Genomic DNA, 57,671 nt, shown 5'->3' on the forward strand with positions numbered 1-57,671 from the left:
CAAGGAAGAATATAAAGATGGCACTACCGTTTTGTAGATAAAACCAAAATTAATATTTATCATGTTATAGGAGTATTCCAATTATTTATAGGAGGTATTTAAAAATGAAAGATAAAATAAATCAAAATGACGAGGTTAATATTGTTAACCAAAAATATAAAGAAGAAATCAGTAAAGAAACATTAGCAAAAGGAATGATAGCTGGTGCTCTTGCTGTTGGTGCTGTGGGTTCTATGGAAGTATTGAAACCTTCTCAAGCAAGTGCAATGGCTATTAATATTCTTTCTCCACATGTGAAAGGTACTATTAAAAATACTATGATTAATCCTACAGGAGTGTCTACTACGTATGAAGAATCTTTTCAATGGATTAATACAAAAATGTCAAATCTTCTTGTTAAAGCAGGTTTATTAAATAAAAATTTAACAGATATTCAAAAAAAGAATGCAATTCGAGATAGTATAGAAAAAATGCTTTTTGAGATGTCTTATTCACAGCATAATCAATATAATGTACTTGTTCATAAATATAACGGGCTACATGAATTACAGGATTACGCGAAAATATTTCCACCTAATGATACAAACACTTCTTATGAAATAGTAAAAATAAAAGGTGAGGAATATGTAATTTGGGTTTTCAAAACTGCAGCTACAATCAGTAAAAGTTATCTTCAAGGTGAAAAAGAATTTTATCATCTGAATGGTCAAAATACATTCACCTATGACGGTAATGGCAATGAAAGACATATTTCTTCACAAACGGTAACATTTAATTCTAAATAATAAAAAAATATCAAAAAGTGCCCATGATTTTTTAACTTGGGTACTTTTTGAGCTATTTACCTCAGCTATTGTATTTACACCCAAAAACAAAGTTTTTTGGATCATGCCATTTTTTTTGTCTGTTTATCGTGAAAAAGACATACAAACACCTTTTGAAGTTATTGAAGTTAGCGCATAAATAACATTTAAGAAGCTATATAGGGTGCTGTTGCACATTTCAAGCATGTTTAAATCTATAAAAAAAGATCTCGTTCTATTATATGAACGATTTTAATAATCAATATCTGTAAAAGAACTCTTTTCTTAAGAAGAGGATTCTTTGTGTTCGTAAAGGTACACGTTTAGGTATAAATGACAAAATAACTATCTATATTTTTCCTTGTAAGTCAAAAAACGAGATCAAATTTAAGCATGATGAGTTTCTAAAGAGGAATTATATATATCGAACTTTGTAACAGAACCTAAAGTGTTAACTTAACATGAGTGTAATATGCAAAAAAGACCTTTCCTACTTTGAAAGGTCTTTTTCGTTCGATTATTTGTCGGTTTCAGCAAATTTCTTAATTTGTGCGCCGATTTCATCACAAACACGTTGAAATTTAGACCACTCTTTACCTGCTGGATCATCGAATCCCCAATGAACACGATTCACATGTGGGGGGGAGACGGACAAACAGAATCCGCATAACTACAAAGAGTAACCACTAAAAGCACTATTTAACTAACCATTATAAATATATTACGGGGGAATTATGAGACATATTCCAGCACCCTCAATTCAGATAGCATATTTCTATTCTCTAAATTTCAGATAGCAAACAATACGTGTATCAGAAGTGACTATCGCTTCACTCTAACCACCACTTAACACCTAGAAAGGTATTTTTTGTAAAAGGATGTATTAAAACATTTACTTTGTAATCGATAACAATCTTTATCTGAATAGGTATTTATATCTCATTCGTATATATAAAATCTAAAAACCTGTCTTATGGAAAGCGATATTTAAAGGATTTTTTATTTTTTATTGGTGCATTATGATGAAAATCTCAGAGCAGTTATAAAAAGAAATTATGATTCATCTTTTGGTACAAAACCATAGAAAATAAGGAGGAATATTTATGTTAAGTATAAAGAAAAAATTTACGTCTCTACTCGTAACAAGTATTGCACTTACTGGTATGGTGGCACTTCCTGATGCAAATTCAGTTCATGCGCAAACAACTGTAATGAATCAGTATAATTCTCAAACAATCTTAGACTATTTTTTACCGCAGCAGAAATACTCAGCTACAATGTGGGGGACAAGCGCATATAAAAATTGGATAGGATCTATTCCATCCTACACGCAAGAGAAATATCGAAAGAAAATTCAAATAATAGATGCGTTCAAGAGTTATACAACTGATGAGGGATATTCAGAAATAAATGGATGTCTTCGTCAAAATAAACCGTGTACGACTAACTCCAACGGAAAAATTAAAAATATGGATGACGGTTTTAAACATGCTCGAGTACCAGATGATATATATGTTTATCGTAGAGCAACGGAGAGAGATTTTTCATTTCAATATTCTTTAAGAAATGGATATGGTCAAATCGACTCAGCAAGCTTTAACGCATTTAAGAATACATTCCTTATAGGTCAAGCAAAACAGGACCGTGGATATATGAGTACAACCATTTTTAAAGATGCTTCGCCTGCATTTAAAGATCGTCCAATTTTAATGAAGCTTAAAATTCCAAGAGGTTTCCGAGGTGTATATCTAGACACACTAACTGCATTTCCAGGGGAAATGGAATTACTTCTTCAACGATCTAGTGGCTATAAAATTACGAATATTTATGCTCTACAGTTACAGGATGAAAAGGGATATGTAGTGGTAGAAGCGGAGATTAAAGACAATGCCTATTTCAAGTCACGCCCTAAACGATCTGTAGATAATTATAACGATAAATTACCTAATTTATCCAATGATTTCAAGTGATTTATAAATTTAGGATGTTAATTCAATGGAATTCCGGAGAAAATGAAAAAAATGTATTTGTTTCTACATTTTATTATATAAACGAGTTTAATAACCAGTATTTGTTAAAGAAACCTTTTCTTAAGGAAAGGTTTCTTTTCATTTGTAAAATCATTTCTAATAGTCTAATAAAGAATAAATTTATTAGTTCGTAAAGGTAGAGGTTTTAAGTTGGAGTTCAAAAATCAGAATATATGTATCCATCGGATGTTTTTCCTTAAAAACTATATTATTTGGATAAAGTACTTATATTGCCGCGATTATTGGTATTTAAAACCTAAAAATAGTGCAGGATAGTAATACATATAGCAATATTAGATACAAGCATACTTTTCTATAGGAGGTGTTTCCTATAAAGCAGATTAGATCTAAGATATTTTCTGGAATGATAGTAGGATTAGGTTCTATATTTTTTTAAATTGTATTACCTGTACTACATTTATTGGGGCTTAAATCTTCTAATAAAGATAAAAAAAGTAATATAGAACAAAGGAAAAGATACTAACCATAAAAGAGAGTGATCCGATGAAGGAACTTCAACAAAATAAGTCTGTTCTAAAAACAACGAGAACACTCTTATTAAAAAATACCAATTTTCTTTTTCTTTGGAGTGCAACACTATGTTCTGGTGTCGCTTTAAACCTGTTCACCTTTTCTCAGACATGGTTCATAATACATACATTAAATTTAAAAGCTCAACTCAGTATCTTCCTTATCGCACTCAGCTTACCACGTCTCATCTTTATGATTATTGGCGGCGCCGTAGCAGACAAATTTTCAAAAAAGAATATTATGTTTTACTCCAATATAGCACGGATTCTTATAATAACCGTTATCCTTACGTGGTCCATTGTCGTTCATGTTACGCTCTTTACATTGGTTATAATTGCTTTGTTCTTTGGATTAGCGGATGCTTTTTTTTGGTCAGCAGACGGAGCCATTTTACCAGAAATTGTTGATAAGCATCTTTTGACACAAGCAAATTCTCTCACACACATGACAAACACTACTTCACTCATTCTAGGTCCCGTGCTTGGTGGGATACTTACAAAATTCGGTAATGACACAATGATTTTTGCAATAATCATTCTTTTATTACTGATAGCTTCCATACTTATAAAAAAAAATCCATGATGATAGTAGGCAGGCCAGAGCAACGAATGAAAATAAGGGGATGTTTACTTCTATTAAAGAAGGTATCGATTATGTAAAGAACTCTCCGTTGTTACCAACATTTTTTCTCTGTAGTGCATTTTTAAATCTATTTTTAATGGGGCCTATTCAAGTGGGATTTCCCTTGTTTGTGAAAGATGTTTTGCACGGCGATTCTCTACAGTTCAGTTACTTAGAAGCTGCTGCTGGAGTAGGAATGGTGATTGGGGCCATTCTGGTAGGGATTCTAGATATTAATCGCCGACGCGGTTTGTTTTGTATTATCATGATGTTGTTATCAGGTATCTTTTTCCTAGCCATAAGCCTCAGCAAAATACTTTGGCAATCACTTCTTGCAGGTAGTTTTTTTGGTATTACAATTGCTATGGCAATTGTTCCACTAATGGCACTCATTCAATCTACTGTAAAAGGAGAAATGATGGGACGGGTTATGAGTTTACTTATGGGATCAACAATGGCATTTATTCCTTTATCTCAATCTATAGTATCACTTACATTAATCACAGGAGTTTCCATTGTTACAATAATGAAAAGCGGAGCTATAGCTGTCATTATATTTGTATTGTTGATTGCAATTCGTGTCCCTGTAATAAGGAAATTGGATTAAAGACACTATATGGGCATAAAGGAAAGGGTTTTTTATATTGAAATTGAATGATTATGCTATACTATTTGGTACATTTGGAAATTTCATTGGATTGATGTGGGCTATTTGGAGATGGTTCTATTCAGAGTCTATTGAATCAAATTGGAGTACTCTATTTCCAGAGGAGTTATATAATGAGTTACCTATTTTGTTTGCATGTGTTGGGTTACTTGTCTATATGTCATGTAAAAGTTTTTCTAAAAGGTCAATTATTGCGGGGAGTATTTCTATAATAAATGCATTTTTTTTGATTTTTGATGGATTTTATTTTTCAAGTAATGGCATCATGCCTGCAACGGAAAATGTTAATACGCTTTTCATTTATGCTCCATTTATGTATTTAATCTATGTTATATTATCAATGATCTTTTTATACCATCCAACCATAACTAAGGACGAAACATAATAAAAGTGGCTCTGTTGCAAAGATTCTTAACGTCAAATGAGATAAGAGATTTATCACTAACTATTATGCAACTATAAATATTTTTTTGTAAATCACGGGGTTCCGTTGCAAAGTTAGAAAAAATATAAAGAGGGCTATAAATTTGGGATAGGATTTAAGCAATCGCTACTAATTTTTGTAGTTCGTTGTACGCAGAAAAGACGGAATCTGATTCAAGACTTCGTCTCTGTTTATATAGGGATTGAATCGTTTCAATTCCTTTTATGGTACGAGAATCGTGTCGGATACTTTGAAATCCAGACGATTTCGCAAATCGACGTTTGACATGTCGATGATCTTGTTCAATCAGATTATTGCGATGTTTGATGGTACATTGTTTTGTATGTGTATAAAAATCGTCTTTCTGTAATTTTTTGAACGCACAAAGCAAGGCAGGCGCTTTATCTGTTGTGAGAACCGATGGTTCTCCAAAATGCTTGACCAATCTTTTCATAAAAGCATACGCAGCCTGATGATCACGAGTTTTTCGAAGTTGAAAGTCCAATGTATGACCATCACTATCAATGGCACGATATAAATAACACCATTTTCCTTTCACTTTGATATAAGTCTCATCTAAATGCCAAGCATGGTGTGCAACTTCGTTTTTCTTTTTCCAAATTTGATAGATCAAATTTCCATATTCATGGACCCAGCGCATAATGGTTGTAGGGTGAACAGAAACTCCTCGTTCTTTCAGGATCTCAGATACATCGCGATAACTTAAAGAAAAACGGCAATAGTAGCCCACGGATACCAAAATAATATCTTTTTTGAATTGTTTTCCTTTAAAATATCCCATGTATCATTCTCCTCATCTCATTTTCCCCCTCAGTTTAGCTCAGCTCAAAAAACTTTGCAACAGAACCCTTCAAGATATACAAGATCAAAATATCCTGTTTTCCGTGGCAGATGCGGCTTATGATAGTCAGCACATTTATGAATTTGCACGAACACGTGACATCTTTGCCACAAATCCAATCAACCCTCGGAATGGTGAAAAAATTAAGAATACACATCGTCGTGTATTGTCTCATTTTATACAAACCATCTTCGGAAAACAGTTGATGAGGGAACGTGGGAAAATTGAACAACAGTTTAGTATATTAAAAGATAAAGGGCTGGAGCAGCCTCGTTGGTATGGTCAAAATCGCTATCTACTACATGTTCAGCTAGTTTTTCTGATTCATAATATTGCATCTTTATTTTAGTTTTGCAACACCCTCTAGGTCATTTGATAGGACAAAATTGTTCTGTTTTTGCTCCTATACTCTGCTACAGTATTCTATATAATCTTGTGCTTGCTGAGGAAAAGAACATAGATTTGTATAGTAAAAATCAAGGAGAGTTGATTCTATGCGTTTAGTGGCGTCAGATAGTAAAGTTAAACAAGCAACTGCACGACAGATCGTAGTAATGAAAAGGGGTAAAACACTAATAAAAAAAAGTATTATTGCATCTTTTAGTCTTATGATGACGTTAACTTGTATGGGTTCCTATAGTTATGCCGAAGAAAAAAACACACCAGAGTATACTGGAAAGGGAGTAAAAGTAGCAATTATAGATACTGGAATAGATAGTAAGCATCCAGACTTACAGAAGAATTATATAGGAGGATATGATTTCGTTGATAACGTTAAGAATCCAGAAGATGATGGCGGCCATGGGACTGCCGTAGCTGGAATTATAGCTGCGAATGGAAAAATGAAAGGAGTCGCTCCAGATGCTTCTCTTTTAGTTTATCGCGCATACGGTACTGAAAAAATCACAAAAGCAATTGATCGAGCGGTCATTGATGGAGCCAATATTATTAACATATCAATGGGAGTAACTTATAACGGATCGGATACACCTCTCAATCAAGCAATTCAAAGAGCCATTGCTAAAAATGTTACGGTCGTAACAGCTGCTGGAAATGAGGGCCCTAATCCATGGACAATCGCCAGTTTAGCGAGTACCCCGGAAGCGATTACGGTAGGAAATTTAAAGAAAAGAGGGATTTCTCAAACTTTGCTGCAAGTATCTGGTGAACAACAAGAAATTCAGTTCAATTTTCCGGGTTTACAAGAACCAAACCCACCAAAGCCAGGTAAATATCAGGTTGTACATATACCAACGCTGACCTTAGATAGTATTCAAAAACAAAGAGATTTAAAAAATAAAATTTTGCTTATTGAGGACGGAGATAATATCGAAGAATACTTCCAAGAACTAAAAAAAAGAGGTGTAGTAGCCCTATTAGTAGATATTAGGAATGATAACCAAGTGCAAAAAGACAGTACATTTCACAATAAAGAGACCGATCAAATGAATAAACTATCTATACCAATAGGAATTATCTGGGACAAAAAGGAAAAACAGATCCTAGAGAAAGCGGCTAAAGAACAGAAACTGATTACCATTTTTCAAGATAGTAAGGAACGAATAGTGAATCATAGTTCTAATGGTCCTGCGTTAGGATCATGGCAGATTAAGCCAGATATTGTTGCTCCTGGTGAAGGAACGGAAACTACAAGCCCGCTCGATCTTTCAGGTCCACCGCTTACGCCTAAAAAGGGGTATGAGATTTTCGGTGGAACCAGTGCCGCAGCCCCGCATGTAGCAGGTGCCGCAGCATTGCTGAAACAAGCACATCCAGAATGGTCCCCTGTTGAAATACGCGCTGCTCTAACTAGTACAGCTCAACTTATCCATGATCATACAGATCAGATGGTAACGCCATTAGCACAGGGATCGGGACAAATAGATATCAACAAAGCATTGCAGGCAAATATACTTCCATTAACAAACAACCTTAGCTTTGGTTTTTTAAAGTCCCATGATGGGGTTCAAACCATTACGAGGTACTTAAAAATCAAGAATGTATCTAATCGGAGCCAGACTTTCACTATGAAAAATCAGTTGTTGGAGGGAAATGCAGAAATTCAAATGCCCTCTTCTATTACCATCCCTGCTCATGACACAGTAGAAATTCCTGTTACATTAAAGGTGGACACTTCTCTTTCTATAAGTAAACACATTGGAATGATTTCATTAACGAAAAATAAGGATCAAATCAATATCCCTTATATTGCATTGGTAGAACCAAAAGACTATCCTTTTGTATCCATAGATGTGAGCAATCACGGTTCTTCTCATATATTCGAATACTATACGCCGTTCCCTGCGGAACAGCTAACTATTTCTATTACTGGTCATACTGCTGATAACAAACCGATTTCTTCCATTTTAATGAAAAAAAATAATCCATCTCAAGGCTATCAGCAGTTTCAATGGAACGGGATGGATAAGGAAGGAAAAAAGGTTCCAAAAGGAACTTATACAGTAACGATTGTTGCTAAATATAATAATCAGTCCTATGAACAATCAATTCCACCATTTAAATTCAAAATCAATTGAACATTCTAGTCAAAAGAGGTTTTGTTGCAAATTTCAAGTATGTTTAAATCTATAAAAAAGATATCGTTCTATTATATGAACGAGTTTAATAATCAATATTTGTAAAAGAACCCTTTTCTTAAGAAGAGGGTTCTTTGCGTTCGTAAAGGTAGACGTTTAGGGCTAGTAAGAAATGAATAGAAAATGCGTTTCTAAATGTTTATTTTAACAATTAAGAACGTTCCTTAAAAAACGATACCTTTAGGGTTGGAATAAGGCTCTTTTAGCATCCATTCGGGTGCTTTTCTTTTTTATGTAGAAATTTGAATGGGAGGGAGAGAACAACTGTATGATTTACATAAATATCACTGGGGGTGACGTCTGTATGGACTAAACAATATGTTCTCTACCCATGATTAGTATACAGTTTGATTTGGTTTTTTAGACCAAGAATAGATGTGAATTGGTAAAAGTACATATGGATGCTTTTTATTTTGGAGGGATGAAGATTGAAAATATTAACGGATAAGCAATTAGAATCTCTTTTGTGGAACGCTGAGCAAAAAGGCTACGATAATGGTTGTGCTAAAGGTTTTAAGTTCGGTTATGAAGAAGGTCGTAATTCAGGTGTGATGCACAAACAATCTAACAACAATGAAGAACCTTTATTACAAGTTTTACAGTCAGACATTGATGCTGTTCCTGTTGTGCTTTATAAAGGTGAAGAGATTAAAGGGAAAGTAAGGATTAGCTTTGATTGGAAGACAGATGGATATTACCATAAGTCAGGTCCTTATATTCATATTGAACATGTAGAGGATAGCAATAAGTGTGTAAACACAAAGACAATACAACACAACCATCCTATTGTGGAGGAAAGAGTAGAGTACATGTATCTAAAGTAAGGAGTGATAACCATTGACTAACTTCTACAAAACAAAACGATGGAAGAACAAACGAACAACAGTATTAAAGCGTGACTCATATCAATGCCAAGAGTGTAAACGATACGGTAAGAACAAAGAAGCAACAACAGTACATCATATCCATCCATTAAGGAATAGACCGGAGCTAAGACTCACAACAAGTAATCTGGTTAGCCTGTGTGGAAGATGTCACGATAAGATGCATGATCGTATCAGTGATGAGTTAACGGAGTTAGGTAAGCAATGGATAGAACGTGTGGAGAGGATGAGCTAATGAATACATTCTTACACAATACAATCGGTGTGAATGAAGCTGCATCTATTCTTAATGTATCACCTGGTTATGTTAAGAACCTGTGTGCTTCAGGAAAGATTGTAGCAAAGAAGATTGGTAAGACATGGGTGATTGATAGATCAAGATTAAGGGGAGTGAGATGAGGATGGACGAGAAAGAAATATATATAAATGATATGAACGCATGGATTAAAGAACAAGAAGCAAGAAGGGAACAAATTGTAGCTACAATTAAAACCAGTTCTGAAATTGTAGAACAAAACAAGATACAATTACAGTGGCTGGATAAAAGACTTGAACCTGCTATAGCAGAGTTTGAAGAGTGGAAGAAAGAAAACAATCCCCCCCACTTATAAAATGATTTTAAAAGCCTTATGGGGACCGAGAGGGGGAGCTTTTTCCCCCCACGGCTGCTTTTCTGTAAAAACTTTTTTGAAAGGAGTGAAGATATGGCCAAACCCATTTCAACTAAAGAAGGATTCAAGAAAAAGACGGTAGAAGACATGAAAATTTTAAATGTTTATAAGCCTGAATACGAGCCGTTAATCGACATTTATTCGGGTTTATTATACGAATATTACTTAGCAGATAAAAAGCATCAGAACAATAATTATCAATTAGAAAGTGATACGGCTGCTGGAGGAACAAAAAAGTCTGCCATTACTGCCGCCAAAGAAAATTTGCGTAAGGATATTCTTTCTTATTCTGACCGTTTGTGTTTGAATCCTAAAAGTAATTCTGTTGAGCCACCTAAACAGGGAGAGAAGCCAGCTAATGTCTTCGCTCAATTTATGGAAGTTAATAAACGGTAATGAATTTATCTCACATTGATTCTCCGCATTTTAAGGTGGCAGTAGATTATGCAGAATCAATTGTTAGCGGTAAAAAAGTAGCTTGTGAAGAAAATAGATTGGCAGCTCAAAGGTTTTTAGATGATTTGAAACGAGAGGATTACGAATTCAAACAAGGACAATTTGATTTTGTTATTAATTTGATTGAGGGAACAGTTGCACATCAACAAGGTGAGGATTTAAAGGGGAACCCATTAAAAGGAACGCCATTAATACTTCAACCATGGCAAATATTTGTCATCGTGAATCTTTTGGGCTTTTTTCATCCGGGAACTATATTAAGAAGGTTTCATGAATCTTTATTGATGATATCTCGTAAAAATGGGAAAACGGCTTTTGCGAGCGCGTTAGGTTGGGCTTTATCTGTTCTCGAAGCGAGAAGTGGTAGCAAGCTCTATATATTGGCTAACTCGTTAAAACAAACTATGGAATCATTTGGATTTTTACTATACAACATTCAAAGATACAATGATTCAACATTTCGGATAAGGGATAATAACCAAGAGCATTCAATTTCTGCTAACTTCGGTGGAAATGAAGGCTCTATTTTTATTCAAGCGTTAGCAAATGATCCTAAACGATTGGACTCGTTAAATAGTAACCTACTTATCTTGGATGAAGTTCATACTTGGCAGTCTTCAAAACAATATATCTTGATGAAAAATTCGCAGAAGGCGTATAGAAATAAGTTATTAATTGCTATTTCTACAGCTGGAGATATTCCAAATGGTTTTCTTGCGAATCGTCTTGAATACTGTAAAAAGGTATTGAATGGAACAGTATCTGATGAAGAGTATTTCATTTTTATTTGTAAAGCAGATCAAGATGAAAAAGGAAATGTAGTTGATTATACAAATCCAGATACCTTGGAGATGGCGAACCCTTCATGTGGGGTTTCTGTTTCTTTGGAAGATTTAAAAAGAGATGCAGAATTAGCGATGAATGATCCACAAACAAGGGGAGAATTTTTAAATAAAACATTAAATATTTTCACTTCGTCGCTCAAAGCGTACTTTGATATCAATGAGTTTAAATACTCGGATAAACAATACAGTTGGACATTAGAAGAATTAGCAAAATTACCTATCGATTGGTATGGAGGAGCTGATTTATCTAAATTGCATGATTTGACCGCATCAGCTTTGTATGGCCGATATAACTACAAAGGTAAGGAAATTGATATTGTCATCTCTCATGCATTTTTCCCAATTGTCGCAGCACATGCCAAAGCTGAAGAAGATGGAATACCTTTATTCGGTTGGCAGGATGACGGTGTATTAACTATGAGTAATACCGCAACTGTGCATTATGATGACATAATAAATTGGTTTAAATTAATAAAAGCTAAAGGCTTTAAAATTAAGAAAGTTGGGTTTGATAAAAAATTCGGTCGAGAATTTTTCCTTGGTATGAAAGGTGCAGGATTTAAGATTGTGGATCAACCTCAATATTTCTATAAAAAATCAGAAGGCTTCCGTCGCATTGAAATGAAAGCGAAAAACGGATGTCTTTATTATGTCCACAATCAAGCATTTGAATATTGTGTGCAGAATGTACGTGCCATCGAAAAAACAGATGACATGATACAGTATGAAAAAGTTGATGGTGATGGTGGTACACAACGTATAGATTTATTTGATGCAGGTGTATTCGGGGCGGTACAAATGCTTGAAGATATGACCAAGTCAATGGACGCTTCCAAGTGGCTTAAGAATAAATGATGAAAGGAGGTGCAATCTTTGGCATTTTGGAGGAAGAAAAAAACACGCTCATCCGTTACGATTCCATTTGCGCTTGGTGATGTTGAAACTGTGGGTTATACAAGGCTTTCTGATAATCCCGATGTATTAATTGCGGTAGATAAAATTGCTGATTTGGTTTCAAATATGACCATTCATCTCATGGAAAATACAGATGAAGGTGATAAACGATTACGAAATCAGCTGTCACGAAAGATAGACATTGAACCACACCGTAATATGACTCGTAAAAGTTGGGTTTATAAGATTGTTAGTGACTTATTACTTCATGGTGATGGTAATTCTATCGTCCACATTGGTATTGATCCACAAACAACTTATATTGATGATTTAACACCATTTCAAATGCAAGTTGTGAGCTATGAAGATGTGGAGGGCAACTACCTCATCAACTTCAACGGCACAACATACACGCCAGACGAGGTAATTCATTTTGTGATTAATCCTCATCCGAATTATCCGTATCGCGGTACAGGATATAGGGTGGCACTAAAGGAAATCGTGAAAAACTTAAATCAGGCTACAAAAACAAAGAATAACTTTATGAGTGGTAAATATATGCCATCACTTATCATTTCTGTGGATGCCATGACAGAAGAATTGTCCAGTAAAGAAGGACGAGATAACATCATGGCTAAGTATTTCGCAGAAACAGAAGGTGGTAAGCCTTGGATTATTCCGGCTGATTTAATCAAAGTTGAACAAGTTAAACCTTTATCACTAAAGGATATCGCCATTAATGAGGGTGTTGAATTAGATAAGAAAACTGTTGCTGGACTCTTTGGGATTCCGGCTTTTTTCTTAGGTGTTGGTGATTTTAACAAAGAAGAATATAACAACTTCATTAATACTCGTATTTTTTCGATAGGACAAGTCATAGCTCAAACATTAACGCGTGACTTACTACTTAGTCCGAATTGGTTTTTCCGTTTAAATCCACGAAGCTTATATTCATACAATTTAAGCGAAATGGTGGCAGCTGGAACGCAAATGGTTGACCGAAATGCAATGCGAAGAAATGAATTACGTGATTGGGTTGGATTAGATCCTGATGCTGAGATGCAAGAGCTTATCATCTTAGAAAACTATATTCCGGCTAATAAAATTGGCAGCCAAAACAAGTTGAAAGGGGGTGAGAACGCTGAATAAACGCACATCTTATTTAGAAAGTCAATTTAGAACGGGTGAGCAAGAAGAAAAGCTATACCTTGAAGGTTATTTCATTCGTTATAATGCCGAAACAGAATTATTTCCAGGAGTATACGAAGAAGTAGATAAACGAGCAGTAGCTAACAGTATTGCCAATAATGATATCCGTTGTCTTTTTAATCATGATACGGGTGTAGTTTTAGGACGAGCTGGAAATAAAACATTAGAATTACGTTCTGATGAAATAGGACTTTACGGAAAAGTAGAAATCAATCGTAACGATCCTGAAGCCATGGCTATTTATGCTCGTATCGAACGAGGTGATATTAACGCATGTAGTTTTGGATTCTTCCCAATAAAAGAAGATGTGGAAACTAGAGATGATGGAACAACAAAATTTATATTGCGAGAAATTGACCTTTTTGAAATTTCAGCAGTAACTTTTCCTGCATACCCGCAAACCGATATTGCAGCACGAGAGAAAGATATTGAATCAATGAAGAAACAAAAGTTAGAACAACGAAAAAACAATTAAAGGAGCGATTAACCAATGCCTAATCCAGTACTAATTGGTGCTAAGTTAAACATGAAGCGCAATTCCCTAGCAACTGTGGAGGGAAAACTAACCGGACTACTTGCAAAACGTAGTGAGTTAGAAGCTTCTATTGATGCAATTGAAAGTGAAGAAGATTTAACAGCAATTGAAGCAAGCGTAAAAGAAAATGATGAAGAAATTGCTTCTTCTGAGGAAGAAAAACAAAGTTAACCGAAGAAATTGAAGAACTCGAAAAAGAGTTAGAATCATCTAATCGTAAATCACCAGAAAAAGGAGCGAAACGTAATATGCCAAAACAAACCGAAACACGCGAAGCAATTAATGCTTATGTGCGTAGTAAAGACCAAACGCGTTCTGGATTCACATCTGTAGAAGGCGGAGCATTAATTCCAGAAGAGTTATTAGCACCAAAGAAAGAACTGGTTGATACAGTAGATTTAACACAATACATTCGTACAGTTCCAGTTAATCGTGGTTCTGGTAAATATCCAATTATCAAAAAATCAAACGGTAAAATGATTTCTGTTGCTGAATTAGCAAAAAATCCCGAGCTTGCAAAACCAACATTTGAAGAAGTAACATACGATATCGCAACATACCGCGGTTACATTCCTGTTTCTCAAGAAGTGATTGATGATGCAGACTATGATATTACTGGTTTAATTGCAGAAGATATTAAAGACCAAGATTTAAATACAAAGAATGCTAAAATCGCAGCTATTTTCAAATCAGCAACGGCTAAACCTGTTACTGGATTAGATGGAATTGTTACGTTATTCAATACTGGATTCAAAAATGTGTACAATGTAAAAGCTTATGTATCTCGTTCATTATTTAACCAATTAGATTTATTGAAAGACAAAAACGGTCGTTATTTATTACAAGATGATATTACTGTTGCATCAGGAAAACGCGTTAAAGGTAAGGAAGTAGTTGTTTTAGATGATGATATCATCGGAACAAAAGCTGGTGATCTAGTTGGTTTCGTAGGAGATGCTAAAGAGTTCTGTACTTTATTCAACCGCAAACAAGCATCTGTTAAATGGATTGATAATGACATTTACGGTCAATTATTAGCTGGTTTTGTACGCTTTGATGTTAAAAAGGTCGATGCACAAGCCGGCTACTACATCACATACACAGCAGCACCAGCCGGAGCATAAAAAGGAGTGATTCTGAATGGCTAAATATGTGGTCTTAGAAGATTTTGCAGACTTACAAGAAGGAAACCATGTTTATCGCCAGGGAGATCATTATCCCCGCAAGGGACGAGCTAAGAAAGAACGAGCTGAAGAACTTTCAGGTAGTGAAAACCTTAGAGGTGAGCCTTTAATCAAGGAACTAAAAGGCGATGAATGAGCAAGTGAAAGCTAATCTATTAGATTTATTAAAACTTGATTTAGGCATCACTCACAACTTGAGAGATGCTTATTTTAATAATTTACTAGTTAGTTCGCAAAATGAGATTGAGAGAACAGGAATTGTATTAGATTTTGAAAGTGTGGATGACCAAATGCTCACAGTTGATTATGCAGCATGGTCATATCGTAACCGACAAGAAGATACTCCTTTATCTCGAAATTTAAAGTTTAGGATTAACAATAGGGTTATCAAGAAGGCAGGGATTACAAATGCCATCACTTAAATCAAGTGTAGGAAATTCAAAGCGCATATCACTAGATGATGTGTGCTTTTTGATTTCCATTGAAACCGAAGTTGATGAACTAGGACAAGTACTTGGTACAAACGAAGTACCAAGACAAATATTTTGCTCTAAATTAAGTATTAATCGTCAGGAATTCTTAGCAGGAGGGCAACTTGGTTTGAAACCACAGCTCTTATTTGTTGTAGATTCTGATGAGTACGATGCTGAACCATCGTTAATGTATGAAAATCAAAAATATATAGTCTATCGAACTTTTCCACGCTCTGATGGATACAGCGAAATTTATTGCGAGGTGAAGGCTGGTGGCTAGTATTAATGATTTATCTAGTGAAATTACTAGAGAATTACAAAGATACTCTCATCTAGTAGAAGAGGACCTGGAGGTTGCTAAAGAAGAAGTTACTAAGCATCTTGTGGACGAATTACAGCAAAAAAGTCCAAAGAATACAGGTAAGTATCGTAAAGGATGGCGCAAGAAGAAAGTTGGTAATGCAATTGTTGTTCATAATGCATTGAAGCCACAACTTACACACTTGCTAGAAAAAGGACACGCCAAAGCCAACGGTGGACGCGTACCGGCTCAAGTTCATATCGCTCCAGCTGAAGAAAAAGCGATAAATGAATTTGTAGAGCGAGTTGAAAGGGCGATTCAACAATGAATTTAATTGAATTAAAAAAGATTCTTGATGCTACAGGTTATCCTGTGGCCTATTCGCATTTCACAAAAACGCAGGGTAACAAGTTACCTTTGCCTCCTTATATTTGCTATCTTGTGGATGGATCTCCTAATATGCCAGCTGACAATAGGGTTTATCACCAAATAAGTGATGTAAGTATTGAGCTTTATACAATAAAAAAAGACTTGGCTGCAGAAGCCAAATTAGAAAAAGCCTTAGATGATCATGAGATACCTTATGAATCATTTGAGGCTTTTATTGAATCTGAAAAAATGTATCAAAAAACATATGAAGTGAGGTTGTTATAGATGGAGAACAAAGTGCAATTTGGTTTAAAAAATGTTCATTATGCAACATTTGATGAAAAAGACGGTGCGGTTACATTTGAAACGCCAACTCCTCTTCCTGGTGGCGTTGAACTGACATTTGAACCACGTGGAGATTTAATTGAATTCTATGCGGATGACATGCTTTATTACGCTGCAAGTAATAACCAAGGTTATGACGGAACGTTAAGTATTGCTAGTATTCCAGAGAAATTCGCTATCGATGCATTAGGTGAGCAACTAGATGAAGTTGATGGTGTATTAAATGAGTTAGCGGATGCAAAAGGGAAATCATTCGCATTGCTATTTGAATTTGATGGTGATAAAAAAGCAACTCGTCATGTTATGTATAATTGTTCAGCAAGTCGTCCAACACTTGCATCTAAAACGAAAACAAACTCCGCTGAACCTAATACAAACGAATTAAAATTCGTTGCTAGTCCTATCAATCTTAATGGGAAACGTGTAGTTAAAACAAAAACAACTTCTAATACTACTCAAGCTATTTATGATGGTTGGAACACAGAAGTTTATAAAAAGAAATAATAAAAGGGGCATAAATAGATGGAAAAGACAATTACAATTGATGGTCAACGAGTCAGATTAAAAGCTACTGCGGCAACGGTTAAACGTTATAAAGCGCAATTTAGACGCAATTTATTTGCAGATTTGATGGGGTTAGGGGCGATTAACGCTTTAACTTCATCAGATGGATCAGAACAACCTATTGATATGTCAAAAGTTGATATAAGTAAGGTAGATTTTGAACTTATTTATGATTTGACTTGGTTATATGCTAAAACAGCTGATTCAAGTATTCCTGATCCTATGACGTGGCTGGATGGATTTGAAGAATTCCCGATTGAAGAAATTATGCCAGAAGTCATGGAATTAGTTCAAGTTACTATGGGAGCAAAAAAAAAATAAAGAAAAATAATGAAGAGCAAGGGGCTTTCGGTAATGAAGAGTTAACAACCGATACGTTCCTTGCTCTTTGTTATAAAGCAAAGTTAACACATGGCGATTTAGAAGAAATGACCGTTGGTGATTGCTTTGATTATATTGCTGAATTTGCTGAAATGGAAAATCCAGATAAAGAAAAAGTAAGAAAAGCGAATCAAAAAGATTACGATTCTTTCTAAGAAATGAGGTGAGAATATGGCAGGAAGAATTAAAGGGATTACGGTTGAGATTTCGGGGAATACAGTTGGATTACAAAACGCCTTAAAAGACGTTAATAAACGCAGCAATGATTTAGCAAAAGAGTTAAAAGATGTAGAACGTCTTTTGAAATTTGATCCGGGCAATGTAGAAGCATTAGCTCAGAAGCAAAAATTACTTACTCAACAAATTGAAAATACAACTGAAAAACTAGATAAGTTAAAGGCAGCTGAACAACAAGTACAAGCGCAATTTCAAAACGGAAAAATTTCTGAAGAACAATACCGTGCATTCAGGCGTGAAATTGAATTTACAGAAGGGTCACTTAATGGTCTGAAAAATAAGCTTGGAAGCATGAAAGCTGAACAGGAAAATGTAGCTAGTTCCACAAGACAACTAGAAACATTGTTTAGAGCGACAGGAAAAAGTGTTGATGATTTTGCAGGCGCGTTAGGAAATCGTCTTGTGAATGCAATTAAAAGCGGTACAGCTACAAGTAGACAGTTAGAACAAGCGATTGGAATTATCGGCCGTGAAGCATTAGGAACTGAAGCGGATATTGAAAAGTTGCAAAGGGCACTTCGTTCTGTGGATGCTGGTAACTCAATACAACAAGTACGAAATGAATTAAGAGACTTACAGCAAGAAGCTGACAGAACAGAGAAGAAGTTTGAAGGTCTAAAAATAGGACTAGAAAATGTCATAGGTGGAATAGCGGCTGGTGGCGGTATATCAACTGCGATTGAAAAAGCATTAGATATGTCAAAGTTACAAACAAAAATTGATATATCATTTAATGTTCCTGAATCCTCGAAAAAATCAGTAGAGGAAGCGGTAAGAGGTGTAACCGCTTATGGAGTGGATGTTGAAGAATCACTTGCTGGTGTACGTAGGCAATGGGCTTTAAATAAAGATGTAAGTGATGAAGCAAACGCAGCAATTGCCAAAGGTGCAGCCGCAATTGCTCAGTCATATGAAGGTATAGATTTTACCGAATTAATTCAAGAAGTGAATGAAATAGGGAACGAATTAGGGATATCGCAAGAAGGCGCTCTTGGTATGGTTGATGCGTTGCTAAAAATGGGATTTCCTCCAGAACAATTAGATATTATTGCTGAATATGGGCAACAGCTCACGCGAGCAGGTTACAAAGCTGAAGAAGTCCAAGCGATTATGGAAGCTGGGGTTGAAACTGGTACTTGGAATATTGATAATCTCTTAGATGGATTAAAAGAAGGTCGGATTAGAGTTGCTGAGTTTGCAAATGAAGTCCCTAAGGCTCTCCAAGATTTACTTAAAGGAACAAATATTTCAACTGAACAAATGCAAAAGTGGGGTAAAGCTGTTGCTGAAGGTGGTAGAGGCGGATCTCAAGCCATGACAGAAATTGCAAAGGCTCTAGATGGTGTTGAAGATTCAACAAAGAAAAATCTAATTGGCGCTCAAATTTTCGGGACGATGTACGAAGATCAAGGACAGAATATCACCAATACATTAATTGGCGCCTCAGAAAAGGTTGTAGATTTTGATAAGAACCAAAAAAACTTAAATGAATCTATAAAAAAAATGGATGCAAATCCAGCAATTAAGTTCCAAAAAGCAATGCAAGATTTACAAGTAGCACTTAAGCCAGTTCTTAGTGTAATAGCTGATGTTGTTGCTAAAATTGCTGATTGGATTTCAAATAATCCAAAACTAGCAGCTACACTAGCAGCCATTGCAGTAGCTATTGGAGTAATTGCAGGGGCGTTTATGGCTTTAGCACCGGTAGTTGTCGTCATATCTAGTATAGGATGGGCCATGATGGGATGGATAGCAGGAATTGCCGCAATTATAGCAGCAGTTGTTGCTCTAGGTGTTGCCATTTATAAAAACTGGGATTCTATAAAACAGTGGACGATGGATACTTTTAATTTTATAGGTGATTATTTATCAAATTTGTGGAGTGGAATAGTCGAGACATCATCAGCTTGGCTATCTTCTCTTGTAGAATCAGTGTCTAGTTGGTGGTCTTCTCTAGTAGAATCTACGACAATGTGGCTATCATCACTTGTTGAATCGGCATCGACTTGGTGGTCTGCACTTGTCGAAACAGCATCAACTTATTGGTCTTCTTTAGTAGAGACGGCATCTTCATGGCTATCTTCTTTAGTAGACACAGCAACAGGGTGGTTTTCTTCTTTAGTTGATACAGCTGTAAGTTGGCTCTCTTCCTTAGTAGAAACAGCATCGATTTGGTGGTCATCCTTGGTTGAAACAGCATCTCAATTCTTTATGCAATTGTTCCAAAAATGGCAAGAAATTTGGAATTCTATACTTACATTCTTAGATCCAATTATTTCATTAATTTCAACGGTCCTACAAGCTGGATGGTTATTAATACAAGCAGGTGCACAAATTGCTTGGGCGGTTATATCTCAATATATTATTCAACCGATTCAAGAAGCTTATGATTGGGTAAGTCAACAGATTGGCGAATTGGTTTCATGGCTTGGCACACAATGGGAAATTGCGAAGGTGGCCGCGCAAATTGGATGGGGTTTATTGAAACAATATATTATTCAACCTGTTCAAGATACGTGGAATTTAGTCAAAGAAAAATTTGGTGATTTGGTTAACTGGTTGAGCCAACAATGGGAGTTAGTAAAGTTAGCAACACAAATTGCTTGGTCTTTATGCAAGCAGTATATTATCCAACCAGTCCAGGAAACTTGGACTTTGGTGAAGCAAAAATTTAGTGATTTGGTTTCTTGGCTAAGTTCACAGTGGGAATTAGCAAAATCTTATACACTAGCAGGTTGGAATTTAATAAAACAGTATGTTATTCAACCGGTTCAGGAATTGTGGAATACAACGAAACAAAAACTAGCAGATTTAGCTAACTGGATATTAGGAAATTGGGAAATTATAAAATCTTATACACTCGCGGCGTGGAATTTAGTGAAGCAATACGTAATTAATCCTGTAACTGAAACGTATAATCAAGCCAAACAAAAATTCACTGATTTATATAATTCAGCGCGCGAGAAATTTGATTCCGTGAAGAATGCAGCACAAGAAAAATTTGAAGCGGCAAAAAGATTTATTATGGATCCAATAAGAGATGCAGTTGATGGGGTAAAGGGATTCATTGATAAAATCAAAGGATTCTTTGATAATTTGAAGTTGAAAATTCCTAAACCTGAAATGCCTAAAATGCCGCACTTTAGTTTAGAAACTAGTACAAAAAATATACTGGGTAAAGACGTTACTTATCCATCAGGAATTAATATTGATTGGCGCGCTAAAGGTGGTATCTTCACTAAACCAACTATCTTTGGAATGAATGGTGGAAACTTACAAGGTGCTGGAGAAGCGGGGCCAGAAGCGGTTTTACCATTAAATAAAAAGACACTTGGGTCTATTGGTGAAGGTATTGCTAAAACTATGATTGGTACTACCGGATCTATGAGTCAATTAATGGGTGATATGAGTCGTATGATGGATAGTTCCATGAGCCAGTTATCAGGATTGAAAACTGTTATGAGTGGTGTGTATGGAGATATGTCAAATAGCAGACAAGCTATGACAAGCGGTGTGTCAAATCAAGTGTTTAATTACTCGTCTGGATCATCAGGTGGCGGAGCAATTCCGATGCTTGGCGGTGACTTGATAGTTGAGGTTCCTGTTGTTTTAGAAGGTCGGGACGTAGCACGCGGTACTTATAAATATACAACCGAGTATCAAGATAGAGAAGCAAAGAGAAACTCAGCCTTTTAGGTTAGGGTTTCTTTTATTTTATTGAAGAAAAGAGGTGTTAACATGAGTTCTTTTACATTTAACAATCAACGAAAAACCTTTGTTCAAATAGAAAAAGGATGGAAAAGACCGACATGGGCACCATTGAAGAGAAATTTATTAAAAGCTCCTAATTATCCAGGAGCTAGATTACTAAATACAGAGACTGATATTCGTGTTCTTTCTATTCCAGTCGGAATTATTGTTCCTGATGGATCTGATTTAGAAAAATTGAAAGAAGAAATTGCGGAATGGCTTATTACAGAACAACCAACAGAGCTTATTTTTGATGTAGAGCCAGATAGAACTTATTTAGCTGTTGTTGATGATGGTTTTGATCCAGATGAATTTGTCACGCTAGGTCAAGGTGTTCTTAAATTTATTTGTCCAATGCCTTATAAATTAGGACCTACTCGAACAGTAGATTTTCAATCAGGTGCACGTGGGTTAACGGCAAATGTTCAAAACGAAGGAACTGTTCATTCTAATCCTATTATTGAGATTGACATTACGAAACCAAACACTTTTTTAGATGTATGGTTTGGCGGGGGATCCTTAAGTGATCGAGATTATTTTCGTATCGGTATGCCACTAAAAACTGTGGAAAAGCCTGTAGAAAGGAATCAGCGTATAGTATGGGATGAAATGGCTACTACAGTCGGATGGAGTAAAGTCAGTGTAATGGAAGATGGTGAGCCAGTCGGTGAAATGAAATCAGATAAATATCAATTTTATTGTTCTGATTTCGGTACTGGAACAGGTAAAGGATGGCATGGTGCAGCTGTTAAAAAGAGTATACCTGGTGGTCCAGTACAAGATTTTATTATGCAAGCCTACGTTACTTGTAAGAGTAAAAAAATCAATGAAATGGGACGAGTTGAGATAGCAATACTCGATGAAAATAGTAAGGTACTTTCAAAAATTGCTATGAACGATCTCTATTGGCAAGCTGAACAAAATTTTGGAACGATGGTTATCGGATATGATAACAAACCAGGGAAAACAGGGCTGATTTATGAGAGTGGTGATTATCCGAATACATGGAATCAATATTTCGGTCGATTGTGGATAGCTAGAACGGGGAATGTGTGGGAAGCGTATATTTCAAAATTTCTTCCTGGGACAGAAAAAGATGATTCAGAACGTTTCGCGCGGTGGACTGATGAAAATAACTATCATATGGAAAAAGCAGCTCAAATACAGATTAGCATCATGCAATGGCAAGATGTACCGCCAGTAGAAGCGATGTCAGTTAGTGATTTGAAGTTTTGGAAAGTGAATTTAAATACGAAAAACACACCGCCTTATATAGTAGATGTTGGCGATAAAGTTGTAATTGATACAGAAAATAGTCATGTAACGATTGAAGGGAAGGATGCGATTAATATTAAGGACATTTTCAGTAATTTTCCTGTCATTAATAAAGGTACTAATACACTAGAAATCATGCCTTCTGATATCGGAACAGCAAAGGTTAAATATAGGGAGCGGTTTAGATGAGAACACCAAGTGGAGTCTTACATGTTATTGATTTCAAAACTAGTCAAATCGTTTCAGCTATACAACCAAAAGATTACTGGGATGATAAACGGCATTGGGAAATCAAGAATAATATCGATACTTTGGAGTTTAAAGTATTTGATAACACGAAATATGCATCCACACTTATGCAACAAAACCTAGTATTAAAAGAAGTAAGGGATGGGCGTATTGTTCCGTATATAGTCACTGAAGTAGAAAAAGACCCTGACGATAGATCCGTAATTACTTATGCATCAGGTGCATGGATTAATCTTGCTAAAGATGACTATATTCGTCCACAGAAAATTGAAGGTAAGACAGTAAATGAATTTATGGACATTGCTCTTGTAGGTACAAAATGGAAGCGTGGTAAAACGGAGTACGCTGGATTTCATTCTATGACTATTGACGAATTTATAGATCCATTGAGTTTCTTAAAAAAGATCGCTTCCCTATTTGAACTAGAAATTATATACCAGGTTGAAGTGGTTGGTTCTCAAATTACAGGTTGGTATGTAGATATGGTAAAAAAAAGAGGAAGAGAAACAGGTAAGGAAGTCTCGTTAGGTAAAGATTTAGTTGGAATTAAACGTATTGAAAATTCGCAAAACATTTGTACAGCTTTAATTGGCTTTATCAAAAAAGAAGGTGGAGAAGTTCTCACTATCACAGATATAAACAAAGGTATGCCATATATTGTGGATAGCGATGCTTTTCAACGTTGGAATGAAAAAGGTAAACATAAATTTGGATTTTACACTCCAGAAACAGAAGAAGATATAACACCAGAACGATTGTTGACTCTTATGAAAACAGAGTTAGCAAAACGTGTGAATACTTCTGTTTCTTATGAAGTAAATGCACAAAGTATTGGTCGGGTATTCGGACTAGCTCATGAGCTTATTAATGAAGGCGATACAATCAAAATTAAAGATACAGGTTTTACGCCTAAATTATATCTTGAAGCACGCGTTATCGCGGGTGATGAATCTTTTACCGACCCTACACAAGATAAGTATGTATTTGGTGACTATCGGGAGATTATTGATCCTAATGAAGAATTGCGTAAGCTTTACAATAAAATTCTTGCTTCTTTAGGAAATAAAGCCAATAAGGAATTATTAGAACAACTAGAAAAGTTATCTGAAGAAGCAAAGAAAGAATCTCAACAAGCTGTTAAAGAGTCACAAGCCGCTAAGGATATATCAGAGCAATTAAAAGAGAACATAGAAAATAACATGGTGGATATTATCGAAGCTAAAAATCCACCAACAACAGGTCTTAAACCAAACAAAACATTATGGCGTGATGTTAGTAATGGCAAGCCTGGTATTTTAAAAATATGGACAGGTACAGAGTGGGAATCAGTTGTTCCAGATGTGGAAGAAGTAAAGAATGAACTTGAACGTACTAACGACTCGTTACGTTCTAAAATCAGTGAGATTCAAATGAAAGATTATGTAGGAGCACTTGGTAGTACAAATCAATTTTTCAACACAGAGTTTAAGAAAAAAACAGTTGATGCTAATGGTAATGTAACAAATGAGGTTGCTAGTACCGATAAGTGGACAATAACAGGAGTTGTGTCAGGTGCTACAGTTACACCAGTAACAGACAGACGCCACGACGGTTATAACTCAGTAAGAATTGTAAATACAGGGATTGCAACAAATAGTTTGACTGGTATTATTCAAAGTGTTGGAGCGTCACAAAATAGTGGTGACTACGTGTTGTCTGCATGGGTTTATGTAGTAGATAAAAGCTTATTAGACCAAGGAGCGTGCGTTAAGCTTCAATTCTTTAATGGCTCAACCGCATTGGGTTACGCGCAAACTGAAATAAAAGATTTGTTAGTTGACGGATCATGGGTGTTAGTTAGCGTAACAATTAAAGCCCCTGATGTTGCTATAACACGTTTACAAGGTGATATATTTGTACGTCGTAACGGTAAAGTGTGGATATCTCAACCACAGCTACAGCAAGGGAAAGAAGCTTCTGTATACATGCCAAATCCGAAAGACATTACCAACTATAAAGAATTGGTGGACCTGGTCGCCGATAAGATGGCTAAGAGTGAGTTCGATACTGCAACAAAAAATATGTGGACACAAATCAATCAGAATACAGGAGAAATAGACCTACGAGCGAAGGCGACAGAAGTTTATTCGAAAAAGGATGCTGATAACACATTCGCTTATGTAGTCGATATGGAAGCGGCTATTAATTTAACAAACCAAAATATTAACTCTAGAGTTAAAAAAGGCGATGTTATATCCCAAATTAATCAATCGGCAGAAGAAATTCTAATCCAGGCAGGTAGAATTAATTTAAAGGGTTACGTAACAGCCGAACATATCAAAGGACAAGTTTTAGAAGGAGTGACTTTAAAGACTACGGGGGGTTCCGAACAAAGATATATACAAATTAATAAACAAAACATACGTCTATATGATAAAAATGAAATACGTGGATTTTTAGGTTTTTATGATAGATCAACAGACGGAGGACTCCAGCCAACTTTTATTTTAGGGCGAGACAGTGCGCAAGGGTCAATGAACGGTTCATTTGCACTTACACAAGTAACTCCAAGGGTAAATGGAGTAGAGGATTTCGACACATCATATGCAACTCTAGGTATGGTTGCATACTATAACCCTACTACAAATGAATTTTCTAGAAGTTCACAAATTACATTCTATCGTGATGGCGGACATATGAATATAAGTGCTGATGGAAGGCTTAATTTACAGTCTAAAAATGATGTTTATATAGGAACAGAAGGTCTTGCTGGAACTTATGGTGGTCGTGTGTATGTAAGTGCGGCTAGTTACGCATGGGTAAAGGCTAACAAAGAAGTATATATCGAATCTGGTAACGGGAACTGGATTTTTTCAAAAACTAACAAACCTAATGACCAAAATGCACCCCGTATAAAAGACGATGATATGAATGCTGATTTTAGGCTTGCTTATGTTCTAATGAGGTCTTCTCACGTTTCTGGGTATCAAGGTTTGCTTCAAATTAAGAACATTGATGGTAGCGAGTTTAGGGATGTAGAATGTAGGAATCTAACTGTTAACGGGAATTTTTACAATAAATCTACTGAAGAAATTAAAGCAAATATAAGAGATTTATCATTTGATCCTTTAGAAAAAATTATGTCTTTGCAAACGAAGAGTTATAACTTAAAAACTGACGTAGAAAAACTGTATCAGATGAGAGAAGAAAAAGAAGAAGGAGCACCACCGTTAACAACAAACGAAATCCCACTGCACTATGGCTTTAAAGCCGAAGATACAGACGAGGTTTTCAAATCAGAAGATGGCAAAGCAATTAATTTATACGGTACATTATCTATTACTGTTGCAGCTATGCAAAAGATGGAGAACAAATATAAATCAGAAATGGAACAAATGAACAACAAAATAGAAGCATTAGAAACGTTAGTCCAAAAATTAATAAATGAGAAATGAGAGCGGCAAATATAAGCTGGTCTTTTTTATTTTGCATAAAGGAGTGATTTTATGACATTCAAAACACGTGAAATTACAGTAGATTTAGTAAATGATGTATCTATACCAAATATCCGATTTTCACAAGGTGACGAGAATTCAGCTAAATTAATATTAAATTTAACAAATCAAGGACAGGAATTAGATTTAAGCAAGGCAAAAGCGGTTCGTATTACATTTAAAAAACCAGATGGAAAGACGGTGTTTCAAGAAGATTGTCAGCCTATTAATGCAATGAAGGGCAAGTACCAAATTATTTTAAAAACACAAACATTAGCAGCAGCAGGAAATGTTTTAGGACAGGTTCGTATTATAGAACCCGATGGGAAGCTAGATGCAGAACCGTTTGGATTTTATGTTAAAAAATCATTCTCTGGTGATGAAGCGATTGAATCTACAGATCAATTTCCGATTATCGAACAAGCTATTGCAGCAGGAAAAAAACTTGAGGGCAAAGATATTGACGGAATCATTGCAGCAGGTGCGAAGGCTGATACAGCAATTGACCAAATTGGGATTTTATCTGGAAATGTTGTTGAGGCTAAGGATCGACTGAATATTGGTGTTGCTAAGAAAACAAATCGAAGACCGCTTATTTCTTTTATTGATGATGATGGGAACATAAAAGTTTACACATTGTTGTACGAACTAATGAAAGAATTGAAATTTAAACTGACATCTTGTGTAATAACTGGAACCGTTGGTACTAGTCAAAATCAGGTGACTGAAGCACAATTAAAAGAAATGCACGATTCTGGATTGCTTGAAATAACTTCACATACACATGATCATGCGTATCTAACGAAATTGTCAGAGACTGAAAGATATAATAATTTAAAACAAAGTAAAAAATGGCTCAGAGCTAGAGGGTATGCAGATGATATTTTAGTATACCCTTACGGTGACATGAATGAAGCTGTTAGAAATACATCACAGAAACTATTTAGAGCTGCTGTAAATATCGATGATACCACTCATAAAATTAATTATCCTGCATTAAAAACGTTCGCATTAGATAGAGTATACGTGGATTATGGGATTGATTTAGCAAAACAAAAGATAGATGAAGCAATTGCGAATAACGGTTGGGTTATTTTCGGAATGCATTGTCATTATCCAGACTTTGATATTAACGTTGTTAGACAAATTGTCGAGTATGCAAGATTAAAAGGTGTTGAGATTGTTAGTGTTACTGAAGGCTTAAACGCTATGGGTAATATCGTTGAAATTGGCGATAGTTATGAAAAAGGAAAGCCGAATACTTTTGTTATCGATTGTGATGGAGTTACTTATGGTAACGATAGTCCTCAAGTCGTGTATCGCAGCGGAATCACCAATAATAGCGTTCCAACTGATTTTCCTATCAATAAATCGACAATAACAACAATCGGGACAACAAACACCGCAGGATTTCCTACTGGATCAGGTGGAGTCGTTATAACACATTTGTATGGTACTGAAAAAAGTTTTCCTTGGACATATCAAGAATGGTATCCAATTGCATCAAACGACAAGTATATTCGTTATTGGGATAGACACACCACAGCATGGAGCGCTTGGAAAAACGCATCGATTAAATTCAATACATCCGGCACGAATGCGTACACTAATTCATCATTAATTACAGACTTCCCAGCAGGAGAAGTAACGGTAACAATTATTAATGCAACAGGGTCGAATGGATTCCCAAACAACAAATCAGGAACTTTAACTACTTACAGATTCAGTGATGCTTGGGCACGTCAAGAATATAAAGTTCATCAAAGTAATGACGTGTACCAAAGATATATTAATAGTAGTGGTGTATGGTCTGCTTGGGAATTGATTAATCGTATGGAGTATTTAGGTATCGATGCATTAACTGTAAATACTTTAATGAGCGACAATGTAATACCAAGCGGAAAGGTTTCCTACACTCAAATCGGTTCAAGTGGTACAACAGGATTCCCTGTAGAGTTTGGTGGGATGTTATTCACAAATAAATTATATCCTAGTTCTGGTTATCAAGAATTTACACCTAATGCTTCTCAAACGACAAAGTATATCAGACGATGGAATGGTAGTGCATGGACAGAATGGTTAAGAGTAGGTGGAGGTACAGGAACGACAGCTCAAAGACCAAATAGTGCTTATGTCGGCTACATGTATTTCGATACAACTTTAGGTAAAGCAATATGGCTTAAAACTACCCCGAGTACTTGGGTAGACGCTTCTGGAACTACTGTTTAAAACTGAACAAAATACGGCTTTTATAGATTAAGAGGGGCACATAATGTGTTTCTCTTTTTATTTTGAAAGGGGATGAGAACAGTGGAAGATGCAATTTTCAATTCAGTCATTCAGCAAGGAGCATTCGCAGGGTTATTTGTGTGGATGCTTTTTACTACGCAAAAAAAGAATGAACAGCGTGAAGTACAGTACCAAGCAGTCATTCAAAAGAACCAAGAGGTTATTGAAGAGCAAGCAAAAGCCTTTGGATCTATTTCTAAAGATGTAACAGAAATCAAACAAAAACTATTTGAAGGAGATGTTCAGTAATGGAAATCAAAAAAATGTTAGTACCAGAAAGTCGTTATTCAGTTTTATGCCCGAATGCAATGAACCCAACGGAAATTACCTTCCATAATACTTATAATGATGCTACAGCATTAAACGAACGTAACAATGTTGCTAATAATAGTACAGGCACTTCGTTCCATATAGTAGTAGATGATAAAGAGGCTATTCAGTTACTTCCGTTTAATAAAAACGGTTGGCATGCAGGTGACGGCAATGGACCAGGTAATCGCCATAGTATCGGGGTAGAGATTTGCTATTCTATGTCCGGTGGAGAAAGATATCGTAAAGCTGAATTGAATGCAATTCAAGTAATTCGTCAGTTAATGGATATGTTCAATATTCCAATTTCTAAAGTTAAAACACACCAAGAAAGAAACGGAAAGTATTGTCCTCATAGAATGATTAATGAAGGGCGTGTACAATGGTTTAAACAACAATTAGTTTCTGGTTCTGGTGAAACAGTTCAAGTTCCGGAAACGCCACAGATTCCACAACCATCAATTACAAGTGGGACAGGTATTGTTTATATTACTGGTAAAAACGTGAATTTACGTAAAGGGCCAGGTACTCAATATGATTCAATTAGAAAGTTAAATGCACCTGAAAATTATAAAGTATGGGGACGTTCTGGCGGATGGCTTAATTTAGGTGGCGATCAGTGGGTTTACGAAAACTCAGAATGGTTATGTTTCGAAGCGGATGGACAATCATCCACAACTTCGCGCCCTTCAAATGATGGTGTAGGGGTAGTTACCGTTACAGCGGATGTATTACGGGTTCGTACTGGTCCAGGAACAAATCACGGTATTGTAAAAAATGTGTGCCAAGGCGAAAAGTATCAATCATGGGGATATAAAGATGGTTGGTGGTGACCAATGGGTTTCAGGTGAATATATAAAATTTGGAAAGTAAAACATACTATAAGCAAATGAAGCCTATGTGTATGTGAAGTGAAAACAAAACAGCGCACTCTGGACTAGGGAGTACGCTGTTTTGCGGTTGGAAACATCATATGTCAAAGAAAACGAATGTACACTTTTAGTGTATGTAACCAAATTTCAAATATGACACTTAACATAAAAATAGGAATTAGCGTAAGTACATATTTATATTTAGGTTGAAATAACCCTAAGGGTAGACATACTATGTAACTGCAAATGAAACCTATGTGTATGTGAAATAAAAATAAGAGCCATCAAATGATGGCTTTTTTTATTTCTATAAATTTACTTTTGGAGAATAATTTAGAATATAAATTCGGAGGTGTTTTGATTTTACAGGTCCGTTATTTAAAGCTCATTATAAAGTACGCTAAGTCATATCCTACTTTTATTAAGCCTGCACCTACAATGAGAGATAAGGGGTATTTAATGAATGGATTTCTTAAGAAATTTTTCATAGTATTCAATTTGAAACTCTCCAATCTATTGAGATTTTAACAGGAAATATAATTTTCATAGTAATTGTGAGTTTTAATTAGATTTGATTGAAGTATGTATGCTTATTAAATTGAATTCAACAGGTAAATATATACAACGGTAAATTAAGGAAACATAAATCATTGTAAATGCTTGATTTTACAATGATTCGTACGTTGCTTTATTTGAAATTACCTTTGTCTGTGGACTTTTTTGAGGTTTTAATTTTTGTGCGTACATGGTAATTTTGATTTGTCTCCTGTTGTACAATTTTTAAATATCAAAATAAGCGAGGTATTGGATAATGAATATATTAATAATTAATGGTTATCAAGAACATGAATTTAGCAAAGGTGAATTGAATTTTTCATTAGTCAACGTATACTTAAATCATTTAAGACATAAGCATAATATTCAATTAAGTAGTATTATGAATTACAATATTATGGAGGAAAGAAATAAATTTTTATGGGCAGATCTGATTATTTATCAATTCCCTATTTATTGGTTCTCTGTACCAGGTAAACTAAAGTTATATATGGATGAAGTATTTGAATATAATCAATTTTATAGTTTTGCGGATAAATATGGTGCTGGTGGGTTAATGAAAGGGAAAAGCTACATTTTATCTACAACTTGGAATGCACCTAAGCATGCATTTAAAACAGAGGGAGAATTTTTTAGCAATAAAGATGTAGACGATGTACTTCTTCCAATCCATAAAACGATGCAATTCTGTGGATTTACTAAACGTAAGTCAATTTCATTCCATAATGTAGTTAAAGATCCTCAGTATAAAGAGTTTGAAAATCAATTAATTGAATACATTAAGGTGGAATTATAATGTTGTGTGTTATTAATTTGAAAAGCAAAATGGATATCGACGTACAAGAAAAGTTTTGTGAACAAGTTCCGGCATATGGATCCAAACATACCATCTTGATTGCCCCTACTTTACCTATCAAAAATAACAAGGGTTCAGCTGAAATTATAAGTCAAAATATCTCTATAAAAAAAGAATAGTAGGAGAAATTTCTCCTAATGTTTTAAAAAAATTAGGGATAAACTATACAATGGTGGGTCATTTAGAAAGACGTAAAGCATTGAATGAGGATATTTCCATTATAAAGCAAAGATTAGAAAATGCTTTGGATCATAATATTGTTCCTATACTTTGTATTGGTATTACCAATAACCCTAAGGAAATTGTTGAGGAATTGAACAGTATCCTTAAGGACGTATTTCTAGAAAATAAAAAGGTAATTATTGCATATGAATATATAGAATCTACAATTAAAGGCACTAAATGTTACAATGAGTATGAAATTATGTGTATTTTTAAAGAAATTAAGCGATGTATGAATGAGTTAAAACATCATAACTTTAATTTTGAATATCAATGTCTGTTTGGTGGCTGTGTTGGATTAGAAGAAGCTCAAATGGCTAAAAACATAGGGTTCGATGGTATTTTAATAGGAGATCGATATTCTTATTTTGATCCTATTAATGAAATGATAAAGGTGTGGGGTAATGAGCAACTACCGGAAAGATATAATTACTCATAAAGTAAAAGTAAGTAATAATATAAAGAAGTGTATAGATGAACTTTATATACGACAATTGTATCATGATAACGATAAGATAACGAATGATATCATTTTTTATTCATATGATCAATACAATGACGATTTAAGAAAAAAGGATTTTCATTCAAAAGAATATAAGGAACTTTTAAATACTAAATTGTGTCAAGCTATTGAAATTCATTCGCAAAACCGACACCATTTTAATGCAGTACAATGCAAAACTGATTTTTCAATAGATTTAATTGATGTATTGGAATTAATTTGTGATGTAAAGGCTGCAATTGAACGTGATGTGACATTAACTCAAGAAGAGAGTGTTGAACTTTTACAAAATGCTTTAATTGATATCAGAAATTTGCCAAGTGTTAATGACTTAATCAGTAATACAATTAACAATTTATTTAGTGCGATAGGAGATTACAAATGCAAAAAGTAGCTTTAGTTACAGGTGGATCAAAAGGGATTGGTTCAAGTGTTGTTGAAAAATTAGCGGAAGATGGATATTTGGTTGTTTTACATTATTTTCAGAGCGAAGGACCAGCGATGTCACTACAAAAAGATATAAATGCTCTTAACTATACAGGAAATGTAGTTTGCATGAAAGCTAATTTATGTGATGAACTAGAAGTTATCGAACTTATAAGCAATATTATTGAAAAATATAAAAGATTAGATATACTAGTGAATAATGCTGGCATAACTAAAGATAATTTGATTGTAAGAATGAACAAATCGGATTTTGATTTGGTTATTAACACCAATTTAACGAGTGTCTTTATAACGTCCAAATTAGCGGCGAAAGTGATGATTAAACAGAGGCAGGGTAAAATTATAAATATTAGTTCTGTTTCAGGATTATCAGGAAATGCAGGACAAACCAATTATTCAGCTTCAAAGGCTGGTATGATCGGTTTTACTAAGGCATTAGCTAAAGAGTTAGGCAAAAAAAACATTCAGGTAAATGCTGTTGCTCCAGGTTTCATTGTTAGTGATATGACAGATAGTTTACCAGAAAATATTCGTAAAGAATACTTAAAGCGAATACCTTTAAATAGGTTCGGATCCCAAAAAGATGTCGCGGAAATGGTCACCTTTTTGGCATCTACAAAAAGTGATTATATAACAGGACAAGTTTTGACTGTTGATGGCGGATTGAACATGTAAATATAAGGAGATAAAAATTGTGAAAAATATTTTAGTAACAGGTGGAGCTGGATATATAGGTTCCCATACAGTAACAGAATTGATAGATCATGGTTATAATGTAGTTGTTGCAGATGATTTGAGTTCAGGGAGCAAGGCTGCAATTGATTCTAGAGCAAAATTTTATGAATTAGATGTAACCAATCAAGAAGAGTTTTCTCAAATATTTCAAAATGAAACGATTGACGCAGTTTTACATTGTGCAGGTAAAATTATTGTGGGAGAAAGCATGGAAAAACCGTTAGAATATTATGAAGCTAATGTTACAGGCTTAGGGAACGTACTAGAAATATTGGTAAAATATAAGGTTGATAAAATTATGTTTTCATCTACTGCATCCGTATATGGAAATAATTGTTTTGATAGTAAAGCTACTGAAGAAACGTCAGTTGCAGCCATCAATCCTTATGCAGAAACTAAATATGCAGGTGAAAGATTAATCCATTGGACAGCTTTTCGAAATAACATGAGGTATGTTATTTTTAGATACTTCAATGTGGCTGGTGCGTCATTAGATGCTTCAAATGGTTTAAGAGTTAAAAATCCTACACATATTATTCCTAATGCAAATAAAACTATTTTAGGTGAAAATGATGTTTTACAAATTTTTGGTCAAGACTATGATACAGAGGATGGGACATGTATCAGGGATTATATTCACGTTTTAGATTTAGCTAGAGCACATGTTATGGGGATGGATTACCTTTTTGATGGACATCCTTCAGATTTATTTAATATCGGTACAGAAAAAGGCTTTTCAGTTACAGAGATTGCCAAAGCTGTTGAGAAAGTGACTAATACAAAATTGAATTTCATTTATGTCGGCCGACGCGAAGGAGATCCTGCAAGTGTCTTAGCTGATTGTACAAAAGTAAGAAATAAGCTGAGGTGGGAGCCTAAATATACCTTGGATGATATCATTCTTTCAGATTATAACTGGAGAAAAAAATAAAGTTTTTAAAAGAGGCTTGTTTTAAAAACAGGTATTCATCAAATGTACGTTTCGATAAAAACATGTAGCATTATTGGAAGCCACCTTTGCGAAAAACTTCAACATGTAGATATTAATGGTTCCTATATGCACGTGAAGTAAAAAAAATCCGACTCTTATGATATGAGTCGTTTTTTTTTGTATTTCTATGTAATTAGAATTTACTTTTGGACAATGCCTTTAATATTGGATTAATGATTTTACTCAACAAACGAAATCCCCTAAATATCGATCGAACAAACAACCTTCATATAATCGTCCCCTTTAAATTAAGTAAATCATACCAATTTCATACAAAAACTGTAAATGTTAGTTTGTAATTCATTGACAAAACAGAACAATCGTTCTATTATTTATGTACAAACAAACGTTCTTGTGGAGGCTGTCAAATGAATCATTTACTTAACTATTCGTTCAATCAAAAAATACCAATTGAATTAATTTATTTAAACGGTTCAGGAGATTTGTCTCAGAGAACTGTAATTATTAGAAAGATATATGAAGATCGTATATTAGTGTATTGCATGCAAAAGCAACAAGTTAGAACGTTGAAATTAGCTAACATACTATCGGTTGATAAAGTGAGAAATAACTATCAATATGCTTAAAAATACATAATGAGGTGATGCTACATGTCAACAGCAATTCCAAAACCACCAAAGAAGAAAAGTGCTTCAAAAAAAGAACCTAGACCATGTATGGATGAATTCGAACAACAAGAGGCTGCTGAATTGATTCAATTGGCAGTACAAGATGATACAGAATTAGTGTTTACGGTGTATAGAAAATATAAAGAACCAGATATTATCAAAGGGAAAATCGTTAAACTTGAACAACAAATGGGTAGAATTGTAGTGAGTGATGGACCTAATATGATACATAAAGTTCAGTTTATGGATATTTTAAAAATCGAAACGCCTAGTTAATTAAGCTGGGTGTTTTTTTATTTGGTCATAAAATCCCCATCAAAGTAAAACTTGTCCATTAAGTTATTTACAATCCCGTTGAAATAAGCAAATTTGCCCTTATTCATTTTTGTGCCGGCTTTAATTTTCATAACAAATTCTTTAATAGCATTTAAGCCAATAGTAAGCTCTTGTTCTTTAATAAATGCTTTATCACCTGTAGAGAAGTTTGTAACTTTATTGCACTGTCTTACGACCTTCCACAGTTCTTGAATTGTTCTAGATTCACTGTAAAAAGAGCGAACTAAGGAAATAAAACGTTCTGGTACCCAGTGAGCTACGAAATCAGCTTCTTTAATGTTTTCCTCAGGTGTAGTACTATTCTCATTACTATTACGTTTGTTTTTATCTTTTATATTTTGTTTTAAAGAAACAGGGGTTGTTTTAATGGTAGGACACTTTGTAGGACTTTTTGTATCTACCTTGTTGGACACTTCTTCCACAATTGGTTGAATGATAATAGCGTTAGAAGTTTGTAACATATCCTTTGTACGCTTCATTGCTACCTGTTTAATCATCTCTAAATCCACAAGTTTCCTCATTAAACGTTGTACAGTTTTATATGAAACTTCCATTTTTGTAGCTATTCTATTTTTGCATAGGAAACTAACACCTACATATTTGCAGCTGTGGCGTTTTAAAATTTCAAGTAATGCAATTAGTTTAGATTGTACGTCAGTACGTTTAATAGACATACGGATAGCGTCACGGTATGTACGTACAGTTTTATTTAGTTCTTCTACTTCTTTAAACGTAGAAAGGTTGTTATAAGATTCTTCACTTGCTATAACATCGATACGAATTTTCATTATTCGGCTCCTTTGTTAAAACAAAAAAGCAACGTCACCAATGTGGTAAACGTTGCTTAAGAAACCCTTCATGATGTACAATAACTCATGAGAGTATGGCAAGTGTTTACCTGGTTGTGTCAGGTGGACGGTATATAAAGTGTTGGCGCACGATATATACACGCTGTGCTCTTTTGTTGTATTTGTTATTTCCGCCCACATTTCGCCCACAAACTTTTCTTTTGATAACGTTTTTAATCGATAAAGAAAAATTGCAGATGAAATGCAGAGCTTGTTATATGAACGTTTTTAACTTTTTATCGTCTATTATCTGATTGGGGATTAAAATACAGTATTATCATTAGCTCCAGAAATTATTGAGGCAGTAAAGGAAGGGAAAATAAAGCGTTTCTTTGTTATCGCAGGTTGCGATGCCCCAGGAAAAGGCGGAGAATATTATCGTGAATTAGCAACGTCACTTCCGCCAGAAACAGTTATTTTAACAACTTCTTGCGGGAAATTCCGCTTTAATGATGTGGATTACGGTGTGGTACCTGGTACGGAGATTCCGCGTTACATTGATTTAGGGCAATGTAATAATTCCATTTCTACAGTGAAAATAGCGGCCGCTTTAGCAGATGCTTTTCAATGTGAAGTGAATGAATTGCCAGTTAGTATTGTGCTATCATGGTTTGAACAAAAAGCGGTTGCGATTTTACTTGGGCTATTTAGTCTTGGTATTCAAGATATTCGCATCGGTCCAAAGGCTCCTGAATTTATTTCGCCTGGTGTGCTTGATGTATTACAAGAAACATTCGGTTTAAAACTGATTACAACTGCAGCAGAAGACATGGCTATGATGTTATCGTAACAAAAGGATAATCTGTCTTATTAATAAGAAGAGCTAGCCGTATTCATTAACTTCGGTATAGTATAGCGCCCCAAAATAAAAATTCTACATTTTTGTTTTGGGGTATTTTCTTTTCTTAACGGGATAGGTATGTGGCGAAATTTCTTCAAAAAGAAAATCGCCTGTATCTAATAGGTAATAGTTGATTTTAGAAAAATATAAAAAATCAAGTTGACATTTACAGCTACTCAGTCATACAATGTACTTGTAATAGGTGATACTGAGTAGTGTTGTTTCTCAAAATATTTTCAGTAAACTATAGGTAATAGCGGATTTTAGAAAAATTTTGAAAATGAGTTGACATCTACCGCTACTTAGTCATACAATGTAGTTGTAATAAGTAATACTGAATAGTGTGGTTTTACTCAAAAGCTATTCAGTAAAAAATCGCCTTAGTACTCTGTGATACTGAATATAAGTCAGACAGAATAGGGGGTAAAGGAGGATCAGAACATGGAAAATTTAACTGAAATGCTGAAAGGTTCACTGGAAGGGTGTGTGCTGGAAATCATCAGCCGTCGTGAAACGTATGGATATGAGATTACCCGCCACCTGAATGATCTTGGGTTTACCGAAGTCGTGGAAGGGACAGTTTATACCATCCTCGTACGATTAGAAAAGAAAAAGCTTGTGAATATTGAAAAGAAACCATCAGATATGGGACCGCCTCGTAAGTTTTATTCACTAAATGAGGATGGCCGTCAGGAGCTTGAATTGTTTTGGGAAAAATGGGATTTTGTATCTTCAAAAATTAACGTATTGAAGTCAAACTAGCCTCATAATATAAAATGTTCCGGCTCATATTTGAAGAGTTTCTTGTTCTGCTTTATAAAAAAGGAGGAAAATAAGATGTTGGAAATGTTCAAAAAATTAATTGGTGATAAAAAAGAGTACAAAATGATGATGGCACGTGTTGGAGCACTGCCAGAGGACTATCAGTTTGTGTTTAAGAAAATTCAAAACTACATGTGGAATTTCTCAGCGGGTAATGGAATGGATATGCTGCACATACAGTATGAATTAATCGATTTGTTTGAAGCCGGTGCAGCGGAAGGCAGACAAGTGCTTGACATTACTGGGGAGGACGTAGCATCGTTTGCTGACGAACTCGTAGCAAATGCTAAAACGTATGTCTCCAAGTATCGTGAAGATTTGAATGAAAGTATCATGAAGCAATTGAGAAAAAAATAAATGCAATAGATAATACCGACTGATTAGCTGGTTATAAATGTGAATTGCCGCCATCGCTATTCAGTTATATTTTTAAACCGCTACTAAGTAATACAGATTATCAGTGGTACTAAATAGAGGTCGTAAGTATTTTATCTTTGCAAATTATTTTAATAAGGGGGAAAAAGTATGAGCAATGCAGCGATTTCTGTAAAAGGGTTAAAAAAATCTTTTAAAGACAAGGAAGTTTTAAAAGGGGTGGATTTTGAGGTGCAGCGTGGCGAAATCTTCGCGCTGCTGGGCTCAAATGGAGCGGGCAAGACGACGACGGTCAATATCCTTTCGACGCTGATGAAGCAAGATGGTGGTGAAGTAGGTATTTGCGGTTTTGACGTCCAGCATCAACCGGATCATGTCCGTCAAAGCATCAGTCTGACAGGACAGTTCGCAGCTTTAGACGGTATGCTCTCTGGGAGAGAAAACTTGATAATGATCGCCAAGTTGCGTGGAGTTTCTAGTCCCGCTCAAGTTGCCGATAATTTGCTTGCAAGATTTAGTCTGACCGATGCAGCCAACCAGAGGGCAGACCAGTATTCGGGAGGGATGAAGCGCCGGCTTGATATCGCCATGAGCTTGATCGGGACACCAGCAGTCATTTTTCTCGACGAACCAACGACAGGACTTGACCCTGAAGCGCGGATTGAAGTGTGGGATACAGTCAAGGAACTTGCCGGCGGCGGCACAACGATCTTGCTGACGACTCAGTACTTGGAGGAAGCAGAACAACTGGCTGACCGTATTGCTATCTTGCATGGCGGAAAAATTATCACAACTGGTACTCTTGCAGAACTTAAAGAGATGTTCCCACCAGCAAAAGTGGAGTATATCGAGAAGCAGCCGACATTGGAAGAAATTTTCCTTGCGATCATCGGCAAAAAGGAGGAGATGTAAATGAAAAGCAAAACAGGGGTATTACTAGGGCGCTTAATGCGCAACATCATGCGCAGTCCGGATACGATTATTACGGTAGCGATTACACCGATTATGATGATGCTGTTGTTTGTTTATGTATTTGGCGGTGCCATAAAGACAGGAACGGATAACTACGTCAATTATTTATTGCCGGGAATCTTGCTGATGGCTATCGCATCCGGTGTCGCTTACACATCCGTGCGGTTGTTTACGGATGTAAAGAGCGGACTGATGGCACGTTTCATTACGATGCCCATCAAGCGCTCGTCGGTATTATGGGCTCACGTATTAACATCACTTGTTGCTAATGCGCTTACTATCGTGGTGGTTATCCTTGTTGCGCTCTTAATGGGATTCCGTTCCAGCGCTAATATTCTCGATTGGCTTGCGGTAGCTGGAATACTCGGGATGTTTACGCTGGCGCTGACTTGGTTGGCTGTCATTCCCGGGTTGACGGCGAAGTCTATGGAAGGGGCGACAGCCTATTCGTACCCACTAATTTTTCTGCCCTTTATTAGTTCGGCCTTTGTTCCTACTGAAACTATGCCAAAAATTGTTCGTGCATTCGCTGAGAACCAGCCTGTGACTTCAATCGTGAATGCGATTCGTGCCCTCTTATATGAAGGGTCTGTTGGCAACGATATTTGGATTGCACTTGCTTGGTGTGTGGGCATTATGGTTATCGCTTACTTCTTCGCTGTTAAAGCATTTAAACGTCAGTTAGGATAAGTGCACCATCGGTTCGGTTCTCTATGGAAACTAAACTTTCCGGAAAAATATATGTGGGAAAATGGATTTAAATCACATGCTTCTTAGTTATTGCTATAATTATTGGTATTCTTACTGGTTACGCAGTTGGTACGTAAGTAGGTTCAGACGTTGAGAAAAATCAGCCTGAGAGAGTTAAAGGGGAAGAGATAATATTTTGACTGCAATTCTAATCGTCATAAAATCAATGCAATGCACAAAATGTCTCTGTAAAAGAGAAGAAAGGGTCCTGACTAATCAGGATCCTTTTTTAGAGTACTAGTATCAGTATATCTAAGTTACTTACAAACGTTGTGGAGTGTTTGCACCAGAATCAGCTACCGCACTACATCTTGCGGAACATATACAAATTGAACAATTAGATGTACACTCATTACATGCATTTCAATTATTTCTATTACAATCGCAAAAAACTACGCTCCGTTATCCAATTGGAAAAGGGGTAAAGTTTGCTATTATGATGAAAAAATTACTTCCTTGGAGATGGTGGAAGTATATTGTTTTGAGGGAGTTCGCGAAGAAAAAATAGCGCTACTATGCTAAGGTCATTCATGCATTATAGTGCGTTAATTAAATATATGTATATACATAGTTTCTCAGAGTGATGCGATGTCATGTGTGAGCTGTGTAACAACTAGAGGTGAGTAAAGGATGTTAACGTTTTCGTTTGAAATAGACAAGGATATTCCACAGAAGGATGAGCCACGGTATGTTGCTTATGCAAAGGGCTTTATCGAAGGGGATTTAACGATTTGTGTGGGTGACAGAGTATTTTTTCAAAAGTCATGCATGAAGGTCGCAGAGCTGGGCATTTATTTAGGACAGTGGATGGAACAAGTTCAACACGGGCAGAGCGTACATATGAATTATGAAACGAGTGACTGTGATGACGTAATTCTTGGTTTCTTCTATGAAGAGGACAATCAGTGGAGGGTTTCTTCCAGTTGGCAACAATTTGAACTTCAGGAGCGTATATCTACTACAACATTAGTAGAGAGCGTTCAACGCTATTTGTATGGGCTAAATAAGGAACTGCGCGCGATAGAATATCCTGTGACGTTTGATCAGTACTTAAGAGGAGAGCGAATGATGCAGCTTTCTTACAAGCGACTGTGTGATAGTAAAGCGGACACGACGCCAGTAGAGGTTTACAATGGAAGCGAGCAAGTAGGCGTAGTACGGGGCTATTATAAAAATGTGCTGATGAAAGTGCTAGACTTCATTCCGAAAGTTGGTAGTAATATCATTTATGAAATAAAGGATAGTAAGGACAATATTCGCGTTATTGCAAAGGATATAAGTAGGCAGCGTCAAAGAAAGATTTTAGTAACGTACATCGATAATAATGATGCAGAGCATGAAATGATTGTATGTGACGGAAAGTTATTGGATGCAAATTTCTTATTTACCTTTACATATAAGACAGAAGAATATGTTGTTCACAAAACTTCACTTGGGCTTGGAAAGTTATTACGAAAGGGCTATGTAATCGCAGATTGGAATATTCGTCTTGAGGAAGATATGTATTACATCGAGATGAATGTATATGATGGGGATTATATACAAGATGAATACTTACTGTTAGGCGTATTTCATGCGGTTTTGTATGGGTGATAAAGTGAAACTTTAATCAGTGGGAGTCTTACTGCCCACAAATAGCGGGATAAATGAGAAGTACCGGTATTCTTCATGGGAAGGATGCCGGTATTTTTTATATGGTTCCCGTACAAGTGTTTTCTCTATTCCGAATAGTCGATAAATAAACTTCACTTCATTTTGGACAGACTTGTCCAGCAATTAATTCTACAATTTCTTAGGAAGTCAGATTATATTGATGGAACTAGTTACTTTTATACTAAAATAGATAACTACTCATTAGAAACATCTGAAGTCTATAGAGACTTTGCTTTCCCTGTACAAGGAAAGCGAAAAGAAGGACTATGTCCAATTCTTAAAAAGAAATTTGAAGTTACTGATGCAGTAATATTGAAGATTCAACCAGGTTTGGAAAGGGCTGCGAGTGATTCGGACGAATGACTCGCAGCTACCCCAATCATAGATCATGTCTAATGAACCTGTTGAAATTTACACAGGAATACTTGAAACGCAAAGGAGTTTTACAATCGAATCTGTTTTATTCACCCAATTGTGAGGTGTTGTTGAATCTAGGAAAATACAATCATAAGGATTCAAAACATGCTCCTCTTTGTCAATGATGATCGTCAGTTTTCCTTCTAGAATGTATAGAAATTCTTGCCCCGAATGTGAATAAGATTCCTCTCTTTGAGCACCTGGGTTAAGCAAAACTAAAATGGGATTAAATAGTGGATTTTCAATGTTGCCCGCTAAATCTCTATAAAAAAATTGGTTATGTAGAGTGTTCGTCTTACTAATGATGTTTCTCATAACTGTTGGTGTTGTCTGCTTTTCGGACTCTGAAAAAAAGTAGCTCGGATTGACACCGAGTGCTTCAGAAATTTTTTTCAATGATTCGAGTGTTATGGATGATTTTGATCGTTCGACTTGCGATAAAAAGCTGATTGAAAGATTCGTCTGATCAGCAATTTGTTTTAATGTTAACTTACGCTCTTTTCTCAAACTCTTTATTTTTACTCCAATTAAATCGTTCACTTTTATCCACTCCCGCTACTGACATTAATCATGATTACTATTCTAGGAAAATTTATTTAGTAAGGTGCTGGATGTAACCTCATGATGAAAATAAAAAAGTTAGTTAAGATATTTTTGAATAAATGTATGTTAATGGTTAGTTTATAGATTGTTGAACTGATTAGCTATGTGAAAACCCCTTAAAACTAGGTTTGGTACTTCTGTCCAAATCCTAAATACAAGGAGCACACGTTCATAAGAATAACACAATAGCTCTAATTAAAGAACGATAACAAGAAATCGATGTGCCAAAATTCACTTTAAAATGAAGTGCCACTTAAATAGTAAGTGATACTAGCTCAAAAAAGAAGAATATCTTCAAAAATATTCTGAAAATTCCATTTACAATAAAAAATCGGTGTGTTATTATCGTAAATAATTGAAGTATCACTTCAAAAATGATTTCTGATTGAAGTAATCTATTACTAAAAAGAATAAACACTTGAGGAGAATGAAGATGAATTTTCATGGTATTTTAGTTCCGTTGGTTACCCCGTTTAAAAACGATAAAAGTTTAGATGTAGATACTTTAAAGAAACTGACTAACACGTTTATTGATAAAGGTGTTACTGGTTTAGTAGTGTGTGGAACGACTGGCGAATATTACGCCTTAAACGAAGCTGAACGTGAAAACGTTTTAAAAACTGTGGCAGAAGTGGCTAAAGGACGCGTAACTTTAATTGCAGGTATCAATGATTTATCAACCGAAGGAGCGGTTAACCGTGCCAAACAAGCGAAAGAATTGGGTTATGAAGGCTTAATGTTATCACCAACTCCTTATAGCCTGCCTGATCAAACGGGTGTGATTGCCCATTACGAAACTGTAGCATCAGCAACCGATTTACCGATTATCATGTACAATTTTCCTGCTCGCATTGGCATTGAAATTGAGCATGACACTGTGGTGCATCTGTCGAAAAATCTGAATATCGTCGCTATTAAAGAGAGTAGTGGTGACTTTAGTCGTGCTTTACGCTTGCTACAAACCCCATTTGAGAATTTTGAAGTGATTTGTGGCTGTGATGATCAAGCTGTAGACTTTTTCTTCTGGGGTGCGAAAAGCTGGATTGCTGGTGCAGGGAATGTGTTCCCAGAAGAGCAAGTTGCCATGTTTAATGCTGCGCAATCTGGTGACTGGGACAAGGCTCGACAAATTATGCGCGAAGTCTACCCTGCTATTCATTCAATGGAATCTGGAAACTATAACCAAAAAGCCAAACTAGGCTGCCTGAAAGGTGAGATCAACGTTGGCGCGGTACGACTTCCATTATCTGATTTATCAGAAGAGGAAAAGGTGGAATTCTTAGCTTTCTTTAATAAATAATCTGGAGGAGAGACAAATGACTGTATCAAGAGAACAAATTTTTGCCCTTGCTAAAGAAGGAAAGCTATGGGCCGGCAACTTAATTGATGGTTTTAAGAGTGCTGCCGACAAATTAGAAAATCGCACTCCCATCGATAACAGCTTCATTGGCTATATTGCTGATGGAGATGAGCGGGATGTGGATGCGGCTGTTAAAGTGGCGAGGGAGACATTTGAAGAAGGGATTTGGAGTCAATTATCCCCTAATGAGCGTAAGAAAGTGATGATTCGCTGGGCGCAATTGCTCGAAGAACATAGCGAAGAACTGGCTGCCTTAGATTGTATAGATGCTGGAAAACCGATTACTGAATGTTTAAATACTGACATGCCAGCAACGATCGATACGTTTTATTGGTACGCTGAAGCGATTGATAAACTCTTTGGCAAAGTCGCTCCTACGGGTAAAGATGCTTTGGGCTTGATTGTTACTGAACCGATTGGCGTTGTTGGTGCGGTATTACCTTGGAACTTTCCCGCGCAAATGTTTGCTTGGAAAGTGGCACCTGCATTAGCTGCAGGGAATTCTGTCATTGTGAAACCGGCGGAATTAACTTCACTCAGTGCTTACCGTATGATTGAACTTGCTTATGAAGCGGGTGTTCCAAGAGGCGCTTTAAGCTTAGTATGTGGTTTAGGCGAAAAAGTAGGCGAACCATTAGGGCGACACATGGATGTGGACATTGTATCATTTACTGGTTCAACGGAAGTCGGCAGGTATTTCTTAAAATATTCAGCAGAAAGTAACCTCAAAGAAATTGTCTTAGAGTGTGGTGGTAAAAGCCCACAAGTCGTGTTTGAAGATGCTGACTTGGATGCGGCTGTTCCGCATATTTTATCAGCTGCCTTTTGGAATATGAGTGAAAACTGTAGTTGTGGTTCCCGTTTGATCGTGCATGAATCTGTCAAAGAGGAATTGTTAGAAAAATTAAAGTCTGGCTTGACAAACTGGAAATTGGGTAACCCGATGGATGAGTCAGTTGCCATTGGCCCCATGATTGAAGAAGCACACTTTAATAAAGTGAAATCGTTTTTGGATATTACGCTTCAAGAAGGGGGTAGCTTAGTCGCTGGAGGGAACATTCACAGTGATGTGGGTAGTGGCTGGTACATAGAACCAACTATTTTTGAAAATGTAACCGCTGACATGACCTTGTTCCAAAATGAAGTATTTGGTCCGATTTTAGCGGTTAGTACGTTCGAAACGGAAGAAGAAGCAATTGAACTTGCCAATAACAGCTCTTATGGGTTAGCTGCTTCTTTTTATAGCCAAAATGTACAGCGGACGATGCGCGTGGCACGTGCCATTAAAGCCGGTACCGTTTCTGTGAATGGTTTTAGTGAAGGCGATATCACTACTCCATTTGATGGCTTTAAACAATCTGGCTTTGGTGGCAAAGACAATGGATTAGAAGCTTTTGAACAATATGTGCGGACAAAAGTAATTTGGTACGTTCATTCATAATAATATGAATCTGCTTTTTTGGGGGAGTAAACATGGGGAAAACAGATAATAAGCAGTTAAAAAAAGTTGTTGTTGCATCGATGATTGGATCTGTGGCTGAATGGTATGAATTTTTCTTATATGGTACCGCTTCGGCTCTCGTTTTTGGAGAATTATTTTTCCAACAAACGGGAAGTGCTATTGACGGCATCCTGGCTGCATTTGCTCTCTATGCGGTAGGTTTTATAGCTAGACCTATTGGCGGACTTGTTTTTGGTCATTATGGTGATAAATTTGGGCGTAAAAATTTATTACAGATTAGTTTAATTATCGTTGGAATAACGACTTTCTTAATGGGATGTATTCCGACATTCGGTAGTATTGGATATTGGGCTCCGATCTTACTCGTTACTTTACGTTTAATTCAAGGATTTGCTTTCGGCGGAGAATGGGGTGGAGCTGTTATTTTAGTATCTGAGCACAGCCCTAGTGATAGACGTGGGTATTGGGCAAGCTGGCCCCAGGCAGGCGTGCCATTAGGAAATTTAATAGCAACAATTATCCTTTTACTTTTATCTAAAAATTTAAGCCCAGAGCAATTTATGGACTGGGGTTGGCGTGTAGCATTTTGGTTCTCTGCTGTTGTCGTCCTAATTGGTCTTTGGATTCGTAAAAGTGTAGACGATGCCCCTATTTTCAAAGAGTCACAAGAAAAACAAGCTCAATTAGAAAAACAACAATTAGGTGTTATAGAAGTGCTTAAAGACCATAAAAAAGCGATTATTGCTGGTATTGGAGCTCGTTTTGCAGAAAACATCTTATACTATATAGTTGTCACTTTCTCCATTAGTTATTTAAAACTTGTTGTCGATAAAGATACTTCACAAATTTTATTATTAATGTTTGGTGCTCATGCAATTCACTTTTTCCTCATCCCCTTAATGGGACACTTAAGTGATGTGTGGGGACGGAAGCCAATCTATATGACAGGAGCCGTTTTAACTGCATTTTGGGGATTTATCGGGTTTCCAATGATGGATACAGGAAATGATTGGTTAATTATGACTGCCATTACTATTGGTTTATTCATACAATCGATGACGTATGCACCATACTCCGCATTAATGACAGAGTTATTTCCAACGCACATCAGATATACAGCTTTGTCTTTATGTTATCAAGTAGCACCAATTTTGGCAGGGTCATTGGCACCATTAATTTCATTAAGTCTCCTAAATAAATTTAATAGCTCCATCCCAATTTCAATTTATTTAGTCATCTCAAGTATTATTTCAATTTCATGTATAATGCTAGTAAAAGAAACAAAAGGTAAATCACTCACGTTTAAGAAAGCACAGTAAGTATTTTCGTAAGCCATATACAATCGCTTTAAAACGGTTGATTTTAAAATAAAGATTGATAAGAATGGCCTCTTAGGACAGCATGTCTCTAAGAGGCCATTTTTTATCTTTCTGATATTCCAGGAGGTGTATTATCTGTTAGCGTCAAACTTCCTCCAACTACTGTGGGTTTAAAATAAGATTCGATAATTTATAAATCAGTCTAATCATTAATAATAAAGATTGATAATTTGTAAAAAGTTTAATCGAAAGATCTATTTTGTAGAGTATTTCTTTGTTCAACAATTGGGGCAACTCGACAAGTATTGTTATAAACGCATTTAGCATGAAAGACGAGAGATTATGCGAGAAAAATCTTAAGAGGCTTTGATGAAAGAAGTGGTTCCGTTGCAAAGTTCTGAACAGCATAAACCCGTTTACAAAATACGTTTATAGTTTAAGGGGAACAACCACATCGCTATCAAGCTAACAAAATAAAATCCCCCCTAAAATGAAAAATGTGCTATTCTTTCTGTTTCCTCATAGAAAAGGGTGACGTTTTTGTATGCCTATTTCCATAGGTGGGCTATATATTTATTACACAATACGACAGTATACTATCTTTTTCTAAACATGAAATTATGCATATTTAGAAAAAAACTACACTTAATAAATATTACATATAGTAAATGGAAACTTATGGTGTTATCCTTTTGAAAGGCGTAACATGTCAATCATTTTAGAAGATGTAGAGGCTCCTTGAAAAAAGAAGTTCTTTTTTTCTGAAAAATGTATATTAATTCGACGTTAGTAATAAATATTCATTTAGATGATTTTATGTTTTCTTAATTTATTCCTTTATATCTACAGTGATTATTTATTATAACAGTTTTTACATCTAAAATAAGATGTTTCAGCAAAGGGGAATATAACTATCTTTATAATGAGTTCCCAATATAATTAACGTGTTAACAAAAATGATATCTGTATTATTTTCCCCTTTTTGCTAACTAATACAGCTTCAAAAAATAGACACAACTGCTATATACTAATTGTAATTTATTATCTATTCATAATTCTGTTTATTCTGTCTTTCTAAAAATAAAAAAATATTAGACTCGCAAATATAAACGTTATAATGAGGGCGTCGAGAGGTAATCGGTTACCTACGGAGAAAATATCAAACATTTTAAAGTTGGACAGACTGAAACGATTAATTGCAGAAAGGTGTGTGACCAGAAGGGGAATTTCTTCAAGATAGTTTAGTAGCAGCGGACATCGTATTAGCTGGTGTACACAATATCATCAATGTTGACGAAGTATAGGGTTGGAGGATAAATACCTCGCAAACAGGTTTAGGTGGAATCGTTTACAATGTGGTGCACCTAGTAAGTGATTCATTTTTTAAGAATGGTCTATATTCTTAAGCCTAAAAAGAGACGTAAGAATAGGATACAAGGGGGATTTATTATATGAATGGGAATACTGCAAAAAAAATAGAATTTCAAGCTGAAAATACTGCAGTGAAAAATGAGAATTATCTAGATCCTAAAAAGTGGCATAAACAAGATACTACCTGGGCATTGAGCCTTTTTGGAACAGCAATTGGAGCAGGAGTACTCTTTTTACCTATTAATGCAGGTTCAGGTGGTTTATTATCATTACTGTTAATTACCATACTTGCATTTCCTGTTATGTATTATTCACATAGGGCACTTGCTAAAATGATATACGCTTCTAATTCTGCTGATGAGGGGATTACAGGTACAATAAGAGAGTATTTCGGAAATAAGGCAAGTATAATTTTTAACATAGTATATTTCGTTTCAATTTATACGATCGTGCTGATGTATTCGGTTGCACTTACAAATACTGCGAGTAGTTTTATCGTGCATCAATTGCACATGCCGGAGCCCCCAAGGGCCATTTTATCTCTTGTATTAGTGCTCGGCCTTATAGCTATACTAAATTTTGGTCAAGATATTACTGTGAAAATCATGAGTATGCTAGTGTATCCTTTCATAGCTTCTCTACTTTTTATCGCAATATCTTTAATTCCACAGTGGAATACGTCAATGCTTAGCTTTTCAAGTGTTTCTACTACTTCAACAGGAACAGGATATTTGGGAACGATATTGATGATACTGCCAATCATAGTATTCTCATTTAATCATTCACCTATGATTTCATCATTTGTTGTGAAACAGAGAGCTACGTATGGAATAGACGCTACTGATGCCAAGTGTGCTCAAATACAAAAAGTTTGTTATATCATGACATTCGCTGTTGTTATGTTCTTTGTTTGGAGCAGTACTTTAAGTTTGACTCCAGATGATCTTAAGGTGGCAAAAGAACAGAACTTGTCAATCCTATCATATCTTGCTAATGAGCTTAATTCGCCTGTAATCACTATTGCAGCTCCTATCATTGCGTTTGTGGCTATTACAAAGTCTTTCCTTGGCCATTATATAGGAGCGTATGAGGTAATGCGTGACATGATTATCAAGTCCGGTAAAAAACGTGGGAAAGATATAGGAGAAAAAACAGTTAAGACAATGATTCTTACTTTTGTCGTATTAACATGCTGGTATGTAGCTTATGCAAACCCAAGTATTCTTGGAATCATTGATGCCCTTAGCGGTCCGTTAGTGGCTGCTATCTTGTGTCTATTACCAATGTATGCGATTCGTAAAGTACCAGTACTAGCTAAATACAGAGGGAAAATGAGCAATGTATTTGTCATTGTTATAGGTATACTTACTGTCTTAGCAAGTATTAAGTCATTATTCTAATTCACTATTGTTGGTTTTAGTTCAAAAATAGTGGAATATGAAAAAAGAATGAAAGATCTTATGGATAAGATAAATCCACACTCGAATTTTAACGAAGATTAAACTCTAATATAAAAAGACATGAACAAAGATTAGTTCATGTCTTTTTTGTGTTGGCTTTATTCCTAGAAGAGCGTTTAAAGCGGCGGTAGCAAATAAAATATTTTTACTAGATGTTTGAAATTAGGGGCAACGGGCATCTAGTCAAACTCAATATTATTTTGGGTTTAACTGATCACTGCTTATGGGCAATATAAGCATAATCTCTCTTGTAAAATTTCTAAGGCTTCTTCGGGCATTTCTCTGACCTTGATATCCCCACCTAGGAAAAGTAGCCAATTTATTATTTCTGTCAATTCATCGAGATTGTTAACATTGATAAAAGTCTTTAGAATGGCTGTGGATTGGTAAGGATCTGTATAGGAAATTGAAACTTTTAAAGGATGATATTTTTTGAACTGGGCAATCGCTTTTGGACCAAGTTCAATTACAAGGTTAATTGCTTCGTCCCTCTTACTTAGTTTTTCTAAAATCTTTTTCTTACTTAATCTTTGTTTCGGTTTGTAGGGTTCGACATTGGTGAGATGGTCGACAGGAAATATTTTCTTCTTTTCTTCCTTTAAGTCAAAGCCTTCAATTATCCAATGGCTTTTTTCTTTATAAAGGTGCAATAGATAAACTGGATAAGACTTGATTTCCTTCTCTTCTTTTATGGTAATCAATAAAGGGCTATCCAAAAGAAGGATTTGGATGAGTTTTTCTAACATAGGATGAGGGAGGTCAGAAAGCTCAAGTAGGTCCGGATTATGGGGATTAGTCCCTTCAAAAAGCAAGAGCTGATTTAAAACAACAAGGTCATCCTGCTGGTTTTCTGAGATGAGTCCTAGTAGTTTTTCAGCTAAAGATTGACGACTCTTTAGATAAGGGAGTTGTTGATTTCTTGTGGCCATAAAGGCAATAAAAAGAGCTTTAACCTCATTATCGGTAAAGCGAACAACGGGCAGGATAGAGTTATGCATGACAGAATAACCTCCATCTCTTCCAACTTCAGCGACAAGCGGCATTCCCATAGCTTCAATTTCTCTAATGTCTCTAATAGCTGTCGATCGTGAGATGTTAAATTCTTGTATGATTTCAGAAATTGTAAAGTGGGAGCGGTTGTTGATGTACCGCATGATAGTATTAATTCGTTCAACTTTTTTCATTTTGCGCTCCTAAACAGTATCATTTTTTGACATGATTTAAGGATATTATAAACTCATCAAGTGAAAAGATAAATCGTTTGATTCATTTAAAAGTGAGGAAGGTTTTGAATATGAAAAATTATACAATAGAAGAAAAAGATAGTTTTATCGTGTTAGGTATTGGAACTGAACTTAAGAGCCACTACACAGACTTTGCGGGCATAAACAAGGAAAAGGCAGACTTTTGGCTAGCCGTCGAACAAGATGGAAGGTTGGACACTTTAAAAACTTTAGCTACAAATGATTACATTTTTGCTGTGAGTGAAGCGGTGAATAACAAGATGATGTATTACGCTGGTATCATGACAGAGGCAACGATACAAGAAGAATCTAGAGTTATCCAGTTTCCGAGGGGAGAATACCTAGTAGTTAAAGGGGAGGGCAAGACATCTGAGGAGTTAAGTAATAAGCTTACTGGTATTGCATTTGGTCAAACATTAGCAGAAGCAAAAGATTTTGCCTATGTTGGTGGGCCAAATACAACAGTTGAGATGGGGCAGCGAAACGGCCTAGTATTTGGTGAAATATGGATTCCAGTTGTTAGGAAGTAAAGAGTTAAAAGGAGAGATGGAATTGTCCAATATCGTAGATTTTAAAAATGTAACTACAGCCGGTTTAGAATCTTCACCTGTAGCAGAAGCGCTGGCTGGTTTACGCGCCCATGAAGCTCGTTACTTTATGAACAAATATAAGCATGAATTTACGGTTGTACCAGCTAGTGAAAGTGAGGAGACTCTTGATTATGTGAATCGCATTTTGAAAGAAGAACGTGATATTGAGTTTGCGGCTAAACCTTTAGAAACATCGTGTTTTCAAGTGGAAAATATTAAATTTGCCTATGTCTTTTATGAGGATGGTCTTGCAGTTAACGTCATGTATACGTTGGATAATCCGAAGAAGCGGGCTGTTGGATTTAAGCTTTCTGAGGGAATGGAGATACCAAAGGAGTTAGAAGAGAAATTTAAGTTTGCTAGGCAGAAGTCTAAACTTGCTGGAACAATTCGAGGTTCGTTTTTTGTAATTAAAGGAGAATATAGTGCAAGTTGAATAATTCAATAATTTGTTGTATTGAGTTGTTCTTTTAAAAGGCGTGATTTTGAATCGTATTTCTCAACAATCGTTATACACCAGTGTGATACAATAATGTTGGATGGGAGTCCAATACATAGTATTAAAATTAAGATGGTTCAAGTTGGAGTAAGGCACCTTAAGGTGTCTTCTCTTTATTTTTGGCTGTTTTCGTAAACTTATGCAATACGAAGCATTTCAACTGTTGTATTATTCGATTTTTGACACACTGAAATAAGCATTTGTTCAACTCGATTTTCAAATGCCAAGTTCGAGCCAACGGAACCAGTAAAGATAATTGTCCAGATATTTCGTTGCGACTCCTTTGAAACGTTCCATCCAAGTTTTCAAACGGTTATGAAAGTTATTAACGTGTTGAACGTGGTAAATTCCTTTCTTTACACGTTGTTTTTTCCGTTCATTGACTGTTTCGTGCTGTAATCCTTACTATGAAAACAGCTTATTTTTAAAAGGACCTGCTCAATTCATGTGTAAAAACATAAAGTAAATTGAATCCATTAAAATATATGAGTGAACCCTAGTTTTCCCTTCTTATCTACAGGAGGAACTATTATGGGATTTGGTGGTAGTTGTGGCGGCTTTGCTGGAGGATTTGCTTTATTAGTTGTATTATTTATTTTATTAATCATAGTTGGGGCTGCTTGCTTCTGCTAAAAAAACTATCAGAAAGGACACTCTTATATGAGTGTCTTTTCTTCTTTCTTAATGGGGTATTTTGAGATGAATGCGATATTTATCAATTTTTTCTTTCATTAACCATGATAAAATTGTATTAAAATGCTGTCGGAGGAGTTTTATGAAACTAGTAGGACAACAAATATATATTCGACTTTACAAGATTTCTGACGCCAACGAGTTAGCTAAATTACATACTAGAAATCGCGAATTTTTCCAACGAGTTTGTCCATTACTCCCAGAAGCCTTTTATACAGAAGAACATCAAAAAATACGCATTGAACAGGCATTAAAAAAGACAGAGGAAGGGCTAGTATATCCTTTTGGAATCTTTTTAAAAGAGACTGATAAACTTATCGGAGACATTTCATTAACTCAAATTGCTAGGGGAGACGTCCAAAGTTGTTATACGGGATTTACTTTAGATAAGGAGTATAATGCAAAGGGCTATACAACAGAAGCTCTGCCTGATAATATAGCATCTATTTGGGTATTAGAAAAAGTAGGGTTTAAAAAAGAAGGTATAGCTAAAGAAAATATAAAGATTAATGGCAAATGGACAGATCATCAAATATTAGGTATCATCAATAACTTGGATGTGTAAGCTCATTTCACTTTCAATAACGAAATTCACATCAACTAGCACCTCTTGCGGGTGCTAGTTGATGTGAATTTTTATTTAGGGGGTATATTAAAATCTTAGCTTGATAGCGAAGGGTGTAAGTTCAATATTCGTGAAATGATGGCTATTTTTATGTTTTCAATGAATGTTATTAAAATAGGGGATAAAAATAAAACACTCCTCTAAAAAAGAGGAGTGTGCCATCAATCTCACGAAGCATCCGCACCTTCAAACTGACTATTGTAAAGCGAAGCATAGAAACCACCAGCTTTCAATAACTCTTCATGATTACCTTGTTCTACAATATCCCCATCTTTCATGACAAGGATTAGATCTGCATCACGTATTGTTGATAATCTATGAGCGATAATGAAGCTTGTTCTACCTTCCATAAGGTTTTCCATTGCTTTTTGAATCAGTACTTCTGTACGAGTGTCAATGGAGCTTGTTGCTTCATCGAGTATTAATATTTTCGGATCAGCTATAAGGGCGCGTGCAATTGTTAGTAGTTGCTTTTGTCCTTGGGATACGTTGCTTGCTTCTTCGTTTAGTTCCATTTGATATTTATTTGGTAATGTTTTTACGAAGTTGTGAACGTGAGCTGCTTTCGCTGCTTCAATTACTTCTTCGTCTGTAGCATCGAGTCTACCGTAACGTATATTTTCCATGATGGAGCCGTTAAATAGCCAAGTGTCCTGAAGTACCATACCAAACATGTTGCGCAGGTCTTCTCGCGTGAAATCTTTTATATCGTGACCGTCGATACATATTGTACCGCTGTTTATGTCATAGAAACGCATTAACAGTTTTACAATCGTTGTTTTACCAGCTCCAGTTGGTCCGACGATTGCTACTTTTTGTCCAGGTTTAATGTTAGATGAGAAATTATTGATGATGATCTTATCTGGATTGTATCCAAATTGAACATCGTGGAAGGTAACTTCTCCTTGAACTTTTTGCAGCTTCACTGGATTTTCTGCTTCTGGCATTTCCTCTTCTTCTTCTAAAAATTCGAAGACCCTTTCTGCAGCAGCTGCAGTGGATTGAAGTACGTTCGCGATTTGTGCTACTTGAGCGATTGGTTGCGTAAAGCTTCTAACATATTGCACAAAGGCTAAAATGTCTCCAACTGCGATGGTTCTCTTTACCGCAAGCCATCCGCCTAAAATAGATACAGCGACGTAACCGATATTACCGATAAATGTCATAATCGGCATCATCATTCCAGATAAAAATTGGGATTTCCATGCGGAGTGGTAAAGGGTATCATTTACCTTTTCGAATTTTTTTACTTCTTCTTCTTCTTTGTTAAAGGCTTTTACGATATTGTGACCACTATAAATTTCTTCGACCTGACCGTTTACGTGTCCTAAATATTCTTGCTGGGATTTGAAGTATTTTTGTGATCGTTTTACGACTGCCATAATGAGAATCATCGATACTGGCAATATTAAAAGCGCCACTAATGTCATTTGCCAGCTGATTGATAACATCATGATAAGTACACCGATGATTGTAATAACGGATGTGATGATTTGCGACATACTTTGGTTTAAAGTTTGGCTCACTGTATCTACGTCATTTGTAATTCTCGATAATACTTCGCCGTGCGTTGTTTTATCAAAGTATTTCAGCGGCATCCGGTTAATTTTTTCATCGATTTCTTTTCTGAAGTTATAAGATACTTTTTGAGCTACTCCAGAAATAATGTACCCCTGGATAATACCAAACACAGTGCTCAGTATATATAATCCAAGGAGTAAAATGACAATGTTTCCGATATAGGTAAAGTCAATGGCCGCACCTGGTGCTCCTGAAACTTTGCTTACGAGTCCTTCGAAAAGTTTTGTTGTCGCTTTTCCTAAAATTTTTGGACCAACGATTGTAAAGGCTGCACTACCGATTGCAAAAAGGATAACGATTAAGATTGATAATTTATAGGGCTTCAAGTATTGAAGGAGTTTATTCATCGTTCCTTTGAAGTTTTTTGCCTTCTCAATCTTTCTCATGCCGCCGCCCATATGACCGCCACCGCCAGGACCGGGGCCGCCTTGTTTTCTATTTTCTATTTTTCTATCACTCATGATGACAACTCCTCTCTTGAAAGTTGTGATAAAGCAATTTGCTTATAAACTTCACAGTTTTCCATAAGCTCTTCATGAGTACCAGTTCCAACTATTTTTCCTTCGTCAAGTACAATGATTTTATCGGCATTCATGATTGTACTGATTCTTTGGGCAATAAGTAAAACAGTACTTCCTGTAATCTCATTGTTTAAAGCTCTGCGCAATGCTGCGTCTGTCTTAAAGTCAAGAGCTGAGAAACTATCATCGAATATGAAGATTTCCGATTTTTTCGTAAGAGCACGCGCAATAGAAAGTCTTTGTTTTTGACCACCGGAAACGTTCGTACCACCTTGTGATATTTCTGTACGGAAGCTTTCAGGTTTCGCGTTAATAAACTCCATAGCTTGTGCGATTTCTGCCGCTTTTGCGAGTTCTTCTTCAGTTGCTTCTTTCTTACCGTATTTCAAATTACTCTCGATTGTACCTGAGAAGAGAACTCCTTTTTGCGGTACATAACCAATTTTCTCTCTTAATTCCTTCTGAGATACGTCTCTAATATCCGTGCCATCTATTAATATTTGGCCGCTTGTGACATCGTAAAAGCGTGGAATTAAGTTGATTAATGTTGATTTACCACTACCTGTACTTCCGATGAAAGCTGTCGTTTCACCAGGTTTTGCAGTAAAGGTGATATTGGAAAGCACATCTTCTTCTGCACCTGGATATCTAAAGCCAACATTTTTAAATTCAACGTAACCTTTCTTGTCTGAAGCAAATGTTTTCGGCTCTTTTACATCACTAATGGTAACGTCAGTATCTAAAACTTCTGCGATACGTTGTGCGGAAACTGAAGCACGTGGAACCATAATAGATACCATTGAAATCATTAAGAAGGCCATGATGATTTGCATTGTATATTGCATAAATGCCATCAAATCACCAACTTGCATATGTCCCATATCCACTTGGTGTGATCCAACCCAAATAATAAGTACAGTAACGGCATTCATGATAAACATCATCATTGGCATCATAAATGACATTAAACGGCTTACAAATAAATTTGTGTTTGTTAAATCTTGATTTCCTTTTTCAAATTTCTTTTCTTCATGTTTTTGATTATTAAAAGCACGAATAACGAGCATACCTGTTAAAGATTCACGAGTGATTAAGTTAATTTTATCAACTAACTTTTGGATACGCTTAAACTTAGGAATCGCGACGCTAAATAAACCAATGACTAGGCTTAAAATCGCGATTACCGCAACTGCGATAATCCATCCCATTGAAAGGTCTGTAGTAAGTACTTTAATAATGCCGCCGATACCTAAAATTGGTGCATAGAATACAATGCGAAGCATCATAACCATAAGTGTTTGAACTTGCTGGATATCATTTGTACTTCTTGTGATTAGAGATGCAGTGGAAAACTTATCAAACTCCGCATTCGAGAAGTTTGTAACTTTCCGGAATACTTTCTTTCTAAGGTCTCTGCCGAGTCCTGCAGCTACTTTTGCAGCAAGTAAACTCACGATAACGGTAGCTGCCATACTTACTAAGGATAAAAGTAGCATTTTCCCGCCGGAAGTAAGAATAAAATTAGATTGAAGCTTATCTATATTGATACCGATCTTTTTATACTCATTCTCAATGTATGAAACAGCTGATTGTGTTACCATGCTGCCTGGCATATTCTTAAACTTTTCATCTGCCTTTTCTTTCATTGCATTAATTTGATCTTGAGGAAGTTTCGCAATGATTGCAAAAGGATCTGTATTTGGCGGAAGCTTCGCTGGTGTGTTGTTGTCACCTGTCGCAGCAGGAGAGAAAGCGGATGAGCCACCTTTTTCAATTCCTTGTGTAATTAACATTGGTTTCCCAAAGATATCGTTAAGTTGATTAATTATTTTTTTATCTTCTGTATGTAACTTATAAAGTGGCTCTTTATCAAGCTGCGGATAATCTTTTAAGTCATTTTTCATTTCGCTTTGAGAGAGGTTGTTCTTATCTAAAAGCACATAGTTGTCAGCAACTTTTTTCTTCTCATTTTCATTCATAAAGAGCGTAAGTTTATCCATTTCACTTTTACGAATAACCTCAGGTACTGCATTTTCTACACCTTTTTGTTGAATCCCTACATTGACAATGTTAGACATGTAGTCTGGCAGTGATAGATCGCATACTGCCTGCACAGTTAAAAGACATACAACTGCAATGATGGAAGCAACAAATGGCTTTAAATGTTTGATAATCTTTAACATTTAATTCATCTCTCCATTTTCCTTGTCTAATTTTTTAGTTTTTACTCCGTTTCTCTCCTTTATTCTTCGTATTCTCAGTAATTCATTCCAGCAGCTCTTTACGTATTTT

The 57,671-nt window shown here is 35.8% G+C and carries 53 protein-coding genes and 7 pseudogenes; 52 read left to right on the top strand and 8 right to left on the bottom strand.

Annotated features, from left to right (window positions below):
* The first annotated feature begins 104 nt into the window (after positions 1-104).
* On the top strand, positions 105-785 hold the full coding sequence (locus tag CDB3_RS07300) for a hypothetical protein (protein WP_128853936.1): 681 nt from the start codon (positions 105-107) through the stop codon (positions 783-785).
* Positions 786-1,320: 535 nt separating this feature from the next.
* On the opposite strand, the pseudogene CDB3_RS07305 reads toward CDB3_RS07300, so the two are convergent.
* A pseudogene (locus CDB3_RS07305) lies at positions 1,321-1,493 on the bottom strand (low molecular weight phosphatase family protein); the annotation flags it as partial.
* A 413-nt stretch (positions 1,494-1,906) separates the two neighbouring features.
* Here CDB3_RS07305 and CDB3_RS07310 point away from each other — a divergent pair.
* The 3 genes and pseudogenes from CDB3_RS07310 (at position 1,907) to CDB3_RS07320 (ending at position 5,037) form a co-directional block, all read left to right on the top strand.
* The gene (locus tag CDB3_RS07310; protein WP_128853937.1) at positions 1,907-2,773 is read left to right on the top strand and encodes an ADP-ribosyltransferase; all 867 of its coding nucleotides are present in this window, start codon (positions 1,907-1,909) and stop codon (positions 2,771-2,773) included.
* A 564-nt stretch (positions 2,774-3,337) separates the two neighbouring features.
* Positions 3,338-4,592: pseudogene (locus tag CDB3_RS07315) on the top strand (MFS transporter).
* A 37-nt stretch (positions 4,593-4,629) separates the two neighbouring features.
* Positions 4,630-5,037, top strand: a complete 408-nt coding sequence (locus CDB3_RS07320) for a hypothetical protein (protein ID WP_142263476.1) — start codon at positions 4,630-4,632, stop codon at positions 5,035-5,037.
* Between the two features lie 154 nt (positions 5,038-5,191).
* On the opposite strand, the gene CDB3_RS07325 is transcribed toward CDB3_RS07320, so the two are convergent.
* On the bottom strand, positions 5,192-5,878 hold the full coding sequence (locus CDB3_RS07325) for an IS6 family transposase (RefSeq protein ID WP_128853939.1): 687 nt from the start codon (positions 5,876-5,878) through the stop codon (positions 5,192-5,194).
* A 67-nt stretch (positions 5,879-5,945) separates the two neighbouring features.
* Here CDB3_RS07325 and CDB3_RS07330 point away from each other — a divergent pair.
* The 33 genes and pseudogenes from CDB3_RS07330 to CDB3_RS07485 form a co-directional block, all read left to right on the top strand.
* Positions 5,946-6,287 (top strand): annotated as a pseudogene (locus CDB3_RS07330) (transposase); the annotation flags it as partial.
* 145 nt (positions 6,288-6,432) lie between these two features.
* A complete protein-coding gene (locus CDB3_RS32940; RefSeq protein ID WP_306295549.1) occupies positions 6,433-8,475 on the top strand; it encodes a S8 family serine peptidase in 2,043 nt (680 codons plus the stop codon).
* A 488-nt stretch (positions 8,476-8,963) separates the two neighbouring features.
* On the top strand, positions 8,964-9,359 hold the full coding sequence (locus tag CDB3_RS32205; RefSeq protein WP_256869667.1) for a hypothetical protein: 396 nt from the start codon (positions 8,964-8,966) through the stop codon (positions 9,357-9,359).
* Positions 9,360-9,372: 13 nt separating this feature from the next.
* A complete protein-coding gene (locus CDB3_RS07345) occupies positions 9,373-9,654 on the top strand; it encodes an HNH endonuclease (RefSeq protein ID WP_128853940.1) in 282 nt (93 codons plus the stop codon).
* The gene (locus tag CDB3_RS07350) at positions 9,654-9,818 is read left to right on the top strand and encodes a helix-turn-helix domain-containing protein (protein WP_128853941.1); all 165 of its coding nucleotides are present in this window, start codon (positions 9,654-9,656) and stop codon (positions 9,816-9,818) included. Before CDB3_RS07345 ends, CDB3_RS07350 begins: the two co-directional genes overlap by 1 nt.
* Before the next feature lie 2 nt (positions 9,819-9,820).
* Positions 9,821-10,030: a hypothetical protein gene (locus tag CDB3_RS07355; protein ID WP_128853942.1), complete on the top strand. Its 210-nt coding sequence runs from the start codon at positions 9,821-9,823 to the stop codon at positions 10,028-10,030.
* A 93-nt stretch (positions 10,031-10,123) separates the two neighbouring features.
* A complete protein-coding gene (locus tag CDB3_RS07360) occupies positions 10,124-10,486 on the top strand; it encodes a P27 family phage terminase small subunit (RefSeq protein WP_098872336.1) in 363 nt (120 codons plus the stop codon).
* A complete protein-coding gene (locus tag CDB3_RS07365) occupies positions 10,486-12,246 on the top strand; it encodes a terminase large subunit (protein ID WP_128853943.1) in 1,761 nt (586 codons plus the stop codon). Before CDB3_RS07360 ends, CDB3_RS07365 begins: the two co-directional genes overlap by 1 nt.
* Before the next feature lie 18 nt (positions 12,247-12,264).
* Entirely contained in the window at positions 12,265-13,434 is a 1,170-nt protein-coding gene (locus CDB3_RS07370) for a phage portal protein (protein ID WP_128853944.1), read from the top strand.
* Positions 13,418-13,969 carry an HK97 family phage prohead protease gene (locus CDB3_RS07375; protein ID WP_256869669.1) on the top strand — a complete coding sequence of 184 codons (552 nt, stop codon included), beginning with the start codon at positions 13,418-13,420 and terminating at the stop codon, positions 13,967-13,969. Before CDB3_RS07370 ends, CDB3_RS07375 begins: the two co-directional genes overlap by 17 nt.
* A 15-nt stretch (positions 13,970-13,984) precedes the next feature.
* On the top strand, positions 13,985-14,200 hold the full coding sequence (locus CDB3_RS32210) for a hypothetical protein (RefSeq protein ID WP_256869670.1): 216 nt from the start codon (positions 13,985-13,987) through the stop codon (positions 14,198-14,200).
* A gap of 8 nt (positions 14,201-14,208) precedes the next feature.
* Positions 14,209-15,153 (top strand): phage major capsid protein, encoded by a 945-nt coding sequence (locus CDB3_RS07380; protein WP_256869681.1) that lies wholly within the window; start codon positions 14,209-14,211, stop codon positions 15,151-15,153.
* A 16-nt stretch (positions 15,154-15,169) separates the two neighbouring features.
* Positions 15,170-15,349 (top strand): hypothetical protein, encoded by a 180-nt coding sequence (locus CDB3_RS07385; RefSeq protein ID WP_128853945.1) that lies wholly within the window; start codon positions 15,170-15,172, stop codon positions 15,347-15,349.
* On the top strand, positions 15,342-15,635 hold the full coding sequence (locus CDB3_RS07390; RefSeq protein ID WP_128853946.1) for a hypothetical protein: 294 nt from the start codon (positions 15,342-15,344) through the stop codon (positions 15,633-15,635). Before CDB3_RS07385 ends, CDB3_RS07390 begins: the two co-directional genes overlap by 8 nt.
* A complete protein-coding gene (locus CDB3_RS07395) occupies positions 15,622-15,966 on the top strand; it encodes a hypothetical protein (protein ID WP_128853947.1) in 345 nt (114 codons plus the stop codon). The genes CDB3_RS07390 and CDB3_RS07395 overlap by 14 nt, the downstream gene beginning before the upstream one ends.
* Positions 15,959-16,315, top strand: coding sequence for an HK97 gp10 family phage protein (locus tag CDB3_RS07400; RefSeq protein WP_128853948.1), 357 nt, complete (start codon positions 15,959-15,961; stop codon positions 16,313-16,315). Before CDB3_RS07395 ends, CDB3_RS07400 begins: the two co-directional genes overlap by 8 nt.
* A complete protein-coding gene (locus tag CDB3_RS07405; protein ID WP_128853949.1) occupies positions 16,312-16,641 on the top strand; it encodes a hypothetical protein in 330 nt (109 codons plus the stop codon). Before CDB3_RS07400 ends, CDB3_RS07405 begins: the two co-directional genes overlap by 4 nt.
* Positions 16,642-17,205, top strand: a complete 564-nt coding sequence (locus tag CDB3_RS07410) for a major tail protein (protein ID WP_128853950.1) — start codon at positions 16,642-16,644, stop codon at positions 17,203-17,205.
* Between the two features lie 18 nt (positions 17,206-17,223).
* The gene (locus CDB3_RS07415) at positions 17,224-17,586 is read left to right on the top strand and encodes a hypothetical protein (RefSeq protein WP_128853951.1); all 363 of its coding nucleotides are present in this window, start codon (positions 17,224-17,226) and stop codon (positions 17,584-17,586) included.
* Positions 17,587-17,817: 231 nt separating this feature from the next.
* A complete protein-coding gene (locus CDB3_RS07420; protein ID WP_128853952.1) occupies positions 17,818-21,579 on the top strand; it encodes a phage tail tape measure protein in 3,762 nt (1,253 codons plus the stop codon).
* Positions 21,580-21,621: 42 nt separating this feature from the next.
* Positions 21,622-23,097 (top strand): distal tail protein Dit, encoded by a 1,476-nt coding sequence (locus CDB3_RS07425; RefSeq protein ID WP_128853953.1) that lies wholly within the window; start codon positions 21,622-21,624, stop codon positions 23,095-23,097.
* Positions 23,094-26,591, top strand: coding sequence for a phage tail spike protein (locus CDB3_RS07430; protein WP_128853954.1), 3,498 nt, complete (start codon positions 23,094-23,096; stop codon positions 26,589-26,591). The genes CDB3_RS07425 and CDB3_RS07430 overlap by 4 nt, the downstream gene beginning before the upstream one ends.
* 51 nt (positions 26,592-26,642) lie before the next feature.
* Positions 26,643-28,859: a BppU family phage baseplate upper protein gene (locus CDB3_RS31590; RefSeq protein ID WP_179139676.1), complete on the top strand. Its 2,217-nt coding sequence runs from the start codon at positions 26,643-26,645 to the stop codon at positions 28,857-28,859.
* Positions 28,860-28,940: 81 nt separating this feature from the next.
* Entirely contained in the window at positions 28,941-29,168 is a 228-nt protein-coding gene (locus tag CDB3_RS07440) for a BhlA/UviB family holin-like peptide (RefSeq protein WP_236735545.1), read from the top strand.
* Positions 29,168-30,101, top strand: a pseudogene (locus CDB3_RS07445) (N-acetylmuramoyl-L-alanine amidase). Before CDB3_RS07440 ends, CDB3_RS07445 begins: the two are co-directional and overlap by 1 nt.
* 810 nt (positions 30,102-30,911) lie before the next feature.
* On the top strand, positions 30,912-31,451 hold the full coding sequence (locus tag CDB3_RS07450) for an NAD(P)H-dependent oxidoreductase (protein ID WP_128853956.1): 540 nt from the start codon (positions 30,912-30,914) through the stop codon (positions 31,449-31,451).
* Positions 31,451-31,630 (top strand): hypothetical protein, encoded by a 180-nt coding sequence (locus tag CDB3_RS07455; protein ID WP_128853957.1) that lies wholly within the window; start codon positions 31,451-31,453, stop codon positions 31,628-31,630. Before CDB3_RS07450 ends, CDB3_RS07455 begins: the two co-directional genes overlap by 1 nt.
* An 8-nt stretch (positions 31,631-31,638) precedes the next feature.
* Complete coding sequence (locus tag CDB3_RS07460) at positions 31,639-32,172, top strand: triose-phosphate isomerase (protein WP_256869683.1); 534 nt, start codon at positions 31,639-31,641, stop codon at positions 32,170-32,172.
* Positions 32,138-32,629, top strand: a complete 492-nt coding sequence (locus CDB3_RS07465) for a DUF5662 family protein (RefSeq protein ID WP_128853959.1) — start codon at positions 32,138-32,140, stop codon at positions 32,627-32,629. The genes CDB3_RS07460 and CDB3_RS07465 overlap by 35 nt, the downstream gene beginning before the upstream one ends.
* Positions 32,617-33,357: a 3-oxoacyl-[acyl-carrier-protein] reductase gene (gene fabG, locus CDB3_RS07470; RefSeq protein ID WP_128853960.1), complete on the top strand. Its 741-nt coding sequence runs from the start codon at positions 32,617-32,619 to the stop codon at positions 33,355-33,357. The genes CDB3_RS07465 and fabG overlap by 13 nt, the downstream gene beginning before the upstream one ends.
* A gap of 19 nt (positions 33,358-33,376) precedes the next feature.
* Entirely contained in the window at positions 33,377-34,348 is a 972-nt protein-coding gene (galE, locus tag CDB3_RS07475) for a UDP-glucose 4-epimerase GalE (RefSeq protein WP_128853961.1), read from the top strand.
* 428 nt (positions 34,349-34,776) lie between these two features.
* Positions 34,777-34,995: a hypothetical protein gene (locus tag CDB3_RS07480; protein WP_128853962.1), complete on the top strand. Its 219-nt coding sequence runs from the start codon at positions 34,777-34,779 to the stop codon at positions 34,993-34,995.
* 24 nt (positions 34,996-35,019) lie between these two features.
* A complete protein-coding gene (locus tag CDB3_RS07485; RefSeq protein ID WP_128853963.1) occupies positions 35,020-35,313 on the top strand; it encodes a YolD-like family protein in 294 nt (97 codons plus the stop codon).
* Between the two features lie 17 nt (positions 35,314-35,330).
* Here the strand turns inward: CDB3_RS07485 and CDB3_RS07490 are convergent, their stop codons facing one another.
* Entirely contained in the window at positions 35,331-36,161 is an 831-nt protein-coding gene (locus CDB3_RS07490) for a helix-turn-helix domain-containing protein (protein WP_128853964.1), read from the bottom strand.
* Positions 36,162-36,486: 325 nt separating this feature from the next.
* Between CDB3_RS07490 and CDB3_RS07495 the strand changes: the two are divergent.
* The 7 genes and pseudogenes from CDB3_RS07495 to CDB3_RS07525 all read left to right on the top strand — a co-directional run.
* Positions 36,487-37,011, top strand: a pseudogene (locus CDB3_RS07495) (anaerobic carbon-monoxide dehydrogenase catalytic subunit); the annotation flags it as partial.
* 492 nt (positions 37,012-37,503) lie between these two features.
* The gene (locus tag CDB3_RS07500) at positions 37,504-37,824 is read left to right on the top strand and encodes a PadR family transcriptional regulator (RefSeq protein WP_000429485.1); all 321 of its coding nucleotides are present in this window, start codon (positions 37,504-37,506) and stop codon (positions 37,822-37,824) included.
* Positions 37,825-37,899: 75 nt separating this feature from the next.
* Positions 37,900-38,241: a DUF1048 domain-containing protein gene (locus CDB3_RS07505; RefSeq protein WP_000891991.1), complete on the top strand. Its 342-nt coding sequence runs from the start codon at positions 37,900-37,902 to the stop codon at positions 38,239-38,241.
* 168 nt (positions 38,242-38,409) lie between these two features.
* Complete coding sequence (locus CDB3_RS07510) at positions 38,410-39,171, top strand: ABC transporter ATP-binding protein (RefSeq protein WP_097832604.1); 762 nt, start codon at positions 38,410-38,412, stop codon at positions 39,169-39,171.
* Positions 39,172-39,921 (top strand): ABC transporter permease, encoded by a 750-nt coding sequence (locus CDB3_RS07515; RefSeq protein ID WP_128853965.1) that lies wholly within the window; start codon positions 39,172-39,174, stop codon positions 39,919-39,921.
* Positions 39,922-40,369: 448 nt separating this feature from the next.
* A pseudogene (locus CDB3_RS32215) lies at positions 40,370-40,489 on the top strand (short-chain dehydrogenase); the annotation flags it as partial.
* Between the two features lie 122 nt (positions 40,490-40,611).
* Complete coding sequence (locus CDB3_RS07525) at positions 40,612-41,574, top strand: tubby C-terminal domain-like protein (protein ID WP_128853967.1); 963 nt, start codon at positions 40,612-40,614, stop codon at positions 41,572-41,574.
* A gap of 471 nt (positions 41,575-42,045) precedes the next feature.
* Here CDB3_RS07525 and CDB3_RS07535 read toward each other — a convergent pair whose 3' ends face one another.
* On the bottom strand, positions 42,046-42,591 hold the full coding sequence (locus CDB3_RS07535) for a helix-turn-helix domain-containing protein (RefSeq protein WP_128853968.1): 546 nt from the start codon (positions 42,589-42,591) through the stop codon (positions 42,046-42,048).
* Positions 42,592-43,087: 496 nt separating this feature from the next.
* On the opposite strand from CDB3_RS07535, the gene dapA reads away from it, so the two are divergent.
* The 4 genes from dapA (at position 43,088) to CDB3_RS07555 (ending at position 49,566) form a co-directional block, all read left to right on the top strand.
* Entirely contained in the window at positions 43,088-43,954 is an 867-nt protein-coding gene (gene dapA / locus CDB3_RS07540; protein ID WP_128853969.1) for a 4-hydroxy-tetrahydrodipicolinate synthase, read from the top strand.
* Positions 43,955-43,970: 16 nt separating this feature from the next.
* Complete coding sequence (locus tag CDB3_RS07545; RefSeq protein ID WP_128853970.1) at positions 43,971-45,455, top strand: aldehyde dehydrogenase; 1,485 nt, start codon at positions 43,971-43,973, stop codon at positions 45,453-45,455.
* Positions 45,456-45,487: 32 nt separating this feature from the next.
* The gene (gene abaF / locus CDB3_RS07550; RefSeq protein WP_128853971.1) at positions 45,488-46,795 is read left to right on the top strand and encodes a fosfomycin efflux MFS transporter AbaF; all 1,308 of its coding nucleotides are present in this window, start codon (positions 45,488-45,490) and stop codon (positions 46,793-46,795) included.
* A gap of 1,451 nt (positions 46,796-48,246) precedes the next feature.
* A complete protein-coding gene (locus CDB3_RS07555; protein ID WP_097832612.1) occupies positions 48,247-49,566 on the top strand; it encodes an aromatic amino acid transport family protein in 1,320 nt (439 codons plus the stop codon).
* Positions 49,567-49,847: 281 nt separating this feature from the next.
* Here the strand turns inward: CDB3_RS07555 and CDB3_RS07560 are convergent, their stop codons facing one another.
* Positions 49,848-50,810: a helix-turn-helix transcriptional regulator gene (locus tag CDB3_RS07560; protein WP_128853972.1), complete on the bottom strand. Its 963-nt coding sequence runs from the start codon at positions 50,808-50,810 to the stop codon at positions 49,848-49,850.
* A gap of 110 nt (positions 50,811-50,920) precedes the next feature.
* Between CDB3_RS07560 and CDB3_RS07565 the strand changes: the two genes are divergently transcribed.
* A complete protein-coding gene (locus CDB3_RS07565; RefSeq protein WP_128853973.1) occupies positions 50,921-51,400 on the top strand; it encodes a GyrI-like domain-containing protein in 480 nt (159 codons plus the stop codon).
* The gene (locus CDB3_RS07570) at positions 51,387-51,896 is read left to right on the top strand and encodes a DUF8821 family protein (RefSeq protein ID WP_128854012.1); all 510 of its coding nucleotides are present in this window, start codon (positions 51,387-51,389) and stop codon (positions 51,894-51,896) included. Before CDB3_RS07565 ends, CDB3_RS07570 begins: the two co-directional genes overlap by 14 nt.
* A 200-nt stretch (positions 51,897-52,096) precedes the next feature.
* Here CDB3_RS07570 and CDB3_RS07575 read toward each other — a convergent pair.
* Positions 52,097-52,361 (bottom strand): annotated as a pseudogene (locus CDB3_RS07575) (transposase); the annotation flags it as partial.
* 129 nt (positions 52,362-52,490) lie between these two features.
* On the opposite strand from CDB3_RS07575, the gene CDB3_RS07580 reads away from it, so the two are divergent.
* Positions 52,491-52,592, top strand: coding sequence for a YjcZ family sporulation protein (locus tag CDB3_RS07580; protein WP_071720039.1), 102 nt, complete (start codon positions 52,491-52,493; stop codon positions 52,590-52,592).
* 142 nt (positions 52,593-52,734) lie between these two features.
* On the top strand, positions 52,735-53,217 hold the full coding sequence (locus CDB3_RS07585; protein ID WP_128853974.1) for a GNAT family N-acetyltransferase: 483 nt from the start codon (positions 52,735-52,737) through the stop codon (positions 53,215-53,217).
* Between the two features lie 227 nt (positions 53,218-53,444).
* Here the strand turns inward: CDB3_RS07585 and CDB3_RS07590 are convergent, their stop codons facing one another.
* Together CDB3_RS07590 and CDB3_RS07595 are read right to left on the bottom strand one after the other, a co-directional pair.
* Positions 53,445-55,319 (bottom strand): ABC transporter ATP-binding protein, encoded by a 1,875-nt coding sequence (locus CDB3_RS07590; RefSeq protein ID WP_128853975.1) that lies wholly within the window; start codon positions 55,317-55,319, stop codon positions 53,445-53,447.
* Positions 55,316-57,562 carry an ABC transporter ATP-binding protein gene (locus CDB3_RS07595; RefSeq protein WP_128853976.1) on the bottom strand — a complete coding sequence of 749 codons (2,247 nt, stop codon included), beginning with the start codon at positions 57,560-57,562 and terminating at the stop codon, positions 55,316-55,318. Before CDB3_RS07595 ends, CDB3_RS07590 begins: the two co-directional genes overlap by 4 nt.
* Positions 57,563-57,671: the final 109 nt, after the last annotated feature.

This window comes from Bacillus sp. CDB3 (assembly GCF_002081505.1).
In the GTDB taxonomy this organism is placed as follows: domain Bacteria; phylum Bacillota; class Bacilli; order Bacillales; family Bacillaceae_G; genus Bacillus_A; species Bacillus_A cereus_AT.

Bases quoted from the DNA above. Each gene is read 5' to 3' on its own strand.
- fabG (WP_128853960.1), top strand. From the start codon at position 32,617: ATGCAAAAAGTAGCTTTAGTTACAGGTGGATCAAAAGGGATTGGTTCA.
- abaF (WP_128853971.1), top strand. From the start codon at position 45,488: ATGGGGAAAACAGATAATAAGCAGTTAAAAAAAGTTGTTGTTGCATCG.
- CDB3_RS07325 (WP_128853939.1), bottom strand. From the start codon at position 5,878: ATGGGATATTTTAAAGGAAAACAATTCAAAAAAGATATTATTTTGGTA.
- CDB3_RS07515 (WP_128853965.1), top strand. From the start codon at position 39,172: ATGAAAAGCAAAACAGGGGTATTACTAGGGCGCTTAATGCGCAACATC.
- CDB3_RS07355 (WP_128853942.1), top strand. From the start codon at position 9,821: ATGGACGAGAAAGAAATATATATAAATGATATGAACGCATGGATTAAA.
- CDB3_RS07450 (WP_128853956.1), top strand. From the start codon at position 30,912: ATGAATATATTAATAATTAATGGTTATCAAGAACATGAATTTAGCAAA.
- CDB3_RS07310 (WP_128853937.1), top strand. From the start codon at position 1,907: ATGTTAAGTATAAAGAAAAAATTTACGTCTCTACTCGTAACAAGTATT.
- CDB3_RS07490 (WP_128853964.1), bottom strand. From the start codon at position 36,161: ATGAAAATTCGTATCGATGTTATAGCAAGTGAAGAATCTTATAACAAC.
- CDB3_RS07405 (WP_128853949.1), top strand. From the start codon at position 16,312: ATGAATTTAATTGAATTAAAAAAGATTCTTGATGCTACAGGTTATCCT.
- CDB3_RS07580 (WP_071720039.1), top strand. From the start codon at position 52,491: ATGGGATTTGGTGGTAGTTGTGGCGGCTTTGCTGGAGGATTTGCTTTA.
- CDB3_RS31590 (WP_179139676.1), top strand. From the start codon at position 26,643: ATGACATTCAAAACACGTGAAATTACAGTAGATTTAGTAAATGATGTA.
- CDB3_RS07525 (WP_128853967.1), top strand. From the start codon at position 40,612: ATGTTAACGTTTTCGTTTGAAATAGACAAGGATATTCCACAGAAGGAT.
- CDB3_RS07545 (WP_128853970.1), top strand. From the start codon at position 43,971: ATGACTGTATCAAGAGAACAAATTTTTGCCCTTGCTAAAGAAGGAAAG.
- CDB3_RS07510 (WP_097832604.1), top strand. From the start codon at position 38,410: ATGAGCAATGCAGCGATTTCTGTAAAAGGGTTAAAAAAATCTTTTAAA.
- CDB3_RS32940 (WP_306295549.1), top strand. From the start codon at position 6,433: ATGCGTTTAGTGGCGTCAGATAGTAAAGTTAAACAAGCAACTGCACGA.
- CDB3_RS07595 (WP_128853976.1), bottom strand. From the start codon at position 57,562: ATGTTAAAGATTATCAAACATTTAAAGCCATTTGTTGCTTCCATCATT.
- CDB3_RS07395 (WP_128853947.1), top strand. From the start codon at position 15,622: ATGCCATCACTTAAATCAAGTGTAGGAAATTCAAAGCGCATATCACTA.
- CDB3_RS07350 (WP_128853941.1), top strand. From the start codon at position 9,654: ATGAATACATTCTTACACAATACAATCGGTGTGAATGAAGCTGCATCT.
- CDB3_RS07390 (WP_128853946.1), top strand. From the start codon at position 15,342: ATGAATGAGCAAGTGAAAGCTAATCTATTAGATTTATTAAAACTTGAT.
- CDB3_RS07560 (WP_128853972.1), bottom strand. From the start codon at position 50,810: ATGAAAAAAGTTGAACGAATTAATACTATCATGCGGTACATCAACAAC.
- CDB3_RS07420 (WP_128853952.1), top strand. From the start codon at position 17,818: ATGGCAGGAAGAATTAAAGGGATTACGGTTGAGATTTCGGGGAATACA.
- CDB3_RS07465 (WP_128853959.1), top strand. From the start codon at position 32,138: ATGAGCAACTACCGGAAAGATATAATTACTCATAAAGTAAAAGTAAGT.
- CDB3_RS07480 (WP_128853962.1), top strand. From the start codon at position 34,777: ATGAATCATTTACTTAACTATTCGTTCAATCAAAAAATACCAATTGAA.
- CDB3_RS07365 (WP_128853943.1), top strand. From the start codon at position 10,486: ATGAATTTATCTCACATTGATTCTCCGCATTTTAAGGTGGCAGTAGAT.
- CDB3_RS07555 (WP_097832612.1), top strand. From the start codon at position 48,247: ATGAATGGGAATACTGCAAAAAAAATAGAATTTCAAGCTGAAAATACT.
- CDB3_RS07500 (WP_000429485.1), top strand. From the start codon at position 37,504: ATGGAAAATTTAACTGAAATGCTGAAAGGTTCACTGGAAGGGTGTGTG.
- CDB3_RS07415 (WP_128853951.1), top strand. From the start codon at position 17,224: ATGGAAAAGACAATTACAATTGATGGTCAACGAGTCAGATTAAAAGCT.
- CDB3_RS07585 (WP_128853974.1), top strand. From the start codon at position 52,735: ATGAAACTAGTAGGACAACAAATATATATTCGACTTTACAAGATTTCT.
- CDB3_RS07385 (WP_128853945.1), top strand. From the start codon at position 15,170: ATGGCTAAATATGTGGTCTTAGAAGATTTTGCAGACTTACAAGAAGGA.
- CDB3_RS32210 (WP_256869670.1), top strand. From the start codon at position 13,985: ATGCCTAATCCAGTACTAATTGGTGCTAAGTTAAACATGAAGCGCAAT.
- CDB3_RS07505 (WP_000891991.1), top strand. From the start codon at position 37,900: ATGTTGGAAATGTTCAAAAAATTAATTGGTGATAAAAAAGAGTACAAA.
- CDB3_RS07455 (WP_128853957.1), top strand. From the start codon at position 31,451: ATGTTGTGTGTTATTAATTTGAAAAGCAAAATGGATATCGACGTACAA.
- CDB3_RS07565 (WP_128853973.1), top strand. From the start codon at position 50,921: ATGAAAAATTATACAATAGAAGAAAAAGATAGTTTTATCGTGTTAGGT.
- CDB3_RS07425 (WP_128853953.1), top strand. From the start codon at position 21,622: ATGAGTTCTTTTACATTTAACAATCAACGAAAAACCTTTGTTCAAATA.
- CDB3_RS07485 (WP_128853963.1), top strand. From the start codon at position 35,020: ATGTCAACAGCAATTCCAAAACCACCAAAGAAGAAAAGTGCTTCAAAA.
- CDB3_RS07360 (WP_098872336.1), top strand. From the start codon at position 10,124: ATGGCCAAACCCATTTCAACTAAAGAAGGATTCAAGAAAAAGACGGTA.
- CDB3_RS07410 (WP_128853950.1), top strand. From the start codon at position 16,642: ATGGAGAACAAAGTGCAATTTGGTTTAAAAAATGTTCATTATGCAACA.
- CDB3_RS07590 (WP_128853975.1), bottom strand. From the start codon at position 55,319: ATGAGTGATAGAAAAATAGAAAATAGAAAACAAGGCGGCCCCGGTCCT.
- CDB3_RS07300 (WP_128853936.1), top strand. From the start codon at position 105: ATGAAAGATAAAATAAATCAAAATGACGAGGTTAATATTGTTAACCAA.
- dapA (WP_128853969.1), top strand. From the start codon at position 43,088: ATGAATTTTCATGGTATTTTAGTTCCGTTGGTTACCCCGTTTAAAAAC.
- CDB3_RS07430 (WP_128853954.1), top strand. From the start codon at position 23,094: ATGAGAACACCAAGTGGAGTCTTACATGTTATTGATTTCAAAACTAGT.